The 57671-nt window shown below is 63.4% G+C and carries 47 protein-coding genes and 1 tRNA gene (1 of these 48 running past the window's edge); 29 read left to right on the top strand and 19 right to left on the bottom strand.

Annotated elements, in window-relative coordinates; genetic code table 11:
• Both XH98_RS19315 and XH98_RS19310 read right to left on the bottom strand, forming a co-directional pair.
• Positions 1-1891: the 5' portion of an adenylate/guanylate cyclase domain-containing protein gene (locus XH98_RS19315; protein ID WP_271619588.1), read on the bottom strand. The gene continues 557 nt to the left of window position 1, outside the view; only the first 1891 of its 2448 coding nucleotides appear in the window; its start codon is at positions 1889-1891; the stop codon falls past the left edge of the window.
• 194 nt (positions 1892-2085) lie between these two features.
• Positions 2086-4152, bottom strand: coding sequence for an AsmA family protein (locus XH98_RS19310; RefSeq protein ID WP_271619587.1), 2067 nt, complete (start codon positions 4150-4152; stop codon positions 2086-2088).
• A gap of 236 nt (positions 4153-4388) precedes the next feature.
• On the opposite strand from XH98_RS19310, the gene XH98_RS19305 reads away from it, so the two are divergent.
• Complete coding sequence (locus XH98_RS19305; protein WP_057743533.1) at positions 4389-5063, top strand: Crp/Fnr family transcriptional regulator; 675 nt, start codon at positions 4389-4391, stop codon at positions 5061-5063.
• Positions 5064-5079: 16 nt separating this feature from the next.
• Here the strand turns inward: XH98_RS19305 and XH98_RS19300 are convergent, their stop codons facing one another.
• The 4 genes from XH98_RS19300 to XH98_RS19285 form a co-directional block, all read right to left on the bottom strand.
• The gene (locus tag XH98_RS19300; RefSeq protein WP_271619586.1) at positions 5080-8229 is read right to left on the bottom strand and encodes an efflux RND transporter permease subunit; all 3150 of its coding nucleotides are present in this window, start codon (positions 8227-8229) and stop codon (positions 5080-5082) included.
• The gene (locus tag XH98_RS19295) at positions 8229-9158 is read right to left on the bottom strand and encodes an efflux RND transporter periplasmic adaptor subunit (RefSeq protein ID WP_271619585.1); all 930 of its coding nucleotides are present in this window, start codon (positions 9156-9158) and stop codon (positions 8229-8231) included. Before XH98_RS19295 ends, XH98_RS19300 begins: the two co-directional genes overlap by 1 nt.
• A 138-nt stretch (positions 9159-9296) precedes the next feature.
• Entirely contained in the window at positions 9297-9962 is a 666-nt protein-coding gene (locus tag XH98_RS19290; RefSeq protein ID WP_057743630.1) for an OmpA family protein, read from the bottom strand.
• A gap of 143 nt (positions 9963-10105) precedes the next feature.
• On the bottom strand, positions 10106-11623 hold the full coding sequence (locus XH98_RS19285) for a caspase family protein (protein ID WP_271598181.1): 1518 nt from the start codon (positions 11621-11623) through the stop codon (positions 10106-10108).
• Positions 11624-11988: 365 nt separating this feature from the next.
• Here XH98_RS19285 and XH98_RS19280 point away from each other — a divergent pair, with 365 nt between their 5' ends.
• Positions 11989-12807: an N-acyl homoserine lactonase family protein gene (locus XH98_RS19280; RefSeq protein WP_271619584.1), complete on the top strand. Its 819-nt coding sequence runs from the start codon at positions 11989-11991 to the stop codon at positions 12805-12807.
• A gap of 121 nt (positions 12808-12928) precedes the next feature.
• Here the strand turns inward: XH98_RS19280 and XH98_RS19275 are convergent, their stop codons facing one another.
• The gene (locus XH98_RS19275) at positions 12929-13471 is read right to left on the bottom strand and encodes a MarR family winged helix-turn-helix transcriptional regulator (RefSeq protein ID WP_271619583.1); all 543 of its coding nucleotides are present in this window, start codon (positions 13469-13471) and stop codon (positions 12929-12931) included.
• A gap of 110 nt (positions 13472-13581) precedes the next feature.
• Between XH98_RS19275 and XH98_RS19270 the strand changes: the two genes are divergently transcribed.
• The 5 genes from XH98_RS19270 (at position 13582) to fahA (ending at position 19177) form a co-directional block, all read left to right on the top strand.
• On the top strand, positions 13582-15198 hold the full coding sequence (locus XH98_RS19270) for an FAD-dependent oxidoreductase (RefSeq protein WP_271619582.1): 1617 nt from the start codon (positions 13582-13584) through the stop codon (positions 15196-15198).
• An 8-nt stretch (positions 15199-15206) separates the two neighbouring features.
• Entirely contained in the window at positions 15207-15434 is a 228-nt protein-coding gene (locus XH98_RS19265) for a DUF2783 domain-containing protein (RefSeq protein ID WP_271598177.1), read from the top strand.
• An 18-nt stretch (positions 15435-15452) separates the two neighbouring features.
• Entirely contained in the window at positions 15453-16409 is a 957-nt protein-coding gene (locus tag XH98_RS19260) for an MBL fold metallo-hydrolase (RefSeq protein WP_271598176.1), read from the top strand.
• 2 nt (positions 16410-16411) lie between these two features.
• On the top strand, positions 16412-17758 hold the full coding sequence (gene hmgA, locus XH98_RS19255; protein WP_271619581.1) for a homogentisate 1,2-dioxygenase: 1347 nt from the start codon (positions 16412-16414) through the stop codon (positions 17756-17758).
• Positions 17759-17905: 147 nt separating this feature from the next.
• The gene (gene fahA, locus XH98_RS19250) at positions 17906-19177 is read left to right on the top strand and encodes a fumarylacetoacetase (RefSeq protein ID WP_271619580.1); all 1272 of its coding nucleotides are present in this window, start codon (positions 17906-17908) and stop codon (positions 19175-19177) included.
• A gap of 93 nt (positions 19178-19270) precedes the next feature.
• On the opposite strand, the gene XH98_RS19245 is transcribed toward fahA, so the two are convergent.
• On the bottom strand, positions 19271-19582 hold the full coding sequence (locus XH98_RS19245; protein WP_271598173.1) for a DUF1272 domain-containing protein: 312 nt from the start codon (positions 19580-19582) through the stop codon (positions 19271-19273).
• Between the two features lie 74 nt (positions 19583-19656).
• Positions 19657-20136: an Lrp/AsnC family transcriptional regulator gene (locus XH98_RS19240; RefSeq protein ID WP_057743490.1), complete on the bottom strand. Its 480-nt coding sequence runs from the start codon at positions 20134-20136 to the stop codon at positions 19657-19659.
• Between the two features lie 121 nt (positions 20137-20257).
• Between XH98_RS19240 and hppD the strand changes: the two genes are divergently transcribed.
• Entirely contained in the window at positions 20258-21376 is a 1119-nt protein-coding gene (hppD, locus tag XH98_RS19235) for a 4-hydroxyphenylpyruvate dioxygenase (protein ID WP_271619579.1), read from the top strand.
• A 126-nt stretch (positions 21377-21502) separates the two neighbouring features.
• Here hppD and XH98_RS19230 read toward each other — a convergent pair whose 3' ends face one another.
• The 4 genes from XH98_RS19230 to XH98_RS19215 form a co-directional block, all read right to left on the bottom strand.
• Positions 21503-22609: a CaiB/BaiF CoA transferase family protein gene (locus XH98_RS19230; protein ID WP_271619578.1), complete on the bottom strand. Its 1107-nt coding sequence runs from the start codon at positions 22607-22609 to the stop codon at positions 21503-21505.
• 209 nt (positions 22610-22818) lie between these two features.
• Complete coding sequence (locus tag XH98_RS19225) at positions 22819-23619, bottom strand: FAD binding domain-containing protein (protein ID WP_220005792.1); 801 nt, start codon at positions 23617-23619, stop codon at positions 22819-22821.
• A 138-nt stretch (positions 23620-23757) separates the two neighbouring features.
• Positions 23758-26100, bottom strand: a complete 2343-nt coding sequence (locus XH98_RS19220; RefSeq protein WP_271619577.1) for a xanthine dehydrogenase family protein molybdopterin-binding subunit — start codon at positions 26098-26100, stop codon at positions 23758-23760.
• 82 nt (positions 26101-26182) lie between these two features.
• The gene (locus tag XH98_RS19215) at positions 26183-26668 is read right to left on the bottom strand and encodes a (2Fe-2S)-binding protein (RefSeq protein WP_271598168.1); all 486 of its coding nucleotides are present in this window, start codon (positions 26666-26668) and stop codon (positions 26183-26185) included.
• Positions 26669-27330: 662 nt separating this feature from the next.
• Here XH98_RS19215 and XH98_RS19210 point away from each other — a divergent pair.
• The 6 genes from XH98_RS19210 to XH98_RS19185 all read left to right on the top strand — a co-directional run bounded on the left by XH98_RS19210 (position 27331) and on the right by XH98_RS19185 (position 32878).
• Positions 27331-27780 carry an SRPBCC family protein gene (locus tag XH98_RS19210; protein WP_128949285.1) on the top strand — a complete coding sequence of 150 codons (450 nt, stop codon included), beginning with the start codon at positions 27331-27333 and terminating at the stop codon, positions 27778-27780.
• A gap of 89 nt (positions 27781-27869) precedes the next feature.
• Positions 27870-28070, top strand: coding sequence for a hypothetical protein (locus tag XH98_RS19205; RefSeq protein ID WP_271598167.1), 201 nt, complete (start codon positions 27870-27872; stop codon positions 28068-28070).
• A gap of 79 nt (positions 28071-28149) precedes the next feature.
• Complete coding sequence (locus XH98_RS19200; protein WP_271619576.1) at positions 28150-29865, top strand: PQQ-dependent methanol/ethanol family dehydrogenase; 1716 nt, start codon at positions 28150-28152, stop codon at positions 29863-29865.
• Between the two features lie 222 nt (positions 29866-30087).
• Complete coding sequence (locus tag XH98_RS19195; RefSeq protein WP_271619575.1) at positions 30088-31221, top strand: c-type cytochrome; 1134 nt, start codon at positions 30088-30090, stop codon at positions 31219-31221.
• A 138-nt stretch (positions 31222-31359) separates the two neighbouring features.
• The gene (locus tag XH98_RS19190) at positions 31360-32046 is read left to right on the top strand and encodes a response regulator (RefSeq protein ID WP_271598165.1); all 687 of its coding nucleotides are present in this window, start codon (positions 31360-31362) and stop codon (positions 32044-32046) included.
• Positions 32047-32182: 136 nt separating this feature from the next.
• A complete protein-coding gene (locus XH98_RS19185) occupies positions 32183-32878 on the top strand; it encodes a response regulator (RefSeq protein ID WP_057743471.1) in 696 nt (231 codons plus the stop codon).
• Positions 32879-33067: 189 nt separating this feature from the next.
• On the opposite strand, the gene XH98_RS19180 is transcribed toward XH98_RS19185, so the two are convergent.
• The gene (locus XH98_RS19180; protein ID WP_271598164.1) at positions 33068-33658 is read right to left on the bottom strand and encodes an acyl-homoserine-lactone synthase; all 591 of its coding nucleotides are present in this window, start codon (positions 33656-33658) and stop codon (positions 33068-33070) included.
• Between the two features lie 176 nt (positions 33659-33834).
• Complete coding sequence (locus XH98_RS19175; RefSeq protein ID WP_271598163.1) at positions 33835-34257, bottom strand: hypothetical protein; 423 nt, start codon at positions 34255-34257, stop codon at positions 33835-33837.
• 434 nt (positions 34258-34691) lie between these two features.
• Here XH98_RS19175 and XH98_RS19170 point away from each other — a divergent pair, with 434 nt between their 5' ends.
• The 5 genes from XH98_RS19170 (at position 34692) to XH98_RS19150 (ending at position 40213) form a co-directional block, all read left to right on the top strand.
• Positions 34692-35666, top strand: a complete 975-nt coding sequence (locus tag XH98_RS19170; RefSeq protein ID WP_271619574.1) for a tetratricopeptide repeat protein — start codon at positions 34692-34694, stop codon at positions 35664-35666.
• Positions 35663-38056, top strand: coding sequence for a TonB-dependent receptor (locus XH98_RS19165; RefSeq protein ID WP_333932303.1), 2394 nt, complete (start codon positions 35663-35665; stop codon positions 38054-38056). Before XH98_RS19170 ends, XH98_RS19165 begins: the two co-directional genes overlap by 4 nt.
• 5 nt (positions 38057-38061) lie before the next feature.
• Positions 38062-38745 (top strand): Fe2+-dependent dioxygenase, encoded by a 684-nt coding sequence (locus XH98_RS19160; RefSeq protein WP_271598161.1) that lies wholly within the window; start codon positions 38062-38064, stop codon positions 38743-38745.
• 65 nt (positions 38746-38810) lie between these two features.
• A complete protein-coding gene (locus tag XH98_RS19155) occupies positions 38811-39269 on the top strand; it encodes a hypothetical protein (protein WP_271619573.1) in 459 nt (152 codons plus the stop codon).
• Positions 39270-39331: 62 nt separating this feature from the next.
• Positions 39332-40213 carry an AraC family transcriptional regulator gene (locus XH98_RS19150; protein WP_271619572.1) on the top strand — a complete coding sequence of 294 codons (882 nt, stop codon included), beginning with the start codon at positions 39332-39334 and terminating at the stop codon, positions 40211-40213.
• A gap of 139 nt (positions 40214-40352) precedes the next feature.
• Here XH98_RS19150 and XH98_RS19145 read toward each other — a convergent pair whose 3' ends face one another.
• Both XH98_RS19145 and XH98_RS19140 read right to left on the bottom strand, forming a co-directional pair.
• Positions 40353-41711: a hybrid sensor histidine kinase/response regulator gene (locus XH98_RS19145; protein ID WP_271619571.1), complete on the bottom strand. Its 1359-nt coding sequence runs from the start codon at positions 41709-41711 to the stop codon at positions 40353-40355.
• Positions 41708-42877 carry an FIST N-terminal domain-containing protein gene (locus XH98_RS19140; RefSeq protein WP_271619570.1) on the bottom strand — a complete coding sequence of 390 codons (1170 nt, stop codon included), beginning with the start codon at positions 42875-42877 and terminating at the stop codon, positions 41708-41710. The genes XH98_RS19145 and XH98_RS19140 overlap by 4 nt, the downstream gene beginning before the upstream one ends.
• Before the next feature lie 238 nt (positions 42878-43115).
• Between XH98_RS19140 and XH98_RS19135 the strand changes: the two genes are divergently transcribed.
• On the top strand, positions 43116-45155 hold the full coding sequence (locus XH98_RS19135) for a methyl-accepting chemotaxis protein (protein ID WP_271619569.1): 2040 nt from the start codon (positions 43116-43118) through the stop codon (positions 45153-45155).
• Between the two features lie 207 nt (positions 45156-45362).
• A complete protein-coding gene (locus tag XH98_RS19130; RefSeq protein WP_271619568.1) occupies positions 45363-47396 on the top strand; it encodes a methyl-accepting chemotaxis protein in 2034 nt (677 codons plus the stop codon).
• 95 nt (positions 47397-47491) lie between these two features.
• On the opposite strand, the gene XH98_RS19125 is transcribed toward XH98_RS19130, so the two are convergent.
• Positions 47492-47863 (bottom strand): DUF3175 domain-containing protein, encoded by a 372-nt coding sequence (locus tag XH98_RS19125; protein WP_271619567.1) that lies wholly within the window; start codon positions 47861-47863, stop codon positions 47492-47494.
• Positions 47864-47991: 128 nt separating this feature from the next.
• Here XH98_RS19125 and XH98_RS19120 point away from each other — a divergent pair, with 128 nt between their 5' ends.
• The 3 genes from XH98_RS19120 to XH98_RS19110 all read left to right on the top strand — a co-directional run bounded on the left by XH98_RS19120 (position 47992) and on the right by XH98_RS19110 (position 51995).
• A complete protein-coding gene (locus tag XH98_RS19120; RefSeq protein WP_271603338.1) occupies positions 47992-49479 on the top strand; it encodes an MFS transporter in 1488 nt (495 codons plus the stop codon).
• A gap of 4 nt (positions 49480-49483) precedes the next feature.
• The gene (gene otsB, locus XH98_RS19115) at positions 49484-50305 is read left to right on the top strand and encodes a trehalose-phosphatase (RefSeq protein ID WP_271603339.1); all 822 of its coding nucleotides are present in this window, start codon (positions 49484-49486) and stop codon (positions 50303-50305) included.
• 226 nt (positions 50306-50531) lie between these two features.
• The gene (locus XH98_RS19110) at positions 50532-51995 is read left to right on the top strand and encodes a trehalose-6-phosphate synthase (protein WP_271619566.1); all 1464 of its coding nucleotides are present in this window, start codon (positions 50532-50534) and stop codon (positions 51993-51995) included.
• 38 nt (positions 51996-52033) lie between these two features.
• Here XH98_RS19110 and XH98_RS19105 read toward each other — a convergent pair whose 3' ends face one another.
• The gene (locus XH98_RS19105; protein ID WP_271603341.1) at positions 52034-52375 is read right to left on the bottom strand and encodes a hypothetical protein; all 342 of its coding nucleotides are present in this window, start codon (positions 52373-52375) and stop codon (positions 52034-52036) included.
• Positions 52376-52570: 195 nt separating this feature from the next.
• On the opposite strand from XH98_RS19105, the gene XH98_RS19100 reads away from it, so the two are divergent.
• The 5 genes from XH98_RS19100 to XH98_RS19080 form a co-directional block, all read left to right on the top strand.
• A tRNA-Ser gene (locus XH98_RS19100) sits at positions 52571-52660 on the top strand.
• 239 nt (positions 52661-52899) lie between these two features.
• Positions 52900-54936: a tyrosine-type recombinase/integrase gene (locus XH98_RS19095; RefSeq protein WP_271619565.1), complete on the top strand. Its 2037-nt coding sequence runs from the start codon at positions 52900-52902 to the stop codon at positions 54934-54936.
• A 5-nt stretch (positions 54937-54941) separates the two neighbouring features.
• Positions 54942-55307, top strand: coding sequence for a hypothetical protein (locus XH98_RS19090; protein WP_271619564.1), 366 nt, complete (start codon positions 54942-54944; stop codon positions 55305-55307).
• Between the two features lie 211 nt (positions 55308-55518).
• Positions 55519-55902, top strand: coding sequence for a DUF6876 family protein (locus XH98_RS19085; protein WP_271619563.1), 384 nt, complete (start codon positions 55519-55521; stop codon positions 55900-55902).
• Positions 55903-56248: 346 nt separating this feature from the next.
• A partial coding sequence (locus XH98_RS19080; RefSeq protein ID WP_271619562.1) for a hypothetical protein occupies positions 56249-57671 on the top strand: 1423 nt, incomplete at its 3' end.

Genomic DNA, 57671 nt, shown 5'->3' with positions numbered 1-57671 from the left:
CGGTGAAGCCGCGCAGATCGCAGAACACCACGGTGACCTCGCGGCGCTGGCTGGTGAGCAGGCCCTCCGGGCTGTCGGAGGAGGCGATCAGCTGCGCCACCTGCGGCGCCAGGAAGCGCTCGAGCTTGCGGATGCGCTCGATCTCGCCGAGCTGGGTCGCGACGCGCTCTTCCAGCGACTTGTTCCAGTTCTTCAGCTGCTCGGTCTGCTCGCGCAGCTTGTCGGCCTGGGCGCGCACCGTCTCGTTCGCGGTCTCCAGCGCGTGGCTCTTGTGGGCGACCTCGGTGAACAGGCGCGCATTGCGCATCGCCAGCACGGCCTGGTTGGCGAAGGTGCGCATCAACCCGGTGAGGCTGCCTTCGAACGCGCCGCCGGCACGGCGCAGCACCACCAGCGCGCCGAGCGTGCCCTGCTGGTCGACCAGCGGCACCACCAGCACGGAGTGGAAGCCGGCGGCGACCGCGACGTCGCGCAGCGGCTGCTCGGCAGCATGGTCGAGATCGGCAATCGCGATCGGCTCGCCGCTTCTGGCGGCATCGCTCAGAACATTCTCGCCTTCGTCGATGGTGACATGGCCGCCGGTGGCCGATTTGTCGATGCCGTTGGCCTCGACCAGGTTGAAGCGGCGAGGCTCGGCCTCATAGCCATAGATCAGCACCGCATCGGCATGGCTGATCTCCAGCGCGCGGGCGGCGATCGTCGGCAGCACGGCATTGAGGTCGAGCGAGGACGACAGCGCGCGGCCGACCTCTTCCAGCACTTTCAGCTCGTTGATCGACTGCGCGAGGTCGCGGGTCCGCGCCTCGACCTTGGTTTCGAGGTCCGTATAGGTCTCCTGGAGCTGGCCGGCCATGCGGTTGAACTGGCCGGCGAGATCTTCCAGCTCGTCAGAGGTGTGCACGTCGATGCGGTGGCTGAAATCGCCCTCGCCGAGCTTGTGCGCGCCGTCGCGCAGCGCCGTGATCGGAATGATCATGCGGCGCGCCAGCAGCGTGCCGGCGAGGATCGCGACCAGGAGCCCCATCCCGATCAGAAGCGCGATGCGCACGAGCTGGTCGCGGATCGGCATCAAGGCCTGCGTGGTCGGCTGCTCGAACAGGACCGTCCAGCCGAGCTTGGGCACCGCGCTCGCGGCCGCCAGCACCGAATGGCCGTTGAAGTCCGTGCCTGACATATCGCCCTCGCCGCCGGGCGCAATCGCAGCTGCGACTTGCGGCAGCTTCGACAGATCCGTGCCGACATCGGGCCCCTTCGACGATGTCGCCAGCACGCGGCCGCGCGGATCGACGACATAGGCGAAGGCGGCCTTGCCGACCTGGTTGTCCGACAGGTAGTCGGAGAGGAAGCTGAGATCGACCTCGGCCACGGTGACGCCGGCATTGAAACCGGAATGCGCCACCGAGATCGACATCATCGGCCTGCCATCGACGAAACTGGCCGGCGAGAAGCTCACCCCGCGCGCCACCGTGTCGGTGAAGCGCATGTCGCGGGAGAGGTCGGTATTGCCGCCTGATGTGGTCGACTGGCGCGAGACGCGGAGCACCTCGCGGCCCTCGCCATTGAGCTGGTACAGCTGGGTGACGACCGCAACCTGATGCAGCAGCTGGGCATAGCCGGTGCGGCGCTTCTCGAGCGTGTCCTGGCTTGCCGCCGTGACCCAGCTGATCTGCCGCTCGAGCTCGGAGATCGACTGCTCTATACGACGGGCGGCGGCCTGCGCCTTGTCCTCGAGCCCGCCGGTCAGCTGGGTCCTGGTGGCGCGATAGGAGATCCAGGTCTCCATCGCGCCGTTGACCGCGAGCACGAACACGACGAGACCGACGAGGGAGACGACATATTTGGCGAACAGGCCCTCGCGCAGAACCCAGGTCTTGTCTTTCGCTCCCGCCATCCGGATCCTCTCGCGCCGCGACCGACGCCGGCGCTAAGGGGCGTACGGGCCCCATGGCCCTTCTAGCACAATTTGGGTGCTTGGACCGGCAAGGGGCCGGTCAGGGGCGGGTGTGGTTACCAGCGGGGGAACATCGCGACGGACGGTCGGGTGGTAAATTGTCGCAGCTGGCTACGGGCGAAGTTCGACGCCCATCACCGATTGAACAGCTGCCGCATCACGTCGTTCATCGGCTGGCTGTCCTGTTGGGCCTGGGGCGGATCCTGGATCGGCGGGGCGGGTGAAGCCTGCGGCGCCGGGGTGGTTGGGTTGCCTGGCAGGCCGCGGCTTCGGCCGCTGCCGCTAGCGGCGCCACTCGAGAGCCCCTGCTGGATCAGATTGCCGATCGCCTCGCCCAGCTGGCCGCCGAGCAGATTGTTCTGCCCCTGTCCTTGCCCAGGCTGCTGGACTTGCGGATTGGCATTGCCGGCCGCGTTCCCGCCGCCCGGCACGGTGCCGCCGAGACCAAAGCTGTTCAGGATGTTGCCAAGCCCGGCGCCGTCAGGGCCGAACAGGCCCTTGCCCATCTCGCGCAGCTTGGCATAGGCGGCCTCAGGATTGTCGAGCACGCCGGCCATGTCGGGATAGATCCGCGGCTGCGACCATGGGCCCGTGATCATCACGGGAATGCCAAAGCCGACAGGCTCGGAGGTGCGGCCCTGGCCTTCCGTCGTCATCACCAGCTTCGGTTCGACGCGAAAGCCTATCATCTTGGTGTCGAGCGCGATGGTGCCGGCGCCGGTGACGCGTACCAGCGGCCCGATCAGATTGAGATCGGTCGTCACCGCCTGGCCCTTGTCGATGCGGAACGAGGCGGAGAGTTGCGACAGATCCGTGCTCTGCTCCTGGCTGGAGCTTTGGTTGGGGTTCAGGTTGTCTTGCCAGCCGGTCAGCGTGCCCGAGGTCAGCGAGCGGATCATCTGCGCGATATTGATGCCGCGGATGGCGCCGTCCTGGAAATTGACGAAGGCGGTGCCTTGCATGTTCGCCATCAGCGCGCGCTGGCTGGTGCCGGCGCTGCGCAGGGCGAGCTTGGCCTGCAGCTTGCCGTCGATCCGGTCGAATTCGGCAAGGCCCTGGAGCAGCGGCAGCGCGCGCACGCCGACCAGGTCGGAATGCATCGCGAAGCTCGGCGCGCCGCTGGTTGCATCAAGGATCACCTCGCCCGAGACCTGGCCGCCATAGGCGCCGAGATTGGCGGTGCCGGCCTTCAGGATGCCGCCGGCGAGCTTCGCATCGAGTGCCAGCGGCGCAAGACGGGCCTCACCGATGACGGCTTCGTTGGCCGAGATCCTGAGCTGCGCGTCGACATAGTTGAGACCGGATACGTCGATCGGTGCATCGCTCCAGGCCTGTCCGGCCGCGCCGTCGGGCGATTTGGCCAGCGGGATTGCGAGACGCTGGAAGTCGAGATCGAGCTTCACCAAAGGCTTGCTCGCGATGTCGACCGAGGCCCAACCGTTGAAGGCGCCGTCGCCGAGGGTGCCGTTGACCCCGTTGATCATCACGACCGTGCCGTTCAGCCGCAGCTCGGCATGGCCGGCGAGCTGCGATTTCAGCACGTCGGGCATGTCGACGGCGAAATCCACCGGGACGGTCTGCCGCTCGATCGGCGGCGCCGGGCTGGTCGCCTTGATGTCGAACTTGGTCGGGTGTTCGCCGATGCGCGCGGTGCCGACAATGTTCACCTTGCGATCCCGGCCGGTGACGACGTTCGCATTGATCGCGCTGATGCGGCCTTCGACGCGATCGCGTGCGCGCGAGAATGCGACTTCGCCATTGGTGATCTTGACGCGATCGATGGTTGCGCCGTCCATGTTGAGCGCGAGCGGTTTTGGCGACGCGTCCGCGTTGGGCAGGCGCTCACGCAGCAGCGGCTGGTACAGCACGGGATGGCTGACGACGATCTCGCTGATCTCGGGATGACCCGACCACACGCTTGCGAGCGACATGTCGGCCTGCACGGTGTCGATGGTCACGCGTGTCATGCCGCTGCGGTCTTTGGGATCGGCAAGCGTGAGGTCGTTCAGCGTGACGTTCAGCGTCGGCCACAGGCTGATCCTCGTGGTTCCGTCGATCGACAGGCGATATCCGGTCGCCTGCTCGACGCGCGAGGCGATCGTCGCAGCCAAAAAGCCCGAGGGAACCCCGATCACCAGCAGCAGAACGATCACGATGATGATCGCGGCCACCGCCGCGCCGGCGAATTTCACTGCTCTCATATCGACTTTCCAACGACGGACGGGCGGCGTCGCATCAGGCGGACGACCCGTCCTTTGCACCTTAAGTTTATCCCGGGACGGGATGCCGCACCAAGCGACTAAAAATATTCGAGAGGTGCTGCAAAGTTATGTGACTTATGACACACTTCTCCGGCGCGGTATTACGCGATTCTGACGCTCATGCTTCCAAGCGATTTGCCCCGGAAATTGACGAGTGAATTCACAAGGACGTTGAAATGAGCAAGCAGGCCGAATTTGCGGTCATTCTGAAAATGAATGCCATGTTCGCCGATCTTGGCGCGGACGAACTCCAGCGTTTGTCCAATCTCTGCCACACCCAGCATCTGGCGAGTGGTGAGGTGCTGTTCCAGAAGGGTGACCCGGGCAACGCGCTGTTCGGCGTGCGCCGCGGCCAGGTCCGCATCGAGACCGGCGCCTCCGACGGCAGCCGGCTGACGCTGAATTTCATGGGTCCGGGCGATCTGTTCGGCGAAGTCGCGGTGCTGGACGGCCAGAGTCGCACTGCGGATGCGACTGCGGGTGAGGCCAGCGAATTGTTCGTGCTGCGGCGCGAGGATTTCCTCGCCTTCCTCGAGCGCGAGCCGAAGGTCGCGATCAAGATCATCGCGCTGCTGTGCCAGCGGATCCGCTGGCAGAGCGAGCGCATGGAAGAGTCGATGTTGCAGCCGCTTCCGGTGCGGCTGGCGCGGCGGCTCTGCGCGCTGGCCGCCGATTTCGGCTCCGAGGTGCACATCTCGCAGGAGCAGCTCGGCGTCTTCGTCGGCGCCGCCCGCGAGAGCGTCAATCGCCAGCTTCAGGCCTGGCGCAAGGAAGCGATCCTGGACCTGCAGCGTGGCCGCATCCTGCTCAGGAACATGACCAAGCTGACCGCGATCGCCCGGAACGAGTAGGGGCGGAGCGCCGCCGCTACTCCGCGGCCGGATGCACAACGCTCTTCGGCATTGGCGGCGCCTCCGCCGGCGTGGTGCCGTGATGATCCCCCGACTCTGCATCCGCACTGTGCACGATCAGCCGCTTGCCGAAACGCCAGATCAGCGCGCCGATGTCGTCCATCACCATGAACATCGCGGGCACGAATACCAGCGACAGGATGGTCGAAAAGATCAAGCCGCCGATCACCGCGAGCGCCATCGGCGAGCGGAACTCGCCGCCGGCGCCGACCGCGAGCGCGCTCGGCATCATGCCGGCGGCCATCGCGATCGTGGTCATCACGATCGGACGGGCCCGCTTCATGCCGGCGTCGATCATCGCCTCTTCGCGCGGCTTGCCGCTGTGGATGGATTCGATGGCGAATTCCACCAGCATGATCGCGTTCTTGGTGACGATTCCCATCAGCATCAGGATGCCGATCCAGACCGGCGTCGTGAGCTGCTTGCCGGTGACGAGCAGCGCTGCGATCGCGCCGCCGATCGAGAGCGGCAGCGAGAACAGGATGGTGATCGGCTGCAGGAAAGTGCCGAACAACAGCACCAGCACCGCATAGACCATCATCAGGCCTGCGGTGATGGCGGTGGCAAAGCCGTCGGAGAGCTCGTTGAGGCTTTCGGCGTCGCCGGAGGGGGAGACCTTCACGCCCTTCGGCAAACTCTTCATGACCGGCAGTTCGTAGATCTTCTTGGTGGCATCGCCGAGCGCTGCGGAGCCGACGAGGTCGGCCGCGACGGTGGCCTGCCGCTCGCGGTCGTAGCGGTTGATGCTGGTCGGGCCCTGGTCGAGCTTGACGTCGGCGATGACTGCGAGCGGCACGCCGCCCTTCTCGCCGTGCTCACCGAGCGGAACACGCAGTTGCTCGAGCGTCTTGAGATTGCCGCGGGCGGCATCCTCGAGCTGCACGCGGATCGGCACCAGGCGGTCGCCGACGTCGAACTTTGCGAGCGCCGGACCGACGTCGCCGATGGTCGCGACACGGATGGTCTGCGACAGGCTTTCGGTCGAGACGCCGAGCCGCGCGGCAAGATCGGCACGCGGCTCGATGCGCAGCTCGGGACGTTCCAGCGAGGTTTCCGAGATCACGTCGGAGATGGTCGGAATCCGCTTCATCTGCGTCGCAAGCTCGCTGGCGACGTTGTTGACGATATTGGGGTCGACACCGGTCACCACCAGCGAGATCGCGCGCAGGCCGTTCTCGTCAAGGAACCAGAAGCGGATATCAGGGACGTTCTCCAGCTCCTGGCTGATCGAAAATTCGAGCTCGCGCTGGGTGATCTTGCGGTCGTTCTTCGGTGTGTAATTGATGATCAGAGAGGCGCGCCGGACTTCCTGCGTGCCCGGTGGAACGCGTCCGCCGTCAACAAAGATGCTCTTCACCTCAGGCCGCTGGCGCAGGCGCGCGACGATGTCCTCGGTGACTTTCTCGGTATAGGCGAGCTGCGTGCCCGGAGGCAGTTCGAGGGCCAGCAGCGAGCGGGCGCTGTCCTGCGCCGGCAGGAAGCCCTGCGGCAGCAGCGTGATGCTCCAGATCGAGGCCGCGAAGATGCCGAAGCCGATCAGCACGGTGATGAAATAGTGCTTCACGGACCACGAGACGATGCTGTGATAGGTGCGCAGGATGCGGCCGGGCGGCGGCTCTTCGTGATGGCCGTGCTTGAGGAAATAGGCCGCCAGCATCGGCGTGACGAAGCGCGCCGCGAGCAGCGAGAAGAACACCTGCACCGAGACGGTGATGCCGAACTGCTTGAAGAACTGCCCGGCGATACCAGACATGAAGCTCGCGGGCGCGAAGATCGCGATGATGGTCAGCGAGATCGCGATCACGGCGAGGCCGATCTCGTCCGCGGCTTCCAGCGCGGCACGATAGGGCGATTTGCCCATGTTCATGTGCCGCACGATATTCTCGATCTCGACGATGGCGTCGTCGACCAAAATACCTGTCGACAGCGTGATGGCGAGGAAGCTGACGAGGTTGAGCGAGAAACCGAGGATGTCCATCGCCCAGAACGCCGGGAAGATCGACAGCGGCAGCGAGACCGCCGCGATGATGGTGGCGCGCAAATCGCGCAAGAATAGCAGCACGATGACGACGGCGAGGATGGCGCCCTCGAACAAGGTCGAGATCGCCGCTTCGTAATTGCCGTTGGTGTAGTCGACGGAGGTGTCGATCAGCTTGAGGTCGACATCGGGATAGGCGGCCTTGAGCGCGTCGATGCGCTTCTGCACGGCTTCGGCGACCTTCACGTCGCTGGCACCCTTGGAGCGCTTGATGCCGAGCGCGACCACCGGCTCGCCGTTGAAGCGGGCGAAGGTGCGGCGATCCGCGATGGTGTCGGTCACGGTGCCGAGATCGTCCAAGCGGACTTCACCGCCGCCGAACAGCGGGACCATGGTGCCGGCGAGGTCGCTGAGCGTCTTGGCGCCGGCTAGCGTCCGGATCGCCTGGTCGTTCTTGCCGATCTCGGCGCGGCCGCCGGCAACATCGACATTGGTGCCGCGCAGGCTCTGGCTGACATTGACGGCCGTCAGCCCCATCGCCTGCAGGCGATCGGGATCGAGCGAGACCAGGATTTCGCGCTCGACACCGCCGATGCGCTCGACCTGCGCGACCCCGCGCACGCCTTGCAGCGCGCGCTTGACCACGTCATCGACGAAATAAGAGAGCTGCTCCGGCGTCTTGCCCGGCGAGATGGCGGCATAGGTGACGATGGGCAGGCCGATCACGTCGACGCGCTGGATCAGCGGCTCGGTGACGTTCTGCGGCAGGTTCGAGCGCACGCGCGTCACCGCGTCCTTGACGTCGTTGAGCGCGCGATCGGTGTTGGTCTCCAGCGCGAACTGGATGGTGGTCACCGACACGCCGTCGGTGATCGAGGAGGTGATGTGCCTGACGCCCTCGACGCCGGAGACGGCGTCTTCAACCGTCTTGGTAACCTGGGATTCGAGTTCCGCCGGTGCGGCCCCGAACTGCGAGACGGCGACCGAGATGACGGGAATGTCGGCGGAAGGCAGCCGGGTGATGGCGAGCTTGGTGAAGGAGGTCCAGCCGAGGATCAGAAGGATGATCGAGAAGACCACCGACGGCAACGGATTGCGGATCGACCATGCCGAGATGTTGAGAGCCATTAGCGTACCCGCGTGCGATCGAGTTCATCGGCGAACATGGTCTTGATCTGGTCGCCGTCATGCAGCGAAGAGCCGGCGTCGGCGACGACGATCTCGCCGACCTCGACCCCGTCGAGGATTTCCGTTTGGCTGTCGGATGTCAGCCCGACGCGCACCCTTCGCGTCTCGACGACATTGCCTTTGACCACCTGCACGGTGAGATGGTCGATCGCGGTCTTGGGAACCGCGACGCCGCAGCTTCGCTTGGCGTCGATGGAGGCGCGGGCAAACACGCCGACCTTCAGCGAGGGATTATTGGCGACGCTGATGCGGACGCGGCCGAGCTGCGTGGCGCGGTCGATCTCGGGCGCGACCAGGCGGACCCGGCCGATCAGATCGGCAGCGTCGTCCCGGCTGATCCGCACCGTCGCGCCGGTGCTGAGCTTGGGCATGTGCACGGCTGGGACCTGCGCGTCCAGCTCGATCTCATTGTTGACGGCGATGCGGAACATCGGTCCCGCCTGCGGCGAGGCCGGCGCACCCACGATGGTGCGCACTTCCGTGATGAGACCCGGCGCCGGCGCCTTCAGCGAGATCGGACCCTGCGGCCCCGGCCGTTGCGGCTGGCCGGGGATCTGCGGCGGCGCCGTCAGCCGCGCCAGCTCCTGATTTTCAGTGACGATGGTGCCTTCGGTGACGAACAGGTCGGTGACCTTAGATCCCTCCTGGTCGGCCATGACCACGGCCTCGCGCCGCGGCACGAAGAAGCCGGTCACGCGCACGAGGTCGGAGAAGCAGGCATTGGTCGACTTCGTGACGATGACGAGCGCCTCGCCCGGCGTCTCCTTCGCCTCGGGGCGATGCCGATGCTCGAACCAGTAATAGCCGACGCCGAGCGCAAGGATGAACGCCACGGTTCCTGCAGGCTTGAGATATTCGGAGATGTTCATCGCCGGATCATCCTGGCCTGGTTCGGGGTTGTCGGGAACGAATCCCTGAAACGAAGCGGCGTCCCGCAGGGCTGCGGGACGCGCGCTGGGACCAATAGTTTACACCACATCAGGACTTGTCGCCTTCAACCGATTGCGTCACTTCGATGCGGTGGTCTTGTTTTCCATATTGACGACCTGCACGCGCCGGTTCACCTCGGCCAGCGGCTGGCTCGGATCCTTCAGCTTGCTCTTGCCATAGCCGACGGTGACGAGGTCGGTGGCGGCGATGCTGTACTTCTCGACCAGATAGCGCTTGATCGAATCCGCGCGGCGTTCCGACAGATCCTGATTGTAGGCTTCGCCGCCGGCGGCGTCGGTGTGGCCTGCGACCACGAAGGTCGAGCCCTTGAGCTCGGGGCTGGTCAGCGCACGGCCAAGCGCCTGCACCGAAGGCAGCGACTTGGCGCTGATATCGGCCGAGTTGTAGTCGAAGGTGATTTCGAGATCGATATTCGGCTTGTCCTTGGCGGCGGTCGCGATCTCCTCGCGCTCGGTCGAGGAGAGCGAGCGCGTGGCGCGGCCGCGGACGGACTGGATCAACTTGGTCTCCGCCGCGCTCGGGACGGGATCCGCCTGCGGGCCGATCGAAAGGCCGCGGGTCAGGGGCTTTTTCGGCGGCGGCGCCAGGGCGCGGACAATCTCGTCCTCGGTGACGTTCTTGCTGTTGCCGTCGTCGCCGGCGAAGGCGGGCGGGAGCGATAGCACGGCACCGAGGGTGACGATGGACAGGATTGCGGTCAGTCCTTTTGCGGCCAAATTCATTATCTGTCCCTCCTGCGCGAGCCCCGCGCGGTTCCAAAATTCCTGCAAATGGCCCACGGCCAGGTCGCCTGCGGCATCCATTCGGTTAGTCTTGGCCGGGGCACCAGGGTTCGAGGCGCCGTCCGTCCGAAATCAAAAAAATATCAACGCACTCCGTAACTTGCGAATTCCTGCACGATGTTCGGATCCATCGCCTTGGCATTGGCGATGTCGAGCGAGCCTTCCTGGGTCGAGCCGTTGCGCTGCTTGGCCACGCCGCGGCCGTAAAGCGAGGAGGTCAGGCGCGGGTTGATCTTCAAGGCGGCGTCGAAATCGGCGATGGCGTTCTTCACCGCGCCCGATTTGAGGTTCACCAGCCCGCGGCTATCCAGTGCATCGACGAAATTCGGCCGCAGCCGCAGCGCCTCGTTGCAGTCCTTCAGCGCGCCCTGGAGATCGCCGACCACGGTGCGGGTCCAGCAGCGATTGTTCAGGGCCTCGACGTCCTTCGAATTGATCCGCAGCGTGTCGTCGAAATCCTTGATGGCGAGGGTGTAGGCTCCCTTGCTGGCATAGACCTGGCCGCGCCGGTATAGCGCATTCACGTCGTCAGGATTGGCGGCGATCTTGGCCGTCAGGCTTTTGATGGTGGGGTCTTCCTGCAGTGCGGCCGCGCTCGGGCCGCCGTCCGCATTTGCCGGCGGAGCGGGCTCGGCCGGTTTGACCGGCGGTGGCGGCGGAGGCAGCGCGGCGTCCACTTGCGGTTTCGGCGAGGGCGGCGGCGGTGATGGAGGTGCCGGCGGCGCCGGCGGATTATTCGCAGCCACAGGGGCAGGCGGAGCGGGCGGAGTCGGAGGCGGGTTGCTGGCAACAGGGGCCGGCGGCGGTGCGGGAGGCGCCGGCGGCGTTTCCGCCGGGCGCGATCCGCTCGCCCCCGGAATGAACGAGAAATCCTCGGCAAGCGAGGACGAGATCCAGGGCACCTGCTCGCCGCGTGAGGCGCGGGTGACGCCCATCTTGGTGCGGTTCAGCGTTTCCTCGGCCATCAGGTCGGGGACGCGGATTTCCTTGAGCAGCTCCTGGACGAACAGGCTGTGGTCGCCGCCGGCATCCGACACCACGGACGCCAGTGCGGCCGAATACATCACGAGCGTGCCGTTCGGCGCGATCACCGGCGTCAGGCCGGCCGAGAAGCTGCGGAAGCGGCGCTCGAACGGGTTGCGCCTGGAGGCGTCGATCAGCGCGATCTTGACGCCGGCGCCGCGGGTGTTGAGCTCGCCCAGGATGGCCTCGATGCTGAACCCGTCGCGGCGGACATCGGACTCGGTCCAGATCTGCGCGTCAACCGGGATCAGGTAGCTCTGGCGCGCCGACTGGATGCCGAACCCGCTGTAGAATACCAGCGCCACCGCGCCCGGCTTGATCTTGCCATAGAGCTTGTCGAAGGCGCGGCGCATGGCGTCACCGGTGAGGTTCTCGCCGACCTCGACCGTAAAACCGTCACGCTTGAGCTCGTCGGCGACGTCACGGGCGTCGTTGATCGGCTCCTTCAGCGGGCTGTCGGCATCGGGATATTTGGCATTGCCGATCACCAGCGCGAAGCGGTCGCCGGCCGCATGCGACGCAGCGGTCGGGACCAACAAGACAAGCAATGGCAGAAGAAAAAGGAAGCGAGTTTTCATAATCAGCGCGGTCCAGCCAAAAAGGCGCCGTTCCCAGCTTGCGCCGCGGCGACCTTAACTTACGCAAAGGGCATTATCAAACCGGGGAGCGGGGGCGTCAACCGCTTGGAGAGTCTGCACTATCGCGACAATTGAGCGCGAGGCGCAGGCCGGCGGCGAGGGGAATTTTTCGACGATCAGGGCTCTCCTCGACGCAAGCTCGTTCAGGGTTCCGAATGCCATGTTAGGCCGGCACTCGCGACGAAAATGTGATTGGTCTCACATTGCTGCCGGGTTCGCTGCAACCGCGCGGTTTGACCTTTGCGGCCGGCGATGGCTTGGTGCGCCGAGGTCCACTCAGAAAAGCAAAAGCCGGGATCACAGCCATGAGCAAGCCAGAGGGAAACGCCTACGAAATCTACGCCTTGCGCTATGCGACGATGTCGCCGCGCACCCCCAGCATGAATTTTCTGGCGCCGGATCCGCATGACAGCGCGGCACAGGACCTCGACTACTTCGTTTGGCTGATCCGAAGGGACGGCCGCGATATCCTGGTCGATACCGGCTTCAATGCCGAGGAAGCGTCCTTGCGCGCGCGAAAACTGACGCTCGATCCGGTCGATGCGCTGGAGCGCTTCGGCGTCGCGGCGGCCGCCATCCGCGACATCATCGTGACGCATCTGCATTACGACCACGCCGGCAATCTCGATCGCTTTCCCAACGCGCGCTTCCACCTCCAGGAGCGCGAGATGGCTTACGCGACCGGCCGCTGCATGTGTAACGGACTCCTGCGTCATCCGTTCTCGGTCGAGCACGTCACCCAGATGGTGCGCCATGTCTATGGGGAGCGCGTCACCTTCCATTCCGGCGACGGCGAGGTCGCGCCCGGCGTGACCGTGCACCGCGTCGGCGGCCATTCCGACGGCTTGCAGGTGGTCAAGGTCGAGACCGCGCGCGGCCCGGTGGTGCTGGCGTCGGATGCAGCGCATTATTACGCCAATCTGCAGCGCAGGAGCCCGTTCCCGATCGTCTACAATGTCGGCGACATGGCGGCCGGCTGGGAGACGATCGAACGCCTCGCCGGGCATCCCGATCGCTACATTCCCGGTCACGATCCTGTTGTGACCGAGATCTATCCGCGCGCGAGCGACAAGGTCGACGCCTGGTCGCTGCATCTGCCGCCGACGCGGTCGTTTGCGAAGTGACGGTGCAGACGTCATTCCGGGGCGCCGCAACGCGGCGAACCCGGAATCCATCGCGCCACCGGTTACGTAGATAAATGGATTCCGGGTTCGCGCTGCGCGCGCCCCGGAATGACAGCGTTGCCTAATACGCCTGCTTGGCGTCAGCCTCTTCGCTGGTCTGGATCAAATCGAGGCTCTCCTCGATCTTGCCGAGCAGCGCCGAGAGCTGCTTGCGCTCCTGCGCGGAGAGGCAGGCCAAAATCTCGTCCTCGCGTCGCAGCAGCTGCGGGAACAGCTCCTCGTAGAGCGTGCGGCCCCTCTTGGTCAGTCGCAGGCGAAATTCGCGGCGGTCGGCTTCGTTCTCGACCCGCTCGATCAAGCCGCCTTGCAAGAGCGTGGTCACCGCGCGGCTGATGGTCGATTTATGCGTGCGGGTACATTGCGAGATGAATTGCGCGCTGCAGGCATCGTTGCGGAAGCCAAGCGTGGCGATCACGCGCCAGGCCGGGATGTCGAGGCCGTGACGTTCCTGATATTCCACCGCGAGCGCGGAGCTGACCTCCGCGGCAAGCCGGTTGAGGCGGAACGGCACGAACTTGAACAGATCGAGCCGCGATCTCGGCGGTGGGGAAGCCTCGCCGGCTTCTCTCGTCTTCAGCGCGATGTCGCTTGATGTCCTCGCCAAGGAGAGCGCTCCGAATTCCAGTTGACGGCCGGCCGGCTCCGGTCCAAAATAGTTGCACGTGAGACTATCTAGCAGATCAGTGCTCTCCTGACCAGAGCCGAGGTTAGTGTATGGCGCCAGCCAATACGCATCAGGCCAAAATCCAATTCGGCTATCGCCGCCACCCCGACCAGGACCGTCCCGGCCAAAGCGCGGCCGAGCATCCGGTCGTGGTCGTCGGGGCTGGCCCGGTCGGCCTGTCGCTCGCCATCGATCTTGCCCAGCGCGGCCAGCGTGTCGTCCTGCTGGATGACGCCGATCGCATCGGCGAAGGCTCGCGCGCGATCTGCTTCTCGAAGCGTTCGCTGGAATATTGGGACCGGCTTGGCGTCGCCGACCGCATGGTCGACAAGGGCGTGGTGTGGAGCGTCGGCCGCATCTTTCACGGCGAGTCCCAGCTCTATCAGTTCAACCTGTTGCCGGAAGACGGCCACAAGCGGCCGGCCTTCATCAACCTCCAGCAATATTACGCCGAAGCCTATCTGGTCGATCGCATCAGCGAGCTGCCTGCGATCGACCTGCGCTGGCGCAACAAGGTGACCGCACTCGAGCAGCGCAATGATTCCGCCTTGCTGACGATTGAGACGCCTGAAGGCGCCTATCGCTTGCAGGCGCAATATGTCGTCGCCTGCGACGGCGCGCGTTCATCGCTGCGGCAGATGGTCGGCGCGGAGTTTGGCGGACAGGTGTTCGAGGACCAGTTCCTGATCGCCGACGTCAAGATGACCGCGGCATTCCCGACCGAGCGCTGGTTCTGGTTCGATCCGCCGTTCCATGCCGGCCGCTCGGCGCTGCTGCACCGGCAGCCCGACGATGTCTGGCGCATCGATCTCCAGCTCAATCGCTACGCCGATCCTGTCGTCGAGAAGAAGCCCGAGAACGTGCGGCCGCGAATCGCGCGCATGCTCGGCCACGACAAGTTCGAGTTCGAATGGATCTCGCTCTACAAATTCCAGTGCCGGCGGATGGACCGCTTCATTCATGGCCGCGTGATCTTTGCCGGCGATTCCGCACATCAGGTCTCGCCCTTTGGCGCGCGCGGCGCGAACTCCGGGCTTGAAGACGCCGAAAATCTTTCCTGGAAGCTCGATCGTGTGCTGCGTGGTATTTCGCCGGCGAGCCTGCTCGAGAGCTATCATATCGAGCGCAGCCTGGCGGCCGACGAGAACATCCGCGAATCCACCCGCTCGACCGATTTCATGGCGCCGAACTCGCATCAGGAAGCGCGGCTGCGCAAGGCGGTGCTGGCGCTGGCCAAGGAGACCGAGTTCGGCAAGCGCATGGTCAATGGCGGCCGGCTCTCGGTGCCGTGCAGCTACGACTCGCCGCTGTCATCGCTGGATGCGGAGGCGTGGGCCGGTGGGCCTCGTCCCGGCTGTTCCATGCTCGATGCTCCCCTGGGCGAGGGGGTCTACCTGACGGACGCGTTCCGGAAAGGTGGAACGGACTTCGCCTTGCTGTCGTTCAGCAATGGCGCGGCGTTCGATGCGCCCGAGGGCGTCAAGGACATCCGCATCGGCGGGGTGGCCGGATTAGCCGATCCCGCGGGCCTCGTCGCCAGCCGCTATGACGCCGCGCCTGAAACGGCCTATCTGCTCAGGCCCGATGGCTACGTCGCGGCACGCTTCCGCCATCCGACGCGCGCTAGCGTCGCGGCGGCATTGTCGCGGGCTCAAGGCTTGAATTGAGGTTTGGCATGCCGCTATCAACCAGCTCCAACTTCGCGCGGCCTGACGACGCCTTTCGCGCCATCGTCGAAGCGCATCGCGGCCTTACTGAAGAGCAGAGCGCTGATTTCGACGCGGCGCTGGTGCTGATCCTCGCCAACCATATCGGCGATATCGATGTGCTGCGGGAAGCGCTGGTGCTGGCGAAACGCCGCATGATCGATGGCCAGCAGCAACAGCAACAGCAACAACAATAACTTCGTAAGGATGAATTGATGGCGAAGAACTTCGCATCCACCGGCGATCTCGCCGAAAAGAAGATCACCTTCTCCGAGATCGGCGCCGATCTCTATGCCTTCACCGCCGAGGGCGATCCGAACACCGCTGTGATCGTCGGCGACGATGGCTGCCTCGTGTTCGACGCGCAGGCAACGCCCGCGATGGCGAACAAGGTGATCGAACGCGTGCGCAAGGTGACGGACAAGCCGATCAAATATGTCGTGCTGTCGCATTATCACGCCGTGCGCGTGCTCGGGGCCTCCGCCTATCACGCGCAGGGCATCGTCGCCTCGCAGGAGACCTATCGGCTGATAGAGGAGCGCGGCCAGCAGGATTGGGATTCCGAATACGGCCGCTTCCCACGCCTGTTCCAGGACGCGGCCAGCATTCCCGGCCTGACCTGGCCGACGCTGACCTTCGAAGGCGAGATGTCGATCTATCTCGGCAAGCGCGAGGTGCGGCTGATGCAGCTCGGGGCCGGCCACACCTCCGGCGACATCGTCGCCTGGGTGCCGGATGCCGAGGTGATGTTCTCCGGCGACCTCATCGAATATCACTCGGCCTGCTATTGCGGCGATGCGCATTTGCGCGAATGGCCGCTGACGCTGAACGAGATCCGCAACTTCAATCCCAAGGCGATTGCGCCGGGCCGCGGCGATGCGCTGAAGGGCACCGCCACCGTGCGCGAGGCCATCGCGATGACGCGCGATTTCGTCACCTCGCTCTATGGCGCCGCCGAAATCTCGGTCGCGAAGGGACGCACGCTGAAGGAATCGATGGCGGCGACGCGCGAGGTCATGGATCCGAAATTTTCCAGCTTCGCCATCTACGAGCACTGCCTGCCGTTCAACGTCTCGCGCGCCTATGACGAAGCGTCGGGCATCGACGATCCCGTGATCTGGACCGACAAGCGCGACCAGGAAATGTGGGCCGCCCTGCAAGGAGGAGGATAGTCATGAACATCAATACCTCGCCTGATCAGATCGTCCGCAGCTCGGGGCAGGTGACGCCGGGCTACATGTCCGGCTTCGGCAACAGCTTTGAGACCGAGGCGCTGCCGGGCGCGTTGCCGATCGGGCGCAACTCGCCGCAGCGCTGCGCCTATGGCCTCTACGCCGAGCAGCTCTCGGGCTCACCCTTCACCGCGCCGCGCGGCAGCAATGAGCGCTCCTGGCTCTATCGCATCCGCCCCTCGGTGAAGCATTCCGGACGCTTCGAGAAGGTCGACGCCGGCCTGTGGCGCTCGGCGCCGTGCCATGAAAACGATCTGCCGATTGCGCAATTGCGCTGGGACCCGACGCCGCTGCCGAAGGAGGAGGTCACCTTCCTCCAGGGCGTGCAGACCATGACCACAGCCGGCGACGTCGATACGCAGGCCGGCATGGCCGCGCATGTCTATCTCATCACCAAGTCGATGGTGGACCAGCATTTCTACAATGCCGACGGCGAGCTGATGTTCGTGCTCCAGCAGGGAAACTTGCGCCTCGTCACCGAATTCGGCCGCATCGATGCCGAGCCCGGCGAGATCGTGGTGATCCCCCGCGGCGTGAAATTCCGCGTCGAGATTCCGAACGGTCCGGCACGCGGCTATCTCTGCGAAAACTACGGCGGCGCGTTCACGCTGCCGGAGCGCGGGCCGATCGGCGCGAATTGCCTCGCCAATGCGCGCGACTTCCTCACGCCGGTCGCGAATTACGAGGACAAGGACACGCCGACCGAGCTTTACGTGAAATGGGGCGGCTCGCTGTTCAAGACACAGCTAGCCCATTCGCCGATCGACGTCGTGGCCTGGCACGGCAATTACGCGCCCTACAAATACGATCTGCGCGCCTTCTCGCCGGTCGGCGCGATCAGCTTCGATCATCCCGATCCCTCGATCTTCACGGTGCTGACCTCGCCGTCGGAGACCCCTGGCACCGCGAACATCGATTTCGTCATCTTCCCGGAGCGCTGGATGGTCGCCGACAACACCTTCCGCCCGCCCTGGTATCACATGAACATCATGAGCGAGTTCATGGGCCTGATCTACGGCGTCTACGACGCCAAGCCGCAGGGCTTCGTCCCCGGCGGCATGAGCCTGCACAATTGCATGCTGCCGCACGGCCCCGATCGCGACGCCTTCGAGCACGCCAGCAATGGCGAATTGAAGCCGGTGAAGCTCACAGGCACCATGGCGTTCATGTTCGAGACCCGCTACCCGCAGCGCGTCACGGCCCATGCCGCGAAGTCGTCGACCCTCCAGGACGATTATGCCGATTGCTGGAAGGGGCTGGAAAAGCGGTTCGATCCGAACAGGCCGTAGTTACTTCGTCATTCCGGGATGCGCCGAAGGCGCGGGCCCGGAATCCATTGCACCACCGGTTACATGGATGAATGGATTCCGGGCTCGCGCTACGCGCGCCCCGGAACGACGGCGGAGAAACCGTCGAGTTATCCGGCAGGAAACCCAATGCCCCACCCCAATGACCCCACCCTCCGCTCATTCATCGACGTCGATCCTTCTTCCGACTTCCCAATCCAGAACCTGCCCTACGGCGTGTTCTCGACCCCTGGCAATCCAACGCCGCGCGTTGGCGTCGCCATCGGCGATTACGTGCTCGACCTCTGGGAGCTCGAGCAGGATTCGCGGCTCGATGTCGGAGCGCTTGGCGTCTTCTCCGGACCCTCGCTCAATGCATTTATGGCGCTGGGACCAAAGGTCTGGACCAAGACTCGCGCGCGCATCAGCGAGCTGCTCCGTCGCGATCATCCGGAGTTGCGCGACAATGAGGAGCTGCGCAGCCGAGCGCTGGTGCCGATGCGCGAGGCAAAGCTGCATCTGCCTTTCGCGGTCTCCGGCTACACCGATTTCTATTCCTCGAAGGAGCACGCCACCAATGTCGGCGTGATGTTCCGCGGCAAGGACAATGCACTGCAGCCGAACTGGCTGTACATGCCGATCGCTTATAATGGCCGCGCCTCCACAGTCGTGGTGTCAGGCACCAAGGTGAAGCGGCCGCGCGGGCAGTTGAAGCCGCCGAACGTGGAGGTGCCGAGCTTCGGGCCGTGCAAGCGGCTCGATTTCGAGCTGGAAATGGGTGTCGTGGTCGGCCAGCCGTCGCCGATGGGCGGCATGCTGACCGAGAGCCAGGCCGAGGAGATGATCTTCGGCTTCGTGCTGCTCAACGACTGGAGCGCGCGCGATATCCAGCAATGGGAATATGTGCCGCTCGGGCCGTTCCTGGCGAAAGCGTTTGCGACCTCGATCAGCCCTTGGGTGGTGACGCGCGAGGCGCTGGAGCCGTTCCGGCTGAAGGGGCCGGAGCAGCAGCCGGTGCCGCTGGATTATCTGAAGCAGGTGAGGCCGCAGAACTACGATATCGCGCTCGACGTCTCCTTGCGCGCCGCCGGCGCCAATGCGCCGGCGAGCATCAGCCGCACCAGTTTCAAATACATGTACTGGTCCTCGGTGCAGCAGCTCATGCACCATGCTTCAAGCGGTTGTGCGATGAATGTCGGCGATCTCCTCGGCAGCGGCACCATCTCGGGCCCGGAGAAGAACCAGCGCGGCAGCTTGCTCGAGATCAGCTGGAACGGCACCGAGCCGGTGGAATTGCCCGGCGGCGCCAGGCGCGCGTTCCTGGAAGACGGCGACAGCCTCGTCATGCGCGGCTGGTGCCAGGGCAACGGCTATCGAATCGGCTTCGGTGAGGTCGAGGGGACGATTGTGCCGGCGGAATAGCCGCTGTCATTCCGGGGCACGCGAAGCGTGAACCCGGAATCTCGAGGTTCCGGGTTCGATGCTGCGCATCGCTCCGGAACGACGACCTCGGATTCACCGTTTCTCCGGCGGCACGTCGCGCACCCGCGCGCAATGCGCGGCGACGTCGTCCAGGCTGTACTTCAAATGCACCCGCTTGTCCGACGGCGCCTGCTTGCTGGTGCAGACGCCCGGCCGCCATTCCTGCGTCGGGCGGATCGGGCGCGGCGCAAAGCCGCCGCCGCAGTTCGGACAGACGTTGAACAGCTTTGTCTCGACGCAATCGGCGCAAAAGGTGCATTCGTAGGAGCAGATCCGCGCGTCGGTGGCTGATGGCGGCAGGTCGCGGTCGCAATATTCGCAGTTCGGTCGCAGCTGAAGGGCCATGGCTAAAGTCTCCCGGATCGGTCTCGATCATCGCAGACCGCGCGGGCAGCGCGAATGGCGTAGTTCCCTCGATTTCAGCCAGCCTTCAAATCCTTCAGCGGCAGCTTTGAGCTCTCTTTCAGCCGGTCGAGCACGATCGAGGAGCGCACATGCGCCACGCTCTGGTGCGGCATCAGGACGTCATTGACGAGATTGGAGAGGCCCTTGAGGTCACGCAGCACGGCTTTCAGCACGTAGTCGGCATCGCCCGTGAGCGAATAGGCCTCCTGAATCTCGTCGATCCGGTTCACCAGCGCGCGGAAGCGCTTTGAATTGTCCGGCGAGTGGGTCGCAAGCCCGACCTGGATGAAGGCGATCACGCCGAAGCCGAGCGCCTCGCTGGAGAGGTCGGCGTGATAGCCCGCGATCACCTTCTCCTGCTCCAGCCGCATCCGCCGCCGCGAGCATTGCGAGGCCGAGAGCCCGGCCAGCTCGGCGAGCTCCTGGTTGGTGAGGCGGCCGTCATCCTGGAGCGCACCCAGGATCTTGAGGTCGAAGGCATCCACCGGAATCATGCGTCATTTGTCCATTTCGTGCACGGATCGTGCATAGGATAGCGAAAACGCGTCCCGTTTGCACGCTCATTGCGTGCTCCATGAAGGATAGTTCTACCCAGCAGCAATTGGGAGAACCGCAATGGGTCCGTTTCCGCACGATGCACCGCCGGCCACGATCACATCAGACAATCCGATGGGCACCGACGGGTTCGAGTTCGTCGAATATGCGCATCCCGATCCCGAGCAGCTGCACGATCTGTTCAAGCTGATGGGCTATGCGGCGGTCGCGCGCCACAAGACCAGGAACATCACCGTCTATCGCCAGGGCGACATCAACTATCTCGTCAACGAGGAGCCCGGCACCCACGGTTACGAGTTCGTCGCCGCGCACGGTCCCTGCGCGCCGTCGATGGCGTTCCGCGTGGTCGATGCCAAGGCCGCCTATGACCGCGCGATTGCGCTCGGCGCCGAGCCGGCCGGCGTGACACCGGCGCAGAAGACGCTGGATGTGCCCGCGATCAAGGGCATTGGCGGCAGCCTGCTTTATTTCGTCGATCGCTATGGCGCCAAGGGCTCGGCCTATGATGCCGAGTTCGAATGGCTCGGTGCGCGCGATCCGCGGCCCCATGGTGCCGGCCTGTTCTATCTCGATCACCTCACCCACAACGTCCATCGCGGCCGCATGGATGTCTGGGCCGGCTTCTACGAAAAACTGTTCAACTTCCGCCAGATCCGTTTCTTCGACATCGAGGGCCGCGCCTCCGGCCTGTTCTCGCGTGCGCTGACCAGCCCTGACGGCAAGATCCGGATTCCGATCAACGAGGACGCCGGCGATTCCGGCCAGATCGAGGAATATCTGAAGACCTATCGTGGCGAAGGCATCCAGCACATCGCCTGCGGTTGCCGCGACATCTACAAAACCATCGAAGGCCTGCGCGAAGCCGGCCTGCCCTTCATGCCGTCGCCGCCCGCGACCTATTTCGAGAAGATCGATGCCCGCCTGCCTAAGCACGGTGAGGACGTCGCACGTCTGCAGAAGAACGGCATCCTGATCGACGGCGAAGGCGTGGTCGACGGCGGCCAGACCAAGGTGCTGCTGCAGATCTTCTCGGCCAACGCGATCGGCCCGATCTTCTTCGAGTTCATCCAGCGCAAGGGCGACGACGGCTTTGGCGAAGGCAATTTCAAGGCGCTGTTCGAGTCGATCGAGGAAGATCAGATCCGCCGCGGCGTGTTGAAGGTGGGGAACGCGGCGTAAGGACGCTGCCGCCACCCTACGCGACTGACCGTCATTCCGGGGCGCGCGTCAGCGCGAACCCGGAATCTCGATGTGACAATCTCCGGATTCCGGGTTCGCTCGCGACGCGAGCGCCCCGGAATGACGTCAGCCCTTCCACGCCCTCGTCACCGCCCCGATCTCCGCCACCTCCGGCTCGCGCACCGCCGACGGCGTACGCGAGAAGCGCGGCGCCGGTGCCGGCTGTTTCACGCCATGGCGCTCGATGAAGACGTTGCGGGCGACCATGTGCGGATGCGCGGTCGCTTCCGACATGGTCAACACAGGCGCAAAGCAGATGTCGGTGCCTTCCATGATCTTGCACCAGTCCTCGCGCGTCTTGCTCTTGAACACCGCTTTCAGCTTCTCCTTCAGCGCGGGCCAGGCCTTGGGGTCCATCTGTGCATCGAAGTCTGCATCGTTGAGGCCCGCATGCTGGCGCAGCAGCGCGTAGAATTGCGGCTCGATCGAGCCGATCGAGACGAAATGGCCGCAGGCGCATTCATAGACGCCGTAGAAGTGCGCGCCGCCATCGAGGAAATTGCGGTTGCGGCCTTCGGTCCAGCGTCCCAGTGTCTTCATGTCGAAGAAGAACGACATCAGCGAGGCTGCGCCATCGCACATCGCGGCGTCGACCACCTGGCCCTTGCCGGACTTTGATGCTTCCAGCAGCGCGGCGAGCACGCCGACGACGAGATAGAGCGCGCCGCCGCCGAAATCACCGACCAGGTTGAGCGGCGGCACCGGCGCCTCGTCAGTGCCGATCGCGGCGAGCGCGCCGGTGATCGAGATGTAGTTGATGTCGTGGCCGGCCGCGTTCGCCAGCGGGCCTTCCTGCCCCCAGCCGGTCATGCGGCCGTAGACCAGCCTTGGATTGCGCGCGAGCACGATGTCAGGACCGAGCCCGAGCCGCTCCATCACGCCAGGACGAAATCCTTCGACCAGCGCGTCGGCGCTGGCAAGCAGGTCGAGCACCTCAGCAATCGCCGCCTTGTCCTTGAGGTCGAGCTCGATCAGCTTGCGGCCGCGCCCCGCCACCGACTTCATGCTCTTCTTGGCGCCGACACGGTCGAGCGTGACGATTTCGGCGCCCATGTCGGCCAGCATCATGCAGGCGAACGGGCCGGGTCCGATGCCGGCGAATTCGACGATGCGGAAGCCCGCGAGCGGGCCGGTGGCGCGGACGGATGAGGTGGGCGCTGCTTTATCGAGCACGTTGTTGTTTCCTCGGGTCGCGGGCGAATGCCGGTGATCCGGCAAACGCCTCTGACGTTGCTCTTGGTGGCGAGTTAATCGGCTGATTAACTTTTCTCGCCTTCCCGCCAGCGAGGCAAGCGGTTTTCATTCCGCATGGGCAAAATAAAACGGCGCGCACCGAAGTGCGCGCCGCGGAAAATTTGTGTCGAGACGCTGGCGCGGGATTATCAGCCCGCGGCAGTCACCGCGCGCTGCGCCATCACCTTGACGAGGTTGGCGCGGTACTCCGCTGTGCCGTGGATGTCGGCCAGCAGCCCGCTCGCGGGAATGCTGACGCTGTCGATCGCCGACGGCGACCAATTCGCCTTCAGCGCGGACTCGATCGCGCCAACCCGCATCACGCCGCTTTGCGAGGCGCCGGTCGCGGCGACGCGGATCTCGCCCGCCTTCGTCTGTGCGACGAAGACGGCGGTCAGCGCGAAGCGCGAGGCGGGATGCCGCATCTTGGCATAGCCTGCTTTGGCCGGAACCGGGAACGACACGGCGGTGATGATCTCGCCGTCTTCAAGCGCGGTCGTGAACAGGCCCTTGAAGAAGTCCTCCGCCGCGATCGACCGCTTGTTGGTCTTCACGGTGGCGCCGAGCGCGAGCAGGGCGGCCGGGTAATCCGCGGCCGGATCGTTGTTGGCGATCGAGCCGCCGATCGTGCCGCGATAGCGCACCGCGGGGTCGCCGATCTGCGAGGCCAGATAGGCGAGCGCGGGGATCGCCTTCTTGGCGGCCTCGCTGGTCGCCACGTCGTAATGCGGCGTGGCGGCCTTGATGGTCAGGGTGTCGCCCGAGGCCTCGACGCCGATCAATTCCTTGATCCTGGCGACGTCGATGACATCGGAAGGCCCCGCGAGGCGCTGCTTCATGACAGGCAGCAGCGTCTGGCCGCCGGCAAGGAATTTCGCCTCGCTGCTCTTGCCGAACAGGCTGGCGGCCTCATCCACCGAGGAAGCGCGATGATAGGTTGTCTGATACATCTTGGTTGCTCCTGAAATCTTTTCTCTGTCATTCCGGGATGCGCCGAAGGCGCAGACCCGGAATCTCGAGGTTGAATTCGTGGCTCCAGATTCCGGGTTCGATGCTTCGCATCGCCCCGGAATGACGATGATGAGGTGTCAAGCCGCGTGGATCGTGCGCCACACCCTGTCCGGGGTTGCGGGCATTTCCAGGTTGTTCTTGCCGATCGCATCCGTGATCGCGTTGATCACGGCCGCGGAGGCGCCGATTGCGCCGGCCTCACCGCAACCCTTGATGCCCAGCGGATTGCCCGGGCACAGCGTCGTGGTGTGGGAGAGGTTGAAGGAGGGCACATCGTCGGCGCGCGGCATGGCGTAGTCCATGAACGAGGCCGTGACCGGCTGGCCGTTGGCATCGTACATGGCGTGCTCGAGCAAGGCCTGCCCGATGCCTTGAACCAGGCCGCCATGGACCTGGCCCTCGACGATCATCGGGTTGATCAGCCGCCCGAAATCGTCCGCCGCGACGAAGTTGACGAAGCTCGTCTTGCCCGTACCGGAATCGACCTCGAGCTCGCAGATATAGGTGCCGGCCGGGAAGGTGAAGTTGGAGGGGTCGTAGAAGGCGCTTTCCTTCAGGCCCGGCTCCATCCCGTCAGGCAGATTGTGCGCGGTGTAGGCCGCGAGCGCGACCATCGGCAGCGCGATCGCCTTGTCGGTGCCCGTCACCTTGAACTCGCCGTTCTCGATGACGATGTCGGCCTCCGAAGCCTCCAGCGCATGCGCGGCGATCTTCTTGGCCTTGGCTTCCATCTTCTCCATGGCCTTGAGGATCGCGGTGAGACCGACGGCCGCGGAACGCGAGCCATAGGTGCCCATGCCGAACTGCACCTTGTCGGTATCGCCGTGGACGATCGAGACCTGGCTGATGGGAATGCCGAGGCGGTCGGCGACGAGCTGACAGAATGTCGTCTCGTGGCCCTGGCCATGGCTGTGCGAGCCCGTCAGGATCTCGATGGTGCCGACCGGATTGACGCGCACTTCGGCCGATTCCCACAGGCCGACGCCGGCGCCAAGGCTGCCGACCGCCTTGGACGGCGCGATGCCGCAGGCCTCGATGTAGCAGGACAGGCCGATGCCGCGCAGCTTGCCGTCGGCTTTCGCCTTGGCCTTGCGCGCGGGGAAGCCGGCATAGTCGATCGCCTTCATCGCGGCGTCGAGCGAGGCGTTGAAGTCGCCGGTGTCATAGGCCATGATCACGGGCGTCTGGTGCGGGAACTGGGTGATGAAATTGTTCCTGCGCAACGCCGCCGGATCGACGTTCAGCTGCCGCGCCGCCGTCTCCATCATGCGTTCGACCAGATAGCTGGCCTCGGGACGGCCCGCGCCGCGATAAGCGTCGACCGGCGTGGTGTTGGTGTAGACGCCGATCACCTCGGCATGGATCTGCGGGATGTTGTACTGGCCCGACAGCAGCGTCGCGTAGAGATAGGTCGGCACGGCCGACGAGAACAGCGACATGTAGGCGCCGAAATTGGCGTAGGTCTTCACCTTCAAGCCGGTGATCTTGTTGTTGGCGTCGAACGCCATCTCGGCATGGGTGACGTGGTCGCGGCCATGCGCGTCGGTGAGGAAGGCCTCGGTGCGGTCGCTGGTCCACTTCACGGGGCGGCCGGTCTTCTTGGAGGCCCAGAGCGCCACCATCTCTTCCGGATAGATGTAGATCTTGGAGCCGAAGCCGCCGCCGACGTCGGGCGCGATGACGCGCAGCTTGTGCTCGGGCGCGATGTTGTAGAACGCGGACAGCACGAGCCGGGCGACATGCGGGTTCTGCGATGTCGTATAGAGCGTGAAATGCTCCTCCGCGGCGTCGTAGCTGGCGACCGCCGAGCGCGGCTCCATCGGGTTCGGCGCCAGGCGATTGTTGGTGAGGTCCATCTTCACCACATTCGCAGCCTTGGCGAAGGCCGCATCCGTCGCGGCCTCGTCACCGATCACCCAGTCATAGACCTGGTTGCCGGGGGCCTCGGGGTGGAGCTGCGGCGCGCCGGCCTTGATGGCGGCGTGGACGTCGGCGACGACAGGGAGTTCCTCGTAATCGACGACGACGGCTTCCGCCGCGTCGCGCGCGAGGTTCTTGCTGTCGGCGATCACGACCGCGACGGCCTGACCGACGAAGCGCACGGTCTCCGGCGCCATCGCCGGCCATGCGCCCATCTTCATCGGGCTGCCGTCCTTGGAAGTGATGGCCCAGCCGCAGATGAGGTTGCCGACCTTGTCGTCAACGAGCTCTTGTCCGGTGAGAACGGCAACCACGCCCGGCAGCTTCAGCGCGGCGGACGCGTCGATCTTCTTCACCTTGGCGTGCGCGTGCGGGCTGCGGATGAAATGGGCATAGGTCATGCCCAGCAATTTGATGTCGTCGACGTACCGGCCCTTGCCGGTGATGAAACGCTTGTCTTCCTTGCGCACGACGCGCGCGCCGATGCCTTCAACACCCATGTCTGGTCCTCCCGACCGGAATTGCTGTGCCTGCGCTTTCCACCGAAAGCTGCAGTGGTGATTGTTCGTTCGAGGCGGGCCCTTACTCGGCCGCCTGCGAGACCTTCATGCGTCCGGCCGCGTCCAGCACGGCTTTGACGATGTTGTGGTAGCCGGTGCAGCGGCAGATATTGCCTTCGAGCTCCTGACGGACCGTGCTCTCGTCGAGCTCGCCACCATGGCGTTGCACGATGTCGATCGCCGACATGATCATGCCCGGCGTGCAATAGCCGCATTGCAGGCCGTGATTGTCGCGGAAGGCGGCCTGCATCGGGTGCAGCTCGTCGCCCTTGGCGATGCCTTCGATGGTGGTGACGTTGGCGCCGTCGGCCTGGCCGGCGAGCATGGTGCAGGACTTCACCGCACGGCCGTCCATGTGGACGACGCAGGCGCCGCATTGGCTGGTGTCGCAGCCGACATGGGTGCCGGTGAGGTTGAGATGGTCACGCAAGAGATGGACCAGCAGCGTGCGGTCCTCGACCTCGACGGCAACGGCCTTGCCGTTCACCGTCAGTTTGACTGTAGACACGTGATACCTCCCGAATGTTTGTCATTATTCCAATTAGAGACAGCGCGAACGGAACTTTGCAACTGGGATTTTGCTCACCACGCGTCATGGAAAGGTCATTGTGACGGCTGCCGCAGCGCGCGATTCGGTCGCGATGTTCCGTGCCGCCGCCATCCGTTGGCGCGGCCGTGCAGGAAGCTGTCGAACGATGTTCGCTTCGTCGGCGGCCTGTGCGCGGGCCGCACCTGCTTCGAAACGCCGGCCTTTGACGTCGACCCCTCGCGCCTCGTTTCTCCCTTTGCTGCCTTGTTCGTTGCGCGAATAGGAGCACGCGCCCATGCCGTTGTAACCGCGATCTTGGTAGTACGTGGCGGCGATCTAAGTCATTGATTCTGTTCGCTGCGATGCAGCGAACGGCTGCCAGCTGGAGGACGTGGAACGGCCGTCGGCGTCACAACACTCGAACGTCATTGCGGGGCCCGAGCGGAGCGAGGGAGCCCGGAATCCATCGCGCGGCAGAGCCCGCGGGCAAATGGATTCCGGGCTCGCGACTTCGTCGCGCCCCGGAATGACGTTGAGTGAATGAGACATCAGAACACGCAGCCCTAGTACTTCCTGGCGATTGATCGCGCACGCGCGCGCCCCTAGTCGAGCTGTACAGCAACAGCAAAGGGGTGGAAGCGATGCAGATGAACGACAGTCAGCGTATCCCGGCGTCGAAGGCCGATGTGTGGGCTGCGCTCAACGATCCCGACATTCTCAGGCGCTGCATTCCAGGTTGCCAATCGCTCGAGATGGCGTCGCCGACGGAGATGGTCGCGACCGTAGTGCTGAAGGTCGGCCCGGTGAAGGCGACGTTCAGCGGCAAGGTGACGCTGACCGATATCGATGCGCCCAACGGCTACCGCATTATCGGCGAAGGCGCCGGCGGCGTCGCCGGCTTTGCCAAGGGCGGCGCGAAGGTCAGGCTGGAAGAGGAATCTCCCGGCGTCACCATCCTGCACTACGAGGCCGAGGCGCAGATCGGCGGCAAGCTCGCGCAGCTCGGTTCGCGACTGATCGATTCGACGTCGCGCAAGCTCGCCGCGAATTTCTTCGAAAGTTTTGCATCTGTGGTAGCGCCATCATCGTGATGCTGCGCGCGGTGCTGCCCCAATTCGAGGGTGCCGTAGGGTGGGCAAAGCGAAGCGTGCCCACGATCTCTTCATGATCGAGAGAGGTGGTGGGCACGGCGCGCGAGAAGCGCGCCGTTGCCCACCCTGCCGCTCAATCGTCCCGTGATTTGCAAAAATTCCAACGTCCATTTCGAGCTGCAAAACAAGGGCAAGACGCCAGCGTCGACAAAGAGATGAGCGACGAACGCGCCGATGATTTCGCACTACTACCTTCCGCCCATACTCAGCGCGGTCAGGCGATGTTGTAATTCCGGTCGATGGCGCCGCAGACAAACTGCGCATCACGAGCGCCCAACGCGGCGCACACAACAACATCGGAGGGAATACATGACCTTTGCAACAAAGGGCTTCTTGGCCGGCATTTCGATGATTGCGATGCTGGCCGCCGCGACGCCAGGCGCTCGCGCCAACGACTCCCTGATCAAGGCGCAGTCCGATTCCAACCAGTGGGCCGTTGCCGGTCACGATTACGGAAACACGCGCTTCAGCCCACTCAAGCAGATCAACACCGAGAACGCAGGCAAGCTGACGCTCGCCTATTCGTTCTCGCTGGCCTCGCTACGCTCGAACGAATCCTCACCGATCGTGATCGGCAACACGCTCTACGTCTCGAGCTCGTGGGGTCCGAAATACGTCTACGCGCTCGATGCGGCGACCGGGCAGCGCAAATGGACCTACGAGCCCGACATTCCCGATGATGTGCTGCAATATGCCTGCTGCGACGTGAACAGCCGCGGCGTCTCCTATGCCGACGGCAAGATCTTCGTCGGCCGCCTCGACGGCAAGCTGACGGCGCTCGATGCGGCGACCGGCAAAACGCTCTGGACCTCGAAAGTGGTCGACTACAAGCAGGGCTCGGTCATTACGTCGCCGCCGCTCGTCGTGCGCGACAAGGTGATCACGGGGTTCGGCGGCGGCGAATATGGCGTTCGCGGGTCGCTCCAGGCCTTCGACATCAACACCGGCAAGCAGGTCTGGCAGACCTACACCGTGCCGAACCCGGATGAGCCCGGCGGCGACAGCTGGAAGGGCGATTCCGCCCAGCATGGCGGCGGCGCCGCCTGGCTGGTCGGCTCCTACGACGCCAAGACCGACACGGTCTATTGGGGCACCAGCAATCCCGGTCCATGGAACACCGGGGTGCGCTCGACCGGCGACGGCAATTTCGGCAAGCTGACCAACCTCTACACCGCCTCGACGCTGGCGCTCGATCCCAACACCGGCAAGATCAAGTGGCACATCCAGACCACCCCGGCGGATGCCTGGGACTATGACGGCGTCAACGAAGCCGTGCTCGCGGATCTGAAGATCGGCGGCAGCACCATTCCGGCGCTGATGAAGGCGGATCGCAACGGCTTCTTCTTCGTCGCCAACCGCGAGACCGGCAAGGTGCTATCGGCGGAGAAATACGTCTTCACCAGCTGGGCGCAGAAGTGGGATACCGCCACGCTGCGCGCGGTCGAGGATCCCGACAAGCGTCCGGGCCCGGGCCATCCCGCCAAGGACATCTGTCCGAATCTCGTCGGCGGCAAGAACTGGCAGCCGATGTCGTTCAACCCCGAGACCGGCCTCGTCTACATCCCGTCCAACAATGTCTGCATGGACTGGTCGGTCGGCGATGTCGCCTACAAGCGCGGCGTGTTCTATCTCGGCGCCGAATTCCCGACCAAGGAAGGCCCCGGCGGCTTCCTCGGCGAGCTCATGGCCTGGGATCCGGTGGCGCAGAAGAAGGTCTGGTCGATCAAGGAAGACCTGCCGTTCAATGGCGGCACCCTGACCACCGGCGGCGGCCTCGTGTTCGCCGGCAACATCCATGGCGACTTCCGTGCCATCGACGCGAAATCCGGCAAGGTGCTGTGGAGCAAGAATCTCGGCTCCGGCATCGGCGCCGGCCCGGTGACCTACCAGGTCGATGGCAAGCAATACGTCGCCATCGTCGTCGGCCGCACGGCTGCGCTGCCTGCGTTCCTGGGCGAGGTGGGCAAGAAGATGACGGCCGCAGCTCCCGAGGGCGGTTCGCTCTTCGTGTTCTCCGTCCAGTGACCACTCGCGCGCGTATCTTTCAGAGGTGACGGGATACGCGCGCGCTTTTTCCAGGCGATCGTTGCGGCATCGGCTGATGGCGTGCCGCAGCGCCTGTTCAACAGAACCCAACTGCGGGAGATGAGGATGCGTCCGAATCATCTTGGAAGTGGCAAGAAGCCAAACCGTAGCATTGCAAACCGTAGCATTGCAGGGCTCGTCGCGTGGGCGGCCGCGTCCGCAATGATCGCCCCCATCGCAACGGCTCATGCCGATGAAGCACAGCCGTTCCGTCTCTGCGCTGATCCGACCAATCTTCCCTTCTCCAGCGATAGTCCGTCGCAGCCGGGCTTTTATGTCGAGATCGGGCAGGCCCTGGCGCAGGCGCTCGGCCGGCCGATCGCCTATGACTGGTACAAATCCTATTTCGGCAAGCGCACCGTGCGCGTCACGCTGCTCGGCAGGCAATGCGACGCCATGATCGGGCTGCCGCGGTCCGAGGACTTCATGGGACCGGCCGTGATCTTCTCCGCTCCGTTCGCGAAGGAAGGCTATGCCCTCGTGGTCGCCAGGGAATCGACCAAGGGGAGGGCCATCGGCGGCATCGCCGGCCTCAGGGGCAAGCGGGTCGCCGTGCAGTTCGCCACCACACCGCAAAACCTGCTCGCGAGCCGTGATGACGTTGAGATGGTGACCGTGCTGTCCCCGGAGGAGGGCATGCAGGCACTTGACCAGGGCAAAGCCGACATCGCTTTCATCTGGGGGCCGGTTGCGGGCTGGCTGAACAAGACCAGCTACAATGATCGCTACCAGATCGAGCTCACCGCGGGCGAAGGCCTGTCATGGGATGCGGCCATCGGCTTCGCCAAGACGTCCACCGAGCTTCGTGATCGCGTCGATGCCGTCCTGCCACAGCTGCAACGGACGATCGGCGAGCTCGCGGTGAAATATGGCTTGCCGGGCGGCGAGCCGGTTCGCTTCGGCGCGGGCCAGGCGGAGCCTGCGGGAACAACGACGGGCATGGCAGGCGGAGCCCGGACCTCAGTTCAAGTGACCGAGATCGCCAAGGTCGCCGCGACCGAGGTCAAGGGCGATGCGGCTGCGCCCGCCGCCGAGGCGGTCGGTGCGGGCAAGGAAATCTTCAATGGAACTTGCGCGCATTGTCACGGTCCCGATGCGATCCAGAGCGAGCGGAAGATCGACCTGCGGCTGCTCCGTCACCGCTACGGCGACGACATGCGCGAAACATACTGGACGACCGTGCATGAAGGACGCCCGAGCAAGGGCATGCCGGCCTGGAAGGAGGTCTTCACTGATGACCAGTTCGACAACATTTATTCCTTCCTGCTGACGGTCCAGTCCGAATCCGACGACTGAACGATCTTGACCAGACGCGATCGGGAGGATGTGCTAGCTTCCGTCCGGCATCATCCTGGCGCCGGACGGGTGCCGCATCAATGTGTCGCTTCCACTCTCGCGGTGGATGCCTGTGCGGCGCGATCCTGGGAAGGCGCCATGACCAGCTTCCTGATCATCGACGATCATCCGCTGTTTCGCGAAGCGCTCGGCAATGCGGTGCGGCTGGCGTTGCCGGAGGCGCGGATCTTCGAGGCGATGTCGATCGAGGATGCGCTGCATATCCTGCTCGCCGAGCGGGGCATCGACCTCGCTCTGCTCGATCTGTCGCTGCCTGATGCGACGGGCTTTTCCGGCTTTCTGCGTTTGCGCGAGGCCTATCCGCGCCTGCCCGTCGCCATCGTGTCGAGCGAGGAGGATCAGCACATCGTTCGCGAGGCGTTGGCGCTGGGAGCGGCCGGCTATCTGCCGAAATCGACGTCGAAGCGAGAGCTCGCGCAATCGATCGAGGGCGTGCTCAGCGGGTCGGTGTCGGTGCCGAAGGATTTCGTGGCGGCGCCGCGGCTGCGTCGGGCCGATGCCAGCAAGGCGCTCGAGGTCAAGCTGCGCGAGCTCACGCCGCAGCAGCTTCGCGTGCTTGATCTGTTGCGTCACGGCCTCCCGAACCGGCAGATCGCGCAGGAGCTTGCGCTCGCCGAATCGACGGTGAAGGCGCATATCACCGAGATCCTGCGCAAGCTCGGCCTGTTCAGCCGCAACAAGGCGGTCATCGAGATCGGCAAGATGGAGCTGCCCGATCCCAAGGGACGTCCTCATGCGCGCCTCGATCGCGGGAAGCCGCAATGACCCGCGGTGTCATTCTTGACCTGGATCAATTCGGCCCGCCCCGTCTGAGTCATTCTCGACTCATTGAATTCAACGTCGGCCCCGGCGACGTCCCGGGCCGGATCTTCAGCAAGATTTTCAGAGTGGCTCACGCGCGATGCGATTTCTGATTGTCGAAGACCATCCGTTGTTTTGCGAAGCGCTCGAAGGTGCGCTTCAGATGGTCGTGCCTGCGGCCGAGATCTTTCAGGCGACATCGATCGACGGTGCACTCGAGCTGTTGGCCTCGACGCCGGAGCTCGACCTCATCCTGCTTGATCTGTCGATACCGGGCACAACAGGCCTTTCGGGCATCATCCGCATCCGCAAGGCGTTTCCAAAAATTCCCGTCGTGATCGTGTCCGGGCACCAGGATCCGCAGATCATGTCCGGCGCCTTGTCGCTTGGCGTGTCCGGCTACATCCTCAAATCATCGTCCAAGCAGGATCTGTCGCAGTCGATCGGCGAGGTGCTGCGCGGCTCGGTCTGTGTGCCCGCCGCCTACCGCGCGCTGGTCCGCCCGCAGCGCGCCTCCGGCCCAGCGCAGGATCTGATCAAGCGCCTGCACGAGCTGACGCCGCAGCAATTGCGCGTGCTCGAAATGCTCAAGCGCGGCCTGCAGAACAAGCAGATCGCCTTTGAGCTGAAGATCTCGGAGACCACGGTGAAGGTCCATGTCTCCGACATCCTGCGCAAGCTCAACGTGCTCAGTCGCACCAAGGCCATCGTCGAAATGTCGAGGATCGATTTCGCGACCCTGGCAGCCGAGGGGACCGCGACGACGCGCGAGCGGGTCCGGCCGGATCAGCCGTGACGGGATTGTCTGCCGCCCTGTCGCGCCGGGCCGGTCTCCTAAAGCGTGATGAAATTGGGTTTGGTCGGCGGTCGGTGGTTCACTTCTCCCTGCGGGAGAGGTGATTCGAGTTCCTGGCGCGCATCGATTCGTCCCGATCCCATCACACTTTAATGCAAGGCAACCGCGCGCGACGAGAGGAGCAACCGGTCACCGCACACTCGCGTGGCGGTGCATGCGCTCGAGAGCTTCGCTTGATCCTTGCAGCAATCCAGGAACCAGTGTCGTCCCGCCAGAGATCTGCGGTGATCCGAGACGCCGCATCGGCCAGCCGGCCCGGTTGAGACCGTGTTCCGTTCTGAGATCGGTCATCATCACGATCGATTGTGCACTCAGGTTCCACATCGTCTCAATCATTGCCGCGAACAGGACGTATGCTACGCGACTGAGTCCATTGCGGTCGAAGTCTGAAGCACATTTGCTAGCTATGCAAAAGCGCGAGCTCTCCAGGATGGTGGGGCCGCTCGGGATCTGATTGGGCCCAAGACGTGTCGCGAGCGTATCGCGCAGCATGGTCGGGCCGGTGGTTGGCAACAGTCGTACGCAGCCGACGAGGTCTTCTTCCGACATGGCGAGCAAGTAGGTCGGCTTGAGCATATCGTAGATGTCGAATTCGACATCGCCGCTGACTTGTGTGTCGTAATGGCGATTGGCGAGAACCCGACGCCGCAACTCGAACATCTTGGTCAGCAGATCAAGATGGTGCCCAGCCAGCGTGTGATCGATAGCGACAGCGTACATAGACAATGATTCTCAACTATCCGCTCGGAAGAACAGAAAACGGAAGCGAGGCCTCCTGATGGCTCATGAGAGCGGGTCGCGGCGCTGAGCAACGTCGCTTTCGAGAGCAATCGCTGTCGAAGCGAGAGTTCAGAGGGCCTCCTCGTTCGAGGACAACAGGTCGTCTGGAAAGATCTTCAGCCTGCCTCACCAGGTCGACTGCTTGGAGAAGCGGACTTCAGCAGCGCTTGCGCCGTCTCCAGGGCCTCTGCCTCCGAAGCGGCGAGCAGCATCGGGTATCCCCAGAACTTCTCTGACACGATCTGGAAGGCTCTCATGCCGAGCCGCTTCGTCTTTGAGGGCTCAACATAGATCAGGGCTTTCACAAATTCGCGCAATCGCGGTTTGTGCTTCTTTGACCAGAGCGCAAGCCTTCTCTGCTCACCCGGATCGTGCTCGTGTTCGTCGATGTCGGCGTTTGCCCCTTGCCCTATGATGACAAAGGGCTGGCCGCGATCGAGCAGTGCTTCGAAGGTGGCGAAGGCCTCGTCAGCCGTTCCGGCCGGGCCCTGATCGTAAGAGAGCCTTACAATCGGAAAAGTCGCGGTATTCAACAGCATCTTCACCCCTATCGGTCAGGTTTGCGCAGCGTGGTTCAATTCGCGTGCGCATGACCAGATAGTTTGGATGATGCCTCAACTCATTCATCCAAGGCGCCAAAGCGTTACCCAAAACAGACAATCACTGCCCCCGGCAACCAGGTCCTGCATTGCCAGGTCCTGCGTTAAGGTCTTGGCGGCATTTTGGACGAATTCATTTTGGACGAATTCTTGGCCGTTGGCCGAATTGAGCAATGGTCTGGCCGGATTGCACGATGCAGCGCCGCACCGGGCTGCGGTAGCCATTCCGTTGAACCACGGCCTGCGCGAAGCGAAGCACGATGCCAATCCACCCACAGTCCAGGGCTGTTCCCGAGCGCCTGTCCAACAGGCCTCCAAATCCCTACGCCTCAGCAGCCTTGCCCCAACCACTCCTGCAAATTCGCGCGCAGCGTTTGACCAAGGCGCAGCTGCGTGACTTGCTCGTCAGCAATCCCCACGATGCGACGCAGTGGATCAAGGCAGCAGCCGAGGCCGATATCATTCCCGCGCAGATCGTGTGGGGCCAGTTGCTGCTCGATGGGACGCGGGTAGCGCGTGATCCGGCGGCTGCCTTCGTCTGGTTCGAACGCGCCGCCCAATCCGGGGACCTCGACGGACAAAACATGGTTGGCCGGTGCTACGAACAAGGCTGGGGCGTCGAGCCAGATCCGAAGCTCGCGACGAAATTTTTCGAGCTGGCCGCAGCAGCCGGCCACATCTGGGGGCAAGTCAATCTGGCGCAGATGTTGATGCGCGGCGGAAATCCGGCGGATCGGCCGCGGAGTTTCGAGCTCTTTCGGGCAGCAGCGGAAGGTGGCACCTCCAAGGCAAACCTGAAGGCAATGAATTCTCTCGCTCGATTCCTTGAAGAAGGCTGGGCCGTGCCGGTTAATCCGAGAGGCGCCCTGTATTGGTATAGCCGCGCAGCGGCGCTTGGCGATCACTGGGCTCAGTACAATCTGGCCACGATCCTGCATGCTGGCGGAGACCTCGCCGCTGCCGATGTTTGGCTGGAACGGGCGGTCTCCGGTAGCGATGACGGCTTTCGCCGGCGCATTGCGCCGCTGTTGCTGGCGCGCGGCGAACCTGCGTTACGCCGGCATGGCCTGGAGGCACTTAGGCGCATAGCAGCTTCCGGCAGTCCCGCTGACGTGCAGGCGTATGCCTGTGCGGCCAGCGAAGCTGCAGCCGCACCTTCTGACCTTGAAGACGCCAGGAGGCTGTCTGAGCTGCCGGCAACCGATGGACGTCCGGATTGGCGGATTTGTCCCCAGGCGTCGATCGGCCGACGCCTTGCTGGCTATCTCGGCGACCGTATCGCAGCGATGTCACGCCGCATCGCAAGATTATCCAATTCAACATCATCCTGCTCGAAGGGGGCTCTGTGACCATCATCGAAACCTTGCGACCGGCACTTTCCGGAATTGGGGCAGCCGCGAGCCTTGCAAACGGCTTTCTATTCGTGACCGCCGCCAACGCGGAAGGCCAGAACAATCAGCCGACGTCGGCGCCTGCGGACAAGGCTACTGCGCTCCCGCCGGTCGAGGTGGACGCTCCTGTCACCAAGCGGCGACGAGCGTCGAGCGCCGGCGCCAAGCCGGCCTCGAGACCTGTCTCGGCCAGCCATCCGAGCAGGCCGGCCGAACCGCGTCCGCAGGCTGCGTCCTCGGCTCTTTCGCCTGGGAATTCGCTGCAGCGGACCACTGGTCTCAGCCGTCTTTCCGATTCTCTCCAAAGCACGCCGCAAACCGTCACCGTCATACCGCGCCTGGTGATCGAGCAGCAGCAGGCAGCCACCATCAATCAAGTGCTCCAATATGTGCCGGGAATCACCGTCGCCACCGGAGAAGGCGGCGGTGGCATCAACGGAGATCAGTTCCGCATCCGGGGCTTTGACGCCTCGGGCGACGTGTATGTCGACGGCTTACGCGATTTTGGTTCCTATGTGCGCGATAGTTTTGCAACCGAAAACGTACTGGTGCTGAAGGGGCCCTCGTCACAGAGCTTCGGCAATGGCACGACGGGCGGCGTCATCGAGATCGAGAGCAAGAAGGCCCATCTCGGCGACCAATCAACGTTCGAGGCCTCGGCCGGGATGGGCCCTTACGGACGTGGCATTCTGGACATCAACAAGCAGATCAACGACACGACGGCGCTCAGATTCATCGCCATGGGCAACGGCCAGGATATTGTCGATCGCGACCATGTCTATTCCAACCGTGGCGGTTTCCTCGGCTCGCTGGGACTTGGCCTCGGCACCGACCAATCCCTGATCTTCAACTATCTGCACCAGGACAGCGTTCAACGCCCCGATTTCGGCGTTCCGGTCGTCAGCGCGCCGGGCGTCGTCGGCAAGCCCGTGACGGAGTACGGAGTTCCCCGCTCAAACTATTTCGGCCGGGAAAGTGATCGCGACCACGCGACCGCCGACGTGGCAACCGCTCTCTACAAGGGCGAATTCGGCGATTGGCTCACGTTAACGAACGACACGCGTGTCGGTTACTACACACGTGATCTGAAGTTTACGCCCGCGCTCTGCGCCTCTCCCGGCTTCCCTTTTCCAAGCAGCTGCGCAACGGACGTTCTCGCCGGAAATTTGGCGACACCTTACACAATCTGGTCCGTCGGCGGGACGAAGCAGGTCAGTCACGGCGGGGAAAACGTAACGACTGCCACGATGCGTTTCGACACCGGACCGTTTCGGCACAAGCTCGTCGCCGGCTTTGATGTCTATTCCCAACACGCGACGACGGGTTTTTACCTTCCTTCAGGCCCCGAGCCGGCAGGGACTCTTCTCGATCCCGTGTTTGCGAACTCGCCCGGCTTTGCACTGACGGTGTCGCCGGGCAATCAATTGTCGGCCACGAGCTGGGATATCGGCCCCTTTGTAAGCGACCGCATATGGTTGACGCCCATGCTTTCGATCCTTGCGGGTGTTCGATGGGATCACTATCGGGTCGAGGGCCAGGCAGGCGCGTCTCCGCTTGCGACGACGACCGAGTTCGCCAGCCCAAAAGCATCCCTGATCTTCGAGCCCACCACGCATCAAAGTTACTACTTCAGCTATGCACGTTCATTCACGCCGCCGGGCAACAACATCACTTCGCTGAGTTCATCGCTCGGTCTGTCCCAGGCGCCAAACGCCGCAAACCTTCAGCCGGAAGCGGATACGACCTTCGAGGTCGGTGCGAAGTGGGGCCTGTTCGAGGATCGGCTCGGCGTGACGGCAGCATTGTTCCGCGTCGAGAAGAACAACGCTTCCTATACCGACCAGGCATCGGGGATACAGACGACCACCGACGACAAGGTGCAAGTCCAGGGAGTTGAGCTCGGATTGACGGGCAAGCTCACGGAGAACTGGGACATTGAGGCCTCCTATTCCTACATGGACAGCAAGATCATCGCCTCGTCGATCAGCCCGTTCACGCCCGTCTCGGCCGCAGGCAACCGGGTCCCGTTCGTGTCTCAGCATGGCCTGGCGATCTGGACCACCTACGACATCGCTCCCCTGCTGCCAAACGTGCCGGGTCACATGCTCGTCGGGGGCGGGCTCAATTATCGTTCGGATTATTACCTCAACAACCTCAATTCGATGGTGATCCCGGCAGCGACCACGATCGATGGGATGCTCTCCTACGATCCCAACGAGCGACACCATGTTGCGCTCAAGGTTACGAATCTCACGAACAAGCTGACCTACAGCTCGGCTTTCGGAAGCGGTTACGCGACTCCCGTTGCAGGCCGCAGCGTCACCCTCACCGCAGCCATCAGGTTCTGAAGAAAATGCTCATCGAAATCCCCCAACTGCTATCCGCCGAAGAGGTAACCTCCGTACGCGACATCATCGAGGGGGCGGATTGGATCGACGGACGGGCAACGGCAGGTGAGCTGGCATCGCGCGCAAAGCGCAATGCTCAGGTCCCCGAGGACTCGCCTCAGGCTCGCCAAGCGGGCGACATCATCCTGAGAGCTCTCGGACGGAATGCGCTGTTCAACAGTGCCGCTCTGCCCCTGCGCGTCCTGCCGCCCCTTTTCAATCGATACGACACCGGGATGTTCTTCGATGCCCATGTCGATGGCGCAGTGCGATCCGCGCCTGGACTCGGCACTCGCATGCGCGCCGACCTGTCTTCAACCCTCTTCCTCACGGCACCCGATGACTACGACGGTGGCGAGCTGATCATCGAAGACAGTTACGGCGTTCACGCCGTCAAGTTGGCGGCCGGGAGCATGGTCCTGTATCCGGCGGGGAGCCTGCATCGCGTGCGCGAGATCACCCGAGGCGCGCGCTTGTCATCATTCTTCTGGACCCAATCGATGATCAAGGACGAGGGGCTTCGCACGACGCTCTATGATCTCGACCGTGGCATTGTTGACTTGCGCAAATCCGTGTCCAGCGATGCACAAGGCATCCTCATGCTTACCGGTGTCTATCACAATCTTCTGAGACGATGGGCGGAGCTGTGATGTCGGCCGACCCTCTGCACGAACCCGGGATGCAAATCAAAATGTCGACTTCGAGGATTACGGCGATGACTGATCTGACGAATGAACTCGCCGCTCGATTTGCCCGTCAAAAGGTGGCGTTGCTGTGGTCGGTCTGTGGCCTCGGAAACACGATCTACGCGGTCATCCAAATCCTTACATGGGTCGACCATCAGATCGACAGCTCCGGCACGGCGCCGGCGGCATTCGATGCGACGGCTCTTTGGTACTTTGGCGTCGCATGTTCGATATGGATCATTCCTGCTCTACTTCCTCTCGTCACACCGCGACGCGCCGCGATTCTTGGTTCGTTGCTGCTAGGTAGCCTTCTGATGGTCGCCAGCGTCGTAGGCGGCGTCTTCGATGGCATGCGTGACGGGCTTCATATAGCAGCGACAGCAATCATCGCTGTGGCTCTGCCCGGAGTTTATGCAGCTCATGCCTCCTGGCGGCTGCTGCGAGTTACGGAGGTGCCTGCAACTCTTGTCAAGGAATCCGATATCTGAGCCAGCGCTTAGGGTGCCCCGCCAAAGCCGGTTTAGATTAGCTCAAAAAAGCCGCGTTTAGGATGGCCGCTCTCCTGTCGATTTGCGATGGTCGGCTTCGAACATCTCGGCAGGCAAGTCGCCGACACAAGATTTTGAAGGGCGGCGAGATGCTTCATCGCTTTGTTGACACCGACATCGACCGCGTAGCCCGCGCCGTTGCACTCCGAAGCGGAATCCTGTCGAATGATTGGACCTATGATCGGCACCAGCATCGCAAATCTCAATTACTGTATTCCCAGCGCGGCATTCTTTGCTGCGAGACGGCCAATACCGTTTGGCTAGTACCGCCCGGATGCGCGTTATGGATCCCCGGTCAACTGGCGCACTCGGCCCGTGGCGCTGGTCTCGTCGAATGCCACTGCCTGTATATTGAACCGAGCGCCGCCAAGAGCCTGCCCAAGACGTGCTGCACGATCTCGATATCTCCCCTGATCCGGGAGCTGATCCTCAGAGTGGCTGAACTTCCGGAGTGCTATCCGCTCGGAGGTCGCGAGGATCGACTGGTGATGACCTTGTTGGACGAGCTGTCCGATGCGCCGACCAGCAGCCTGAACCTGCCGATGCCAAGAGAGGCGCGCCTTCGGCGCCTCGCGGAGATGCTGATAGCCGATCCGAGCGCGAAGACCTCGTTCGCGAATTGGGCAAGTGCGCTTGGCATGAGCGAGCGCACCTTAAGCCGCCTGCTTCTCCAGGAAATCGGGATGAGTTTCGGACGCTGGCGACACCAGCTTCACGTCATTCTCGCAGTACAAAGAATCGCAAGCGGTGAAAGTGTAAAGACCGTCGCCCTGGAGCTCGGATACGAAAACGCCAGCAGTTTCGTCAATATGTTCAGGAAGACCCTGGGCAAACCTCCGGTTCGCTACCTGACCGAACATCGCGCAATTCTTGTCAGCGGCTGAACTGTGTGGGTCCCAAAAGCCCCGGGCCCGTTCGGGGCAGTCATTCCGGCATTTTGTGCATCATGGCGCTGCTGGCGTGTAAAATATTACCGCTACTGTGCATGGGGTTGTTTTCGACATTTGCTTGGCCGGTGCGGCCCTAGCTCAGCAGGAATGACAGCAGCGCCCGCATCTCGGCGGGCTTGATCGGCTTCTTCAGCACTTCGAGGCCGTGGAGGCTCGCCTCCTTCGCGGCCTTTTCTGAGTAGTCGGCCGTGATGATCATCGCCGGCGTGTCGAGCTTGAGATGCTCGCGGACGTCGGCGATGGCCGACAGGCCGCTCTCGCCGTGGTCGAGGTGGAGATCGGCGATCACAGCGTCCGGCGCACCGCCGAGTTCGCTGAGGCGCAGCAATGCGTCCGCGCCCGATCGTGTGGTGGCGACGTCACAGCCCCAGCCTTCGAGCAAGGCAGCCATCGCCTCCGAGCCCGACGGATCGTTTTCGATCAGAAGAATCTTGGCGCCTTCGAGCCCGCCATATTGCCGGTCCACAAGCTTGGTTGCATGGGCCTCGTCGCCGACGTCAGTGCGTTCGGCCGGCTCCATCTCGACCGTGAAGGTCGACCCCTGGCCGATCTGCGATGACAGGCGCACCTCGTGCCCGAGCACGGTCGCGAAACGGCGCACGATGGACAGGCCGAGTCCGAACCCGGCCTGATCGGTTGCGCTGGCATCGCCGCGCTGGAATTCGCGGAAGATCGCCTCCTGCTGGGCCTGCGGAATTCCAGGCCCGGTATCCGAGACCTCGACATAGACCCGATTTGCGCGATGCCCGCACTCCATGGTGACGCGGCCCACCCGCGTATAGCGGATCGCATTCGCGATCAGGTTCTGCAGGATCCGCCGCAGCATCATCGCATCCGAGGACACCGTGAGGTCCGTCGTGCCGATCTGCAAAGCTAGGCGCTGCCGCGCGGCGATCGGCTCGAATTCGTTGCGCAGCTGCTCGAACAGCGGTGCCAGCGCCAACGGACGCACGTCGGGCTTGAGTGCGCCGGCATCGAGCTTGGCGATTTCGAGCAAGGAGCGGAGCAGGTCTTCCAGCGTCAGCAATGAGCGGTCGACTTGATCAATCAGCAGGCCGGCATCCTGCGATTCCACCATCTCCGTCAGCGCCGACAAGGTCAGCCGCGCCGCGTTCAACGGCTGCAGCAGATCGTGTGTGACCGAAATCAACACCGAGGATTTCAGCGAGCTCGCCGCCTCCGCCTGCTGCTTGGCGCGGAAGAGACCCTCATTGGCGCGCTCGACCGAATGCAGCGCCTCCCGCAACTGGTGCGTCCGGTCGCGAACCTTGTGATCGAGCGCAATCGCGGTTTCGAACAGTGAAAACGCGTTGAGCTGCTGGTCCATCGAGCGCTCGACGCGCGACATCAGCGCGGCATTGATCTTCTTCAGCTTCGCGGTCTCGCGCCGCAGCTGCTCGACCGTCGCAGGGTCCTGCCACGCCTCGGTCACGCCTGCCGCCTGCCGATGGCGACACCCGTGAATGTCTGGTTCACGTGCATCGAACCGAACTGTTCACCATAGGTGTGAAAACCGACCACCCGGTTCTGTCGATAGAGCTCGGACATGTCGCGGGCGAGCTGGTGCTGCTCGGCATCGAGCCGGCGCAACAGGCACTCGAAGCCGATATAGAGAGACACCTCGCCGATCTGATTCTGCATTTGCGCGAAGACGTCCTGCGTCGAGCCGACGAGGCTGCGCGAGGTGGCGGCGGTGAGCACCATGCCCTCGTCGATGGCGCAAAAGAAATGCAGTGAGCCGTCGGGCTCGACGCGCTGGATCGACCGCGCATAGTAGGAGCCGCCGACACGGACCAGCACGGGGTGGGACGCAAACGAGAATGGGTCGAGCTTGGCCTCATCCACGATCCCGACCATCCGGGAATATTCCTCGGCCGCGGGCTCCGCGTTCAGCTCCTTCACGGTCCGGTTCTCGATGTCGGCCTCGGTGACCACCATCTTCTGTGGCATCGGCTCGAAATTGTCGCACTTGAAGACCCTGAAAGGCAGCGACGTATTCAAAAGGATCAGGAGGGCGGCATTCGTATAGGCGTTGCCTTCGAAGAACACCCAGGTCTTTTCAAAGCGCAACCCGTCGCCCGCCGACCCTCCGACGATCGGGATGTCGTCGAGCGAGGCGTAGATGGCGGACATCACCGCCTCTTCCCGGCGGCAGAGGCCGTCGATCAGGACCAGGCCGAACGAATTGCCCCGGTCCACCTGTGGGGTCACGCGCAGGAGTTCGTGGCATAGTTCGCCGCCGATGCGTCGCCCGTCCTCGACCCGGAAGCCGTCGAGATTGAGGATCGGCCGGACCACTGCGGTGAAATCAGCACGGCTGAATGCCAGCGCCACCACGCTGTTCTCGTCCCAGCCGTCGGGCGCGAGTTCGCCGGCGGTGGTGCAGCCGCAGACCGGAGTGGTGTCGAACTGCCGGCTGATCTCGGCGATGAAATGGTGGGGATCGTAGTGAGGCGAGAGGAAGACCAGGATCAGGGCCAGGTCGTCCGGCGGCAGCTGCGCCGCAAGCTCGGCTACAGCTCCATCGACGGTCGCAGCCTTCGATTTCGCAACGGCAACGCCGGATGCGTCGCTAAACCGAAAGTCGGTTTGCCCCACTCCGTTTCTCCCTCCAGGCTCACCCCGGTCTCGCGCCGAGTGCAAGTGTCCAGACAGTAAGGTCTTTTCAGGGCTGCCGCAACTCGGCGACCGGGCTCAGCGGGCATCAATCTGGCCCGCAGCGATTCGCCCAGCCCGCCCTGACGAATTTACCGCCCTTTATCGTTTCTGCCTTAGTTTTGCGCATCCGGGTCTGGGGGCGGGGCGCCTCCGGATCGCCGTTGAATAGGGGGTTGGAATGTCCGGGCGTACCGCGTCGCCGTCCAAGCGCAGCATATTTCCCACCGTCCGGTTCCGCGCCAAGATCATCCTCGGCTTTGCCGTGGTGCTGGTGATCTCGGCCGGCAGCATGGCGTTCGCTTATTTCGGCTTCGAGCGGGTTTCGTCCGGCGTCGGCTCCTATCGCCGCAGCGTCTCGGAGGCCGATCTCGCCCGCAACATCGACCGCGAACTGCTCGCCTACCGCTCGGCCGTCAAATACTTCGTCGTCACCGGCAAGGAAGACGACGCCAAGGCGGCGCTGGAGGCCGAAGTCAATCTGAAGAACGCCATCGACCAGGGGGTCAAGAGCGCCAAGACGCCGGCGCGTCAGGACAGCCTCGACAAGCTCGCCAAGGAATTCGCGAATTTCTCCGCGACCTTCGCCAAGGTCCTGCAGGCCAAGCGCGATAGCGCGCTGTTGGTGCAGAACCAGCTCTCGCGCCAGGCCAACCTGCTGAAATACAAGCTCGATGATATCGGCAACAATGCCTCCGATTCCGAGGCGCAGGCCATCGAATTCGGCACCAAGCAGGTCAACGCCCAGTTCCAGACTGCGAGCGCCGCAGCGACCAATTTCGTGCTGACCTCCGACCAGTCGATCGGGACCAGCGCGCTGGCGCGGCTGAAATTCGTCGAGAACTCGCTCAGCGCGGTCTATTCCATGGACGACAAGATCGTCGCCGGCCTGAAGGATGCCAAGACCATTCTTGTCGCCTATCGCGAGGCGCTGGAGAAGCTCATCGCGAACGCCAAGCTGGTCGATGATCTCGTGACCGAGATGAGCGGCTCGGCTGGTGCGATTCTGCGTGGCGCCTCAGCCATGAAGGCGGATCTGGTCGCCGAACAGCAGCGGCTGGATTCGGAATCGGAAGCGACCATCGGAAAGACCGAGCAATTGGTGCTGATGCTGGCCGTCGGCGGCACGCTGTTAGGTGCGGTCCTTGCCTTCCTGCTCGGTACCGGCATCTCGCGGCCGATGATCGCGATGTGCAAGGCGATGCGTGAGCTTGCCTCGGGCAATTTCGACGTGGTGCTGCCCGGCCTCGGGCGCAAGGACGAGATCGGCGAGATGGCCGGCGCGGTCGAGGAGTTCAAGCTCCAGGCCGTTGCCAAGGCCGAGCGCGATGCCACCGCCAGCGAAGCCCAGAACAGGGAGCAGGCCGCAAGCCGCCGCGCGGAGCTGATCCGCTTTGCCGACGATTTTGAAAGCGCTGTTGGTGCGATCGTGTCCAACGTTTCGGCGTCCGCCGTGCAGCTTGAATCGTCCGCATCCACGCTGACCCGTACCGCCGAGACGACACAGACCTTGTCGAGCCAGGTCGCCGGCGTCTCCGAGCAGGCCTCGAGCAACATGCAGTCGGTCGCGACCGCGACCGAAGAGCTGTCGGCTTCGGTCGAGGAGATCGGCCGCCAGGTCCGCGATTCCAGCCGCATTGCCGAGGCCGCCGTGGTGCAGGCCAAGGAAACCGATGGCCGCATCGGAAAACTCTCGCATGCGGCGCAGCAGATCGGCGAGGTGGTCAAGCTGATCACCGCGATTGCCGAGCAGACCAATCTTCTGGCGCTGAACGCGACCATCGAGGCGGCGCGCGCCGGGGAAGCCGGCCGCGGCTTTGCGGTGGTCGCGAGCGAAGTGAAATCGCTGGCGAGCCAGACCGCGAAGGCCACCGACGAGATCTCCTCGCACATCGCGGGCATGCAGGGTGCGACGGCCGAGTCGGTCGCCGCGATCAAGGAGATCGGTGCCACCATCGGCAAGATATCGTCGATCTCGACCTCGATTGCCAGTGCAGTGGAAGAGCAGGGCGCCGCAACCCAGGAGATCGCCCGCAGCGTCCAGAACGTCGCCCAGGGCACCCAGACCGCCGCGACCGACATCGGCCAGGTCAACCGCGGCGCGGCCGAAACCGGTTCAGCCTCGGAGGAGGTGCTGAACTCGGCGAAGACGCTGTCGAGCGAAAGCACCCGCCTGCGCGCCGAGCTCGATCGGTTCATGGCGAATATCCGGGCAGCGTAGGGCCCGCCTGTAGCTTCATGCTCCGCCGCCGTCCGGACAAGCGCGCCCTTGTCCGGGACGACGGCATCCTCCGCGACAGCTCACCGCAAGTTGCGGTGTGGCAAATTTACCGCGGCTTATCCTTTGCCATTTACCGTGCATGCGAGTCGGGGAGCGGGCTGCTGCCGGACAGCGCCTGGTTTTCCGCGAATGGAATGGGGTGGGGGAATGTCGGTCAAGTCGAAGCCGAGCTCTTTGAGGCTCTTCACCTTGCGCTTTCGCGCAAAGATCATCCTCGGCTTCGTGGCGGTGCTGGCCATCCTCGCGGCCAGCATGGTGTTCGGCTATTTCGGCTTCGAGCGAATCGCTGGCGCCGTCGCCTCCTACCGGACCAGCGTGGCCGAAGCAGACCTGGCACGGACCATCGACCGCGAATTGGTCAGCTATCAGGGCCTGACCCGGGCGTACACGCTGACCGGTGCGGCGGATGACGAAACCGCGGCCAAGGCGGCCGAAGAGAATCTGAAGGCGGCGATCGCCAAGTCGATGTCCGCCACATCTGGCGCGGCGCGCCGCGAGGAGATCGGCAAGCTCGAGGCCGAGTTCCAGCGCTTCACAAAGGTCTTCGGCGAGATCATCACGCTGACCCGCGCCAACAACAAGATCGCGGCCGATGAGCTGAACGCCGTCGGCAACAAGATCCGCTTCAAGTTCGACGATCTTGCCGATACCGCGGCGCTTGCCGGGCTCGCGTCGGTGCAGACCACCGCCAAGGACATCACTTCGCAATATCTCGCGGTGTCCACGTCGGTCAGCGCCTTCGTCGCCAAGCCGGATCCGAAGACCGCCGACGGGGTCGTCGCCCGCATCAAGTTCCTGGAGACGCTGCTGGTCTCGATCTACGCCAACGACCAGAAGATCACCGACCGTGTCACCGAGATCGGCAATTTGCTGAAGCAATACCGCGCATCCTTCGCTAAGCTGTCGGAGAACGTGAAGGTCATCGCCAAGTCGAATGCCGAGATGACCAAGACGGCAGCGTCCATCCTCAAGCTCTCGGGCGAATTGCGCTCGGACCTGTCGGCCGATCAGCAGCGCATCGAGGCGGGTGCGAATACGACGATCGGGGAAACCGAGCAGCTGATGCTGATGCTGGCGCTGGGCGGACTTGCCATCGGTGCGGCGCTGGCGCTGATGCTCGGCAACGGCATCTCGCGGCCGATGATCGCGATGTGCAAGGCGATGCGTGAGCTTGCCTCGGGCAATTTCGACGTGGTGCTGCCCGGCCTCGGGCGCAAGGACGAGATCGGCGAGATGGCCGGCGCGGTCGAGGAGTTCAAGCTCCAGGCCGTTGCCAAGGCCGAGCGCGATGCCGCCGCCAGCGAAGCCCAGAACAGGGAGCAGGCCGCAAGCCGCCGCGCGGAGCTGATCCGCTTTGCCGACGATTTTGAAAGCGCTGTTGGGGCGATCGTGTCCAACGTTTCGGCGTCCGCCGTGCAGCTTGAATCGTCCGCATCCACGCTGACCCGCACCGCCGAGACGACACAGACCTTGTCGAGCCAGGTCGCCGGCGTCTCCGAGCAGGCCTCGAGCAACATGCAGTCGGTCGCGACCGCGACCGAAGAGCTGTCGGCTTCGGTCGAGGAGATCGGCCGCCAGGTCCGCGATTCCAGCCGCATTGCCGAGGCCGCCGTGGTGCAGGCCAAGGAAACCGATGGCCGCATCGGAAAACTCTCGCATGCGGCGCAGCAGATCGGCGAGGTGGTCAAGCTGATCACCGCGATTGCCGAGCAGACCAATCTTCTGGCGCTGAACGCGACCATCGAGGCGGCGCGCGCCGGGGAAGCCGGCCGCGGCTTTGCGGTGGTCGCGAGCGAAGTGAAATCGCTGGCGAGCCAGACCGCGAAGGCCACCGACGAGATCTCCTCGCACATCGCGGGCATGCAGGGCGCGACGGCCGAGTCGGTCGCGGCGATCAAGGAGATCGGTGCCACCATCGGCAAGATATCGTCGATCTCGACCTCGATTGCCAGTGCAGTGGAAGAGCAGGGCGCCGCAACCCAGGAGATCGCCCGCAGCGTCCAGAACGTCGCCCAGGGCACCCAGACCGCCGCGACCGACATCGGCCAGGTCAACCGCGGCGCGGCCGAAACCGGTTCAGCCTCGGAGGAGGTTCTGAACTCGGCGAAGACGCTGTCGAGCGAAAGCACCCGCCTGCGCGCCGAGCTCGATCGGTTCATGGCGAATATCCGGGCAGCGTAGGACCCGCCTGTCGCTTCATGCTCCGCCGTCGTCCCGGACGAGCGCGCCTCAAGCGCGCGCTGTCCGGACGACAGCGGGGTAAGGGGCGGCGCGCCTCATTCCCTCCCGAACGCCCGCTTCAGCTCCACCTTCGCCTTCTCCAGCCGCTCACGCTGAATCTTCGGCAAGGTCTTGCCGGCGCGGTTGATGTAGAACGTCAGCATCGACAGCGCGGAGCGATAAGCGCCGGTCTTGCGGCGCGCGCTGTGCTCGGCCGAGCGTTTCAGCGAGGCTGCGATCTTACGGGGGCTGGTGAGTTTGAACACGCCGCGTTTGAGATCGAGCGCGTCGCTCTCCTTCGTCACACGCTGCGACCAGCGCTTTGGCGCGGCGCGTTTTGTGCCTTTGCGGGCGGCGCTACGCCGCGTGCTGGTGTTCTTGCTTGCCGTCGTTTTGCGCGAATGTGTCGTCTTTCTGACCTGAGCCATGCGTCAACTCCTTGCGGCTGCAGCGGAAACGGTCGGCATTCGCCGGCGTTCCCAGGGGAACCGGCGGATGGCGCCGACGTTGTCGCAGGTGGCAAGCGAAATGCCGCACCCCCAGACCCAGCAACCCCATGGAATTGCAGCAGAGCGCAGCGCTGAATGATGGACCTGCAGTCTCGGCGGCGGTCGCAACCGATCGCATCGTCGAGACCAGCATTCCCGCGCGGCTCGATGCGTTGCCCTGGAGCGGCTTCCACACCCGTGTCGTGCTGGCGCTCGGCATCACCTGGATTCTCGACGGGCTCGAAGTGACGCTCGCGGGAGCGCTTTCGGGTGCGCTGAAGCAGAGCCCGACGCTGCGCTTCTCCAATCTCGATCTCGGAATCGCCAATTCCGCCTACCTCGCCGGCGCCGTGCTCGGTGCGCTCGGCTTCGGCTGGCTGACCGACCGCATCGGCCGCAAGAAACTGTTCTTCATCACGCTCGCGCTCTATCTTTCTGCGACCGCGGCGACTGCGCTGTCTTGGGATATTGCCAGCTACGCGCTGTTCCGCTTCCTGACCGGTGCCGGCATCGGCGGCGAATACACCGCGATCAACTCGACCATTCAAGAGCTGGTGCCCGCGCGCTATCGCGGCTGGACTGACCTGGTCATCAACGGCAGCTTCTGGATCGGGGCGGCGATGGGGGCCGTCGCGGCCATCGTGCTGCTCGATCCCGCCGCGATCGGCCCCGATATCGGTTGGCGTCTAGCCTATCTCATCGGCGCGACCATCGGCCTCGTCGTGCTGTTGATGCGGATGTGGATCCCGGAAAGCCCGCGCTGGCTGATGATCCATGGCCGCCCCGACCAGGCGCACGAGATCGTCGACGACATCGAGCGCTCGGTGCTCGGGCATGATCAGGAGGCGGACCGCGAGAGTTTTCCCAAGATGCGGCTCAAGATGCGCGATCACACCCCGATCCGCGAAGTCGCGCAGACGCTGTTCGGCACCTACCGCCAGCGCGCGCTGGTTGGCCTGGTGCTGATGGTCGCGCAGGCCTTCTTCTACAACGCGATCTTCTTCACTTTCGCGCTGGTGCTGACTGATTTCTACGGCATCAGCGCCGATCACGTCGGCTGGTACCTGCTGCCATTCGCGGCCGGCAATTTCCTCGGCCCGCTTCTGCTCGGCCGTCTGTTCGACACGCTCGGCCGTCGCGCCATGATCATGTTCACCTATGGCGTCTCGGGCCTCTTGCTCGCGCTATCGGGCTATCTGTTCTCGATCGGCGCGTTGAGCGCGCAGGGGCAGACCATCGCCTGGATGGTGATCTTCTTCTTTGCTTCACCCGCGGCGAGCGCGGCCTATCTCACCGTCAGCGAAACCTTCCCGCTGGAGGTCCGCGCATTGGCAATTGCGGTGTTCTATGCGGTGGGCACCGGCATCGGCGGTGTGATTGGTCCTGCGCTGTTCGGCGCGCTGATCGATACGGGATCACGCAACAGCGTGTTCGCCGGCTATCTGCTGGGGTCCGTCCTGATGATCGCGGCCGCAATTGTGGCATGGCGCTATGCCATCTCGGCAGAGCGCAAATCGCTCGAACAAATCGCGCGGCCGCTCGCTTCCATGGAGTAGACTGATGAAATCCGAACTCGCTGAACCGGACCAGAAGCCCGCCATGCCTGACGAAGAAGCGCCCGATGCCGTGCCTGTGCCGCATGCGCTCGTTCCGCATCTCGACGAGACCGCGATTCTGCTCGACATCGACGGAACGCTGCTCGATCTGATGCCGACGCCGCGCGAGGTATGGGTGCCGCCGGGCCTTTCGGAGACGCTGACTCGCCTGACGGAGCGCACGTCCGGCGCCCTGGCCATGGTCAGCGGCCGCTCGCTCAACGACATCGACCTCATCTTCGCGCCCGATGTGTTTCGCGCGGTCGCCGGTCACGGCGCGGAGATGCGGCTGTCGGTGGACAACGAGGCCGACGACGTGCACGCGCCGCCGATGGACAAGGAGCTGAAGCGGCGCCTGGCTGCGATCGCAAAGCTCAGCCCCGGCATTCTGCTTGAGGACAAGGGCTATTCGCTGGCGCTGCATTATCGCCTCGCGCCGCATGCGGAGAAGGCGATTTACGAAGCCGTCTCGCTGATCCGCGCCGATCTGCCCAATGCGCCGATCGAGGTGCTGCCCGGCAAGTTCGTCTGCGAGATCAAGCATTCCGGGTTCACCAAGGCGACCGGCGTGCGCGAGCTGATGAAGCATGAGCCGTTCAGGGGACGTCGTCCGATCTTCATCGGCGACGACGTCACCGATGAAACCGTCTTCGCCATCATGCCCGACATGAACGGGCTCTCCTTCTCGGTGGGCCGTCGTGCCAAGGGCGTCAACGGCCATTTCGATGCGCCGAACGACGTACGTGCGTTCCTTGCGCGGCTGCTTGACGACACAAGGTCGGAATAAGGCGCGGTCATCTCATAGCCATATTTTCACGCGTGCAGTGCACCTGCGCGCGTCTCTTCCGGCCGTGCGAAACCAATCTTTCTCGAATGAAATCGTCGGGTTCCCTCGAAGGAAACAGGTTCCAACGCGCACGCCTGACTTTGGTTTCATTTCGTAGAAATGATGACAGGAACCATATTGATGAACGGCAGTTAAACGGGGTGGAATGAACAGGAGGGGACGACCTGTGAACTTAGTTGTCGTTTCAAATCGAGTTGCGCGCGGCAAACCCAACGAACCCATGACGGGCGGCCTCGCAGCGGCGCTGCTTCCCGTTGTCGAGCATTCGGGTGCTATCTGGGTTGGCTCCTCCGGCCGCGTGCGTGATGGCCATCAGAAGGAGCCGTTCGCCGAGATCGAGGCGCTGGGCACGGGCGCGATCGCAACGCTGGATCTGCCGGCGGCGCATTATGGCGGCTACTACGAAGGCTTCGCCAATTCGGCCTTGTGGCCGGCGCTGCACTCGCGCAGCGATCTGATCCGCGTCTCGCGCGACGACTATGTCAGCTATCGCGAGGTCAACGCCTTCATGGCGCGCGCGCTGATGCGCTTCCGCAAAAACAAGACGGCGTTCTGGGTGCAGGATTATCATTTCCTCGCGCTCGGCGCGGAGCTGCGGGATCTCGGCGTCGATGATCCCATCGGCTTCTTCCTGCACACGCCTTGGCCGGTCGTCGCGGTGATGCAGGGCGTGCCCAATCATCGTGAGCTGATCACGACGATGCTGGCCTATGATCTGCTCGGTTTCCAGACCGAGAGTGATTGCCAGAATTTTCTTAGCTATGCCGGCAGCGAGCTCGGCCTCATCATCGAGGACGGCGTCGTGCTCTCGCAATACGGCCGCACGCGCTGCCAGGTGTTTCCGATCGGCATTGACGCGGAGAAGTTCGCTGCCTATGCCGCGAAATCAGCCTCGCATCCGGATGTCTCGCGCCTGCGCCGCAGCCTCAATGGCGAGCGGCTCGCGATCGGCGTCGACCGGCTCGACTATTCCAAGGGGCTCGTCAACCGTATCTGCGCGTTCGACCGGCTCTGGACCGAGCAGCCGCAATTCGCGCGCAGCATCTCGCTGCTCCAGATCGCCAATCCGTCGCGCGGCGGCATCGAAGCCTATGGCAATCTCCAGAACGAAGTCGCCCGCCTCGTCACTGACGTCAACGGTCGCCATGGTGAGGTCGACTGGACGCCGATCCGCTATCTGAACAAGGGTTTTAGCCAGGCCGTGCTCGCCGGCCTCTACCGCACTGCGCAGGTCGGCGTGGTGACGCCGCTGCATGACGGCATGAACCTCGTCGCCAAGGAATATGTCGCCGCGCAGAACCCGGCCGATCCCGGGGTGCTGGTGCTGTCGAAATTCGCCGGCGCGGCCAACGAGCTCGACACCGCGCTGCTGGTCAATCCGCACGACATCGACGGCATGGCGCGCGCGATCGCGGTCGCCGCAGCGATGCCGCTCACCGAGCGCAAGATGCGCTGGGACGCGATGATGAAGAAATTGCGGGGTCACACCATCCAGCAATGGTCGTCGGATTTCGTTGCCGAGCTGGAGAAGTGCCGCACCGAGAAAGTCGCGGCAGCTCCACTCGCGGCACAACCGCCGCAGGCGCTGCGCTGGCTGAAATCGGCGATCTCAGGTGTGCGGCTGATCTAACCTCTCTCTGCCTCTCCCTCGCCGGGAGAGGTGCGCCCTCAATAGCAATACGACACGCCGTCCAGGATCGCGCATTGCCGCTTGTTCGGCGCGTTCGGATCGTCCATCGGCACCACGCCCTTGCCCTGGCCGACAAACACGCCGGGCCCGACATGCACGGAGCTCTTGTTGCCGATGATGATGCTCTGGTGCGGCGTGGAGCTGGAGCGGGTCCCATCCGGCCATAGGATGGTATCGCCAGCGAGCACCCCGCGCCGCCCGTCGTCGCAGGTCACATCGACGCCCAGCCTGCTGCAGGCCTGCGCCTTCGCAGGCCCGGTAAAGGCAGCACCAAGGGCCGAAATCAGGCAAAGGGCGGCGAGGGTGTTGCGGATGGTCATGGCGTCCCCGGTCATGTCTGGCGTCTTCAGGTGAATCGTCGCGCCAAACCCGTGATGGGTTCAGCCCAAAGGGGCTCCCGAAGTCACGGCGATGTGAGTTTTTATGCTGTAAATACAATATGTTGCGGAAAATTCATCGGATTTACCCGCGATCCCTTGCAAAATCGCCGGCGCCCCTTCAAGAGAGGGCGCTCCGGAGAGATGGCCGAGTGGCTTAAGGCGCACGCTTGGAAAGCGTGTGTGCGGGAAACCGTACCGTGGGTTCGAATCCCACTCTCTCCGCCAGTCCCAAGCCATTGAATCGTTGACGAAATTTTAGGATCGCCACCTCTAGCGTACACGGTGGCGTACACATGGCGTCGTATCTATGGCTTCGCGGCGGCACTTGGTTTTTCCAACTCAGGCCTCCTAAGGAACTGCAATGGGTCTTAGGCGCGACCCCCTTTCGCGTCCGTCTCCCTGCCCAGAACCGCCGACAGGCCTCCGGATATGCTCGCCATCTCACGGGGTTAGCGGAGCAGTGGATGAGCGTTTTGCGTCGATATAGGGCAGGCGCGCGGACGATGGTCCTGAGTGCGCGAAACGCACACGGCGTTGAGAAGGACGAAGACCTCCTCGCGATCCACAAGGCAACGCGCCAGCGTTTCCAAGAAGGCTTTTCGGTCGAAATGGAGCGGCTCAAACGATTAACTGAGGAGTTCTCAACCCTCGACAGCCTCCGCGCCCAAGCAAGTGCCATCGATCGGCCAGCAATTTTGGAATCCCAAAGGCGACTTTTCGAACAATCGACCTCGGGGTGGTCAACGTTCGCGAAGCTTCTCGTTGAAGACTTCGATTTGCTGCTCTCTGATCTGCAGAACAGAATTGAGCGCGCCTATCAGAGCGATCGGTTCATCATGGAGCTAAACGACGCCGGGGTCGTATATACCAACGAGTTGCAACAGAAGCTCGATAGAATCACAGTCGAAGCGGCAAACTCGGAAAAAGAGGTTCGTTCAGCTCACGAAGCAAACTCTCGCGCGCTCTCAGAAGTCAGCGCCGTTATGAAGAACACCGCCGAAATCACTAACCGATTGCTGTACCAGGGACCGTTCTTGAGCGAAGCCATGGGCGAATTCCTGGATGCGAAGCGGACGCAGTTGGCTTCCGATTCGAGCGAGCCAGCTTATTTTGAACATCGATTGCAGGCCTTTCTGGAGATCGTCGGTGACAAGCGGATATCGGCCTACAACGAAGCGGATTTGACGCTGTTTGCTGGCAGGCTGCAGTTTCTTCCCGAGCGGCACACGGTCGATCCGGATTGGCGCGGCAAAACGCTGGTCCAAGCAATCGAGGAGAACAGGGGACGGTCCAAGTCGCGCCGAGCACGATCTCTCTCTTTCACGACGATCAAGGTAGGCTACGTCGGCAAGATTAAGACCTGCATCCGCTGGCTTTGTGCAAACCACCAGGTACGGTATCCGTTCGAATATGGTCACACGCTCATCCCGAAGGATGCCCGTACGCCCACCGTTCGGCTCGGTCTCGATTCATCCCAACTCAACACCCTCTTTAAAGCTTGCGTTGAGCACGCCGATACCAAGCGTCCTGAAGACGTCTGGCTCCCACTTCTAGCATTCTTGACGGGAGCGAGGCTGAGCGAGCTGGTTAATTTGCAGCCTCATAACATTAAACGCCGTCACGACGTAGACGTCGTAGACCTCACCACCCAAATTTCGGACGCCAAAGGGACGCGGAACCGGCCCATCAAGACCAGCGAGAGCCTCAGACTCTTTGCTCTCCATCATTCTCTGCGCGACCTCGGATTTATCCGATGGGTGGACAGCTTGCGGGAGGCAGGACACGCCTATTTGTTTCCCGATTTGCACGCTGCCAAGCGTCCAACGCATGCGGCCTCGAAGCGCTTCCAGCGTCTGTTCGCCCGCCTCGACATGGGAGGAGCGCTGGTCTTCCACTCTCTGCGTCATAGTTACAAGGACTGGATGAGATCGAGACAGGTACCTGAGCGCACCATCACTCTGCAGGCGGGGCACTCGCTGGATGGCATTGCCCTGCGGTACGGTTCGAAGTTGTTGCGGTCCGATGAGCTTCATGCCCTAGCATCTGTTGAATTGCCTCCAGGCTTGAATCTGGAGGTGTTTCGCGGAGCCATGCCCAGACCGACTGTGGCAGCTTCCGCTTTTCGCCGAAACATCGAGGGTGGCTCTTTATCTGGAGGCGAGGCAGAACCCAGTGGGTTGGTCGACAGCGCGCTGAGGGTGCCTACATCTGCTCGCAAGACTTCAAAACTCGAGCCCGAAATTGACGTCCGCGCGCTCAGAAGAAGCCTACGGCTGTCACAGCGAGAGTTCGCCAAAATGTTTGAGATTCCGTGCGGATCGGTTCGCGACTGGGAACAGGGACGGTCAAAGCCGGGAAGAACGGCGAGAGCGCTACTTTTGGCTATTCAAATGGGGCGCGTACCAGCGGTTTCGCAGGGGGCAGCGGTCTCAGAGCATTCCAAGATGATCGCGGTAAACGGCGAAGATCGTCAGTCATCGGATATCGGCAAAACGGGTTAGAGGTCATGGCGAAAGTCTTAGAACTGATTTTCAGCGACGATGATGACGTGCCGACCTCTTGCCGCGCCGCAGCGCTTCTCTCTTCAACCGGCACCCTGCAGATCGCGTTGATGGAGGTGCCTGGAAATCGCGGGACTAGCGTCACAAATTCTTGGCCGGGCTTGGCCAAGCGAGTTTTGGCGGCCTCATTCCCAACCTTGAGTCTATCAGATGTGGCTTGGTTCGAGGTGTACCCTTACAGACTGGACGAAGAGAAGGAGAACGTGAGCCGAGTTATACTGTCGGAGGATGGCAGCAGCCATCGATTTGAGTATGAGCAAGATACCTCAGTGCGAAAGCAAATCTGGCAAGCTCTCGAAATTGAGTCTTAAAAAATTGGTCTAGGGCGTTCCTGCGGTCACACTTTTTCAGACGTGGGCACGGCCCACGCGTCGCGGGCGTGCCGCCCCAAGCCGTCAAGGCCTCCCTTCGGGCGGAAACGCGCGAGCCGTGTAGTCGCTGACGCTCCGGCCCGCTCCAGCCTCGCGGTTTCCGTCCGTGACGGCTTTCCCTCGCTCATTGCCGCTTGGCTAGTCGGTTTGCATGCGCAACCCGAAAGCAAAGAGAGGCGATATGCCCTTAGATTTTGAATTCCTGCACAATTTCACCGGTACGGCCAATTGGTACCGCCATTCTGTCAGCCCGACTATCCTATATACCGACGGCGCAAAGTATGTGGCAGACAGCGCCGGAGCGTATTGGCTGTTGGATTATATAGCTCTCGCTCAATGCAGTGCCGCTGCGGTGCGCGAGGAGGCATTTCAGGTTTGGAGGCTCGATGTTAAGGGCGGCGGCGCTGCGCTCTCTTGCGAGGACGGCAACGGCCGCACCATCCTCACCGTAACTGTGCCGGTCACCGACTTCCCAGAACCGGGCATCGAACTGTGGTGCACCAACAAGACCATTTTGCTTCCAACAGAGTATTGATCCGAACGACGTCGAACGCCCGTCTCGTCTGAAAACGGGACGGGTGCCAAGAGGCTGCTGGCTATCTTTGATGCATGGACTGAACGCCAAGGTGGTTACCGGCGCGTTAACCGTGGGATGCCATCGCCGTTGACCGGTTCGACCCGCCGTGAAATCCCTCGAAGGTCGAACCATGCCCCGTGCTGGTTTTCCGGAGCCGTGGAAGCGTCCGGATTAGTCGAATGGAGATCCCGGTGATCTGCCCAAGCAGGTACCGGGACGAGGCGGCCTTCTTCGCATCGTCTGATGCGGCCTGCTCGTCGGAAGGTCCGGGAGCCCGGACACGCCCCATCCGACGAGGACTCATATGCTCCCGAATCGCGAATACCTGAGAACGCCCACCGACGCGGCCGCCACCGCGCGGCGCTTTGGTCATGACTTCAAGCTGGCTGCTCGTCTGCATGCCCACGGTCTGAATCCGTACAAAGGGCAGATGCCCGTGTTCTTGGTCGATCTGGCGACGGAGGGCAGCTTGACGGAACCGCGGGGCGTCCCCCTGCGTCACAGCAAGCTGTTCAACACGCAAGCCGCTGTTTCAGCTTTTGGGCTTCAGCGGGACATTGAGGCTTTCGATGAGGCCTATCAACCGGACAATGTGGTTCACATCGTGCTGCGTCCGCCTCTCGCGTTGGGAGAAGCGAAAAAGAATGGCGACAAGAGGCTGCTAGACGAGAATGGCCGCTGCCCGATCGCCAATCTCCGGTTGGCTCAAAAAGCATTCAACAACTGCGTGCAGCGGGCCGTGGCGGAGCTGGACCGACGCCAGGTCATCGTGCCGCTTCTCGTCGCGCGGCATCTGGTCCCGTTTGAAGGTGGCGCGACCTTCGATCTCCACGCGCACTGGGTTGGGCAACTCAAACCGGAAGACATCTCGTTGGCGCAGGAATATCTCTCGTCGATCTTCGGCGCGGATCGCCTTTGGATCAGCAGCGTCATGGAGCCCGGCGAGCGGCGCAGCTTCTCGGCGACGTCGGGCTACCCCGTGTGGCGGCTGGCCAATCAGGACTGGAATGCAGTCGATGATGATCATCTCAAAGACTTCTTCAACCAGGCGACGGGATTGCGGTCGCTTGATGCTCTCGGCCCCTTTCGTCATTTCCGCGCACAGGCCGCCGCGAGTTCGGTGAGCGACATTCGCCATGGCGATGGTGACCACGACCCCGAAATTTTCGAGAACGGAGAATGTCCGGCGGAACCCGGCGACCAGTTCGCTACGCCCGACGGGGCCGTTGAGACTCCGGTCGATGACATCCCCGCCTCCCGCCAGGATCATCCTGGCGATGCCGGAGCAGACGTCTCGAGCCTCCTGCCGAGCGAGCCCGCACGCCAGCCCATCCTCTTTGGCTGCCATTTCGCATGGCTGGGCCTGACCCGTCGGTACGTAGCTCAGGTAGGCAACTACACCAGCTTTGCTGAGCTGCGGCAATACTACGATCTCGATGACGCAATCGCATTCGCCAAGCGCCACGTGGAGGAAACCCACTCCTACCTCTTAAAGCCGGCGATTCACGAAAACTCTTTTGGAGCCATCAGCGGAACGGCCGGCACCGCGGTCGGCGTCGGCGAGAGCCGCCCGGCGGCGGAGCCCCAGCAGTCCGGCGAGCCGAAGGCTGTGGCCGAGGACACTGCGGCCGGCACCGCGGCCGGCGCCGGTGAGAGCCGCCTGGCGGCGAAGCCCCAGCATGTCGACGGGCCGAAGGCCGTGGCCGAGGACGGGACGGCCGGCACCG

Origin of the sequence: Bradyrhizobium sp. CCBAU 51745, assembly GCF_028128715.1 — a bacterium.
Classification (GTDB): Bacteria; Pseudomonadota; Alphaproteobacteria; order Rhizobiales; family Xanthobacteraceae; genus Bradyrhizobium; species Bradyrhizobium manausense.
Note: the sequence above shows the minus strand (reverse complement) of the source record. Positions and strands in the feature narration are given on the sequence as shown.

What these genes read in the sequence shown, in the direction of transcription:
- XH98_RS19310 (WP_271619587.1), bottom strand. Translation starts at nt 4,152, where the DNA reads ATGAGAGCAGTGAAATTCGCCGGCGCGGCGGTGGCCGCGATCATCATC.
- XH98_RS19305 (WP_057743533.1), top strand. Translation starts at nt 4,389, where the DNA reads ATGAGCAAGCAGGCCGAATTTGCGGTCATTCTGAAAATGAATGCCATG.
- XH98_RS19300 (WP_271619586.1), bottom strand. Translation starts at nt 8,229, where the DNA reads ATGGCTCTCAACATCTCGGCATGGTCGATCCGCAATCCGTTGCCGTCG.
- XH98_RS19295 (WP_271619585.1), bottom strand. Translation starts at nt 9,158, where the DNA reads ATGAACATCTCCGAATATCTCAAGCCTGCAGGAACCGTGGCGTTCATC.
- XH98_RS19290 (WP_057743630.1), bottom strand. Translation starts at nt 9,962, where the DNA reads ATGAATTTGGCCGCAAAAGGACTGACCGCAATCCTGTCCATCGTCACC.
- XH98_RS19285 (WP_271598181.1), bottom strand. Translation starts at nt 11,623, where the DNA reads ATGAAAACTCGCTTCCTTTTTCTTCTGCCATTGCTTGTCTTGTTGGTC.
- XH98_RS19280 (WP_271619584.1), top strand. Translation starts at nt 11,989, where the DNA reads ATGAGCAAGCCAGAGGGAAACGCCTACGAAATCTACGCCTTGCGCTAT.
- XH98_RS19270 (WP_271619582.1), top strand. Translation starts at nt 13,582, where the DNA reads ATGGCGCCAGCCAATACGCATCAGGCCAAAATCCAATTCGGCTATCGC.
- XH98_RS19265 (WP_271598177.1), top strand. Translation starts at nt 15,207, where the DNA reads ATGCCGCTATCAACCAGCTCCAACTTCGCGCGGCCTGACGACGCCTTT.
- XH98_RS19260 (WP_271598176.1), top strand. Translation starts at nt 15,453, where the DNA reads ATGGCGAAGAACTTCGCATCCACCGGCGATCTCGCCGAAAAGAAGATC.
- hmgA (WP_271619581.1), top strand. Translation starts at nt 16,412, where the DNA reads ATGAACATCAATACCTCGCCTGATCAGATCGTCCGCAGCTCGGGGCAG.
- fahA (WP_271619580.1), top strand. Translation starts at nt 17,906, where the DNA reads ATGCCCCACCCCAATGACCCCACCCTCCGCTCATTCATCGACGTCGAT.
- XH98_RS19245 (WP_271598173.1), bottom strand. Translation starts at nt 19,582, where the DNA reads ATGGCCCTTCAGCTGCGACCGAACTGCGAATATTGCGACCGCGACCTG.
- XH98_RS19240 (WP_057743490.1), bottom strand. Translation starts at nt 20,136, where the DNA reads ATGATTCCGGTGGATGCCTTCGACCTCAAGATCCTGGGTGCGCTCCAG.
- hppD (WP_271619579.1), top strand. Translation starts at nt 20,258, where the DNA reads ATGGGTCCGTTTCCGCACGATGCACCGCCGGCCACGATCACATCAGAC.
- XH98_RS19225 (WP_220005792.1), bottom strand. Translation starts at nt 23,619, where the DNA reads ATGTATCAGACAACCTATCATCGCGCTTCCTCGGTGGATGAGGCCGCC.
- XH98_RS19220 (WP_271619577.1), bottom strand. Translation starts at nt 26,100, where the DNA reads ATGGGTGTTGAAGGCATCGGCGCGCGCGTCGTGCGCAAGGAAGACAAG.
- XH98_RS19210 (WP_128949285.1), top strand. Translation starts at nt 27,331, where the DNA reads ATGCAGATGAACGACAGTCAGCGTATCCCGGCGTCGAAGGCCGATGTG.
- XH98_RS19200 (WP_271619576.1), top strand. Translation starts at nt 28,150, where the DNA reads ATGACCTTTGCAACAAAGGGCTTCTTGGCCGGCATTTCGATGATTGCG.
- XH98_RS19195 (WP_271619575.1), top strand. Translation starts at nt 30,088, where the DNA reads ATGATCGCCCCCATCGCAACGGCTCATGCCGATGAAGCACAGCCGTTC.
- XH98_RS19190 (WP_271598165.1), top strand. Translation starts at nt 31,360, where the DNA reads ATGACCAGCTTCCTGATCATCGACGATCATCCGCTGTTTCGCGAAGCG.
- XH98_RS19185 (WP_057743471.1), top strand. Translation starts at nt 32,183, where the DNA reads ATGCGATTTCTGATTGTCGAAGACCATCCGTTGTTTTGCGAAGCGCTC.
- XH98_RS19180 (WP_271598164.1), bottom strand. Translation starts at nt 33,658, where the DNA reads ATGTACGCTGTCGCTATCGATCACACGCTGGCTGGGCACCATCTTGAT.
- XH98_RS19175 (WP_271598163.1), bottom strand. Translation starts at nt 34,257, where the DNA reads ATGCTGTTGAATACCGCGACTTTTCCGATTGTAAGGCTCTCTTACGAT.
- XH98_RS19160 (WP_271598161.1), top strand. Translation starts at nt 38,062, where the DNA reads ATGCTCATCGAAATCCCCCAACTGCTATCCGCCGAAGAGGTAACCTCC.
- XH98_RS19155 (WP_271619573.1), top strand. Translation starts at nt 38,811, where the DNA reads ATGACTGATCTGACGAATGAACTCGCCGCTCGATTTGCCCGTCAAAAG.
- XH98_RS19150 (WP_271619572.1), top strand. Translation starts at nt 39,332, where the DNA reads ATGGCCGCTCTCCTGTCGATTTGCGATGGTCGGCTTCGAACATCTCGG.
- XH98_RS19135 (WP_271619569.1), top strand. Translation starts at nt 43,116, where the DNA reads ATGTCCGGGCGTACCGCGTCGCCGTCCAAGCGCAGCATATTTCCCACC.
- XH98_RS19130 (WP_271619568.1), top strand. Translation starts at nt 45,363, where the DNA reads ATGTCGGTCAAGTCGAAGCCGAGCTCTTTGAGGCTCTTCACCTTGCGC.
- XH98_RS19125 (WP_271619567.1), bottom strand. Translation starts at nt 47,863, where the DNA reads ATGGCTCAGGTCAGAAAGACGACACATTCGCGCAAAACGACGGCAAGC.
- XH98_RS19120 (WP_271603338.1), top strand. Translation starts at nt 47,992, where the DNA reads ATGGAATTGCAGCAGAGCGCAGCGCTGAATGATGGACCTGCAGTCTCG.
- otsB (WP_271603339.1), top strand. Translation starts at nt 49,484, where the DNA reads ATGAAATCCGAACTCGCTGAACCGGACCAGAAGCCCGCCATGCCTGAC.
- XH98_RS19105 (WP_271603341.1), bottom strand. Translation starts at nt 52,375, where the DNA reads ATGACCATCCGCAACACCCTCGCCGCCCTTTGCCTGATTTCGGCCCTT.
- XH98_RS19095 (WP_271619565.1), top strand. Translation starts at nt 52,900, where the DNA reads ATGAGCGTTTTGCGTCGATATAGGGCAGGCGCGCGGACGATGGTCCTG.
- XH98_RS19090 (WP_271619564.1), top strand. Translation starts at nt 54,942, where the DNA reads ATGGCGAAAGTCTTAGAACTGATTTTCAGCGACGATGATGACGTGCCG.
- XH98_RS19085 (WP_271619563.1), top strand. Translation starts at nt 55,519, where the DNA reads ATGCGCAACCCGAAAGCAAAGAGAGGCGATATGCCCTTAGATTTTGAA.